At 74.0% G+C, this 40,698-nt stretch carries 39 protein-coding genes and 1 pseudogene; 20 read left to right on the top strand and 20 right to left on the bottom strand.

All coding sequences use genetic code 11. The annotated features are described in order from the left end of the window. A partial coding sequence (locus B7L92_RS42370) for a 4Fe-4S binding protein (RefSeq protein ID WP_170102217.1) occupies window positions 1-127 on the bottom strand: 127 nt, incomplete at its 3' end. 259 nt (window positions 128-386) lie between these two features. Between B7L92_RS42370 and B7L92_RS15405 the strand changes: the two genes are divergently transcribed. Beyond that, window positions 387-1,364, top strand: a complete 978-nt coding sequence (locus B7L92_RS15405) for a pyridoxal-phosphate dependent enzyme (protein WP_081238135.1) — start codon at window positions 387-389, stop codon at window positions 1,362-1,364. Between the two features lie 172 nt (window positions 1,365-1,536). On the opposite strand, the gene B7L92_RS15410 is transcribed toward B7L92_RS15405, so the two are convergent. The 8 genes from B7L92_RS15410 to rhaI form a co-directional block, all read right to left on the bottom strand. Further along, complete coding sequence (locus B7L92_RS15410) at window positions 1,537-2,916, bottom strand: vWA domain-containing protein (RefSeq protein WP_081238138.1); 1,380 nt, start codon at window positions 2,914-2,916, stop codon at window positions 1,537-1,539. Next, entirely contained in the window at window positions 2,913-3,770 is an 858-nt protein-coding gene (locus tag B7L92_RS15415) for an AAA family ATPase (RefSeq protein WP_004979538.1), read from the bottom strand. The genes B7L92_RS15410 and B7L92_RS15415 overlap by 4 nt, the downstream gene beginning before the upstream one ends. 290 nt (window positions 3,771-4,060) lie before the next feature. Next, window positions 4,061-4,702 carry a LutC/YkgG family protein gene (locus B7L92_RS15420; protein WP_081238140.1) on the bottom strand — a complete coding sequence of 214 codons (642 nt, stop codon included), beginning with the start codon at window positions 4,700-4,702 and terminating at the stop codon, window positions 4,061-4,063. After that, a complete protein-coding gene (locus B7L92_RS15425; protein WP_081238142.1) occupies window positions 4,699-6,228 on the bottom strand; it encodes a lactate utilization protein B in 1,530 nt (509 codons plus the stop codon). Before B7L92_RS15425 ends, B7L92_RS15420 begins: the two co-directional genes overlap by 4 nt. Continuing rightward, window positions 6,225-6,980, bottom strand: a complete 756-nt coding sequence (locus B7L92_RS15430) for a (Fe-S)-binding protein (protein ID WP_081238144.1) — start codon at window positions 6,978-6,980, stop codon at window positions 6,225-6,227. The genes B7L92_RS15425 and B7L92_RS15430 overlap by 4 nt, the downstream gene beginning before the upstream one ends. Before the next feature lie 72 nt (window positions 6,981-7,052). Continuing rightward, window positions 7,053-8,501, bottom strand: coding sequence for a rhamnulokinase (locus tag B7L92_RS15435; protein ID WP_081238146.1), 1,449 nt, complete (start codon window positions 8,499-8,501; stop codon window positions 7,053-7,055). Then, window positions 8,498-10,537, bottom strand: coding sequence for a bifunctional rhamnulose-1-phosphate aldolase/short-chain dehydrogenase (locus tag B7L92_RS15440; RefSeq protein ID WP_081238148.1), 2,040 nt, complete (start codon window positions 10,535-10,537; stop codon window positions 8,498-8,500). The genes B7L92_RS15435 and B7L92_RS15440 overlap by 4 nt, the downstream gene beginning before the upstream one ends. Window positions 10,538-10,673: 136 nt before the next feature. Continuing rightward, entirely contained in the window at window positions 10,674-11,834 is a 1,161-nt protein-coding gene (gene rhaI / locus B7L92_RS15445; RefSeq protein WP_081238150.1) for an L-rhamnose isomerase, read from the bottom strand. A gap of 262 nt (window positions 11,835-12,096) precedes the next feature. On the opposite strand from rhaI, the gene B7L92_RS15450 reads away from it, so the two are divergent. The 11 genes and pseudogenes from B7L92_RS15450 (at window position 12,097) to B7L92_RS15495 (ending at window position 22,506) form a co-directional block, all read left to right on the top strand. Continuing rightward, on the top strand, window positions 12,097-13,614 hold the full coding sequence (locus B7L92_RS15450) for a sugar ABC transporter ATP-binding protein (RefSeq protein WP_081238152.1): 1,518 nt from the start codon (window positions 12,097-12,099) through the stop codon (window positions 13,612-13,614). Beyond that, entirely contained in the window at window positions 13,611-14,651 is a 1,041-nt protein-coding gene (locus tag B7L92_RS15455; RefSeq protein ID WP_081238154.1) for an ABC transporter permease, read from the top strand. The genes B7L92_RS15450 and B7L92_RS15455 overlap by 4 nt, the downstream gene beginning before the upstream one ends. Continuing rightward, window positions 14,644-15,666: an ABC transporter permease gene (locus B7L92_RS15460; protein WP_081238156.1), complete on the top strand. Its 1,023-nt coding sequence runs from the start codon at window positions 14,644-14,646 to the stop codon at window positions 15,664-15,666. The genes B7L92_RS15455 and B7L92_RS15460 overlap by 8 nt, the downstream gene beginning before the upstream one ends. A gap of 31 nt (window positions 15,667-15,697) precedes the next feature. Further along, window positions 15,698-16,780: a rhamnose ABC transporter substrate-binding protein gene (gene rhaS / locus B7L92_RS15465; protein ID WP_081238157.1), complete on the top strand. Its 1,083-nt coding sequence runs from the start codon at window positions 15,698-15,700 to the stop codon at window positions 16,778-16,780. A gap of 27 nt (window positions 16,781-16,807) precedes the next feature. Next, on the top strand, window positions 16,808-17,128 hold the full coding sequence (locus tag B7L92_RS15470) for an L-rhamnose mutarotase (RefSeq protein ID WP_081238159.1): 321 nt from the start codon (window positions 16,808-16,810) through the stop codon (window positions 17,126-17,128). A 124-nt stretch (window positions 17,129-17,252) separates the two neighbouring features. Beyond that, a pseudogene (locus B7L92_RS39480) lies at window positions 17,253-17,404 on the top strand (Tat pathway signal sequence domain protein); the annotation flags it as partial. 77 nt (window positions 17,405-17,481) lie between these two features. Next, entirely contained in the window at window positions 17,482-18,507 is a 1,026-nt protein-coding gene (locus B7L92_RS15475) for a LacI family DNA-binding transcriptional regulator (RefSeq protein ID WP_081238161.1), read from the top strand. 102 nt (window positions 18,508-18,609) lie between these two features. Then, entirely contained in the window at window positions 18,610-19,911 is a 1,302-nt protein-coding gene (locus B7L92_RS15480) for an alpha/beta fold hydrolase (protein ID WP_081238163.1), read from the top strand. 54 nt (window positions 19,912-19,965) lie between these two features. Next, the gene (locus B7L92_RS15485; RefSeq protein ID WP_081238165.1) at window positions 19,966-20,718 is read left to right on the top strand and encodes a PIG-L deacetylase family protein; all 753 of its coding nucleotides are present in this window, start codon (window positions 19,966-19,968) and stop codon (window positions 20,716-20,718) included. Continuing rightward, window positions 20,715-21,608 (top strand): RNA polymerase sigma factor SigJ, encoded by an 894-nt coding sequence (gene sigJ / locus B7L92_RS15490; protein WP_081238167.1) that lies wholly within the window; start codon window positions 20,715-20,717, stop codon window positions 21,606-21,608. The genes B7L92_RS15485 and sigJ overlap by 4 nt, the downstream gene beginning before the upstream one ends. A 49-nt stretch (window positions 21,609-21,657) precedes the next feature. Further along, window positions 21,658-22,506 (top strand): pentapeptide repeat-containing protein, encoded by an 849-nt coding sequence (locus B7L92_RS15495; RefSeq protein WP_107501499.1) that lies wholly within the window; start codon window positions 21,658-21,660, stop codon window positions 22,504-22,506. Here B7L92_RS15495 and B7L92_RS15500 read toward each other — a convergent pair. After that, window positions 22,468-23,991, bottom strand: a complete 1,524-nt coding sequence (locus tag B7L92_RS15500; RefSeq protein WP_081238171.1) for a cytochrome P450 — start codon at window positions 23,989-23,991, stop codon at window positions 22,468-22,470. The genes B7L92_RS15495 and B7L92_RS15500 overlap by 39 nt on opposite strands. Before the next feature lie 109 nt (window positions 23,992-24,100). Here B7L92_RS15500 and B7L92_RS15505 point away from each other — a divergent pair, with 109 nt between their 5' ends. Together B7L92_RS15505 and B7L92_RS15510 are read left to right on the top strand one after the other, a co-directional pair. Further along, entirely contained in the window at window positions 24,101-24,709 is a 609-nt protein-coding gene (locus B7L92_RS15505; protein WP_081238173.1) for a TetR/AcrR family transcriptional regulator, read from the top strand. 91 nt (window positions 24,710-24,800) lie between these two features. Beyond that, complete coding sequence (locus B7L92_RS15510; RefSeq protein WP_081238175.1) at window positions 24,801-25,529, top strand: DUF2470 domain-containing protein; 729 nt, start codon at window positions 24,801-24,803, stop codon at window positions 25,527-25,529. On the opposite strand, the gene B7L92_RS15515 is transcribed toward B7L92_RS15510, so the two are convergent. Together B7L92_RS15515 and B7L92_RS15520 are read right to left on the bottom strand one after the other, a co-directional pair. Continuing rightward, on the bottom strand, window positions 25,497-26,705 hold the full coding sequence (locus B7L92_RS15515) for a lactonase family protein (protein ID WP_081238177.1): 1,209 nt from the start codon (window positions 26,703-26,705) through the stop codon (window positions 25,497-25,499). The two genes, B7L92_RS15510 and B7L92_RS15515, sit on opposite strands and share 33 nt — an antisense overlap. 128 nt (window positions 26,706-26,833) lie before the next feature. After that, the gene (locus tag B7L92_RS15520) at window positions 26,834-28,087 is read right to left on the bottom strand and encodes an FUSC family protein (protein WP_081238179.1); all 1,254 of its coding nucleotides are present in this window, start codon (window positions 28,085-28,087) and stop codon (window positions 26,834-26,836) included. Between the two features lie 195 nt (window positions 28,088-28,282). Here B7L92_RS15520 and B7L92_RS15525 point away from each other — a divergent pair, with 195 nt between their 5' ends. Continuing rightward, window positions 28,283-29,689 (top strand): erythromycin esterase family protein, encoded by a 1,407-nt coding sequence (locus tag B7L92_RS15525; protein WP_081238181.1) that lies wholly within the window; start codon window positions 28,283-28,285, stop codon window positions 29,687-29,689. A 26-nt stretch (window positions 29,690-29,715) separates the two neighbouring features. On the opposite strand, the gene B7L92_RS15530 is transcribed toward B7L92_RS15525, so the two are convergent. Next, complete coding sequence (locus B7L92_RS15530) at window positions 29,716-30,204, bottom strand: FBP domain-containing protein (protein ID WP_081238183.1); 489 nt, start codon at window positions 30,202-30,204, stop codon at window positions 29,716-29,718. A gap of 372 nt (window positions 30,205-30,576) precedes the next feature. Here B7L92_RS15530 and B7L92_RS15535 point away from each other — a divergent pair, with 372 nt between their 5' ends. Both B7L92_RS15535 and B7L92_RS15540 read left to right on the top strand, forming a co-directional pair. Beyond that, window positions 30,577-31,866 (top strand): ROK family transcriptional regulator, encoded by a 1,290-nt coding sequence (locus tag B7L92_RS15535; protein WP_081238185.1) that lies wholly within the window; start codon window positions 30,577-30,579, stop codon window positions 31,864-31,866. Window positions 31,867-31,940: 74 nt separating this feature from the next. Beyond that, window positions 31,941-32,234 (top strand): hypothetical protein, encoded by a 294-nt coding sequence (locus B7L92_RS15540; RefSeq protein WP_081238186.1) that lies wholly within the window; start codon window positions 31,941-31,943, stop codon window positions 32,232-32,234. Between the two features lie 33 nt (window positions 32,235-32,267). Here the strand turns inward: B7L92_RS15540 and B7L92_RS15545 are convergent, their stop codons facing one another. The 3 genes from B7L92_RS15545 to B7L92_RS15555 all read right to left on the bottom strand — a co-directional run bounded on the left by B7L92_RS15545 (window position 32,268) and on the right by B7L92_RS15555 (window position 35,533). After that, window positions 32,268-33,299, bottom strand: coding sequence for an SDR family oxidoreductase (locus B7L92_RS15545; RefSeq protein ID WP_081238188.1), 1,032 nt, complete (start codon window positions 33,297-33,299; stop codon window positions 32,268-32,270). Between the two features lie 293 nt (window positions 33,300-33,592). After that, entirely contained in the window at window positions 33,593-34,816 is a 1,224-nt protein-coding gene (locus B7L92_RS15550; protein ID WP_438363996.1) for an FUSC family protein, read from the bottom strand. A gap of 60 nt (window positions 34,817-34,876) precedes the next feature. After that, on the bottom strand, window positions 34,877-35,533 hold the full coding sequence (locus tag B7L92_RS15555) for an HAD family hydrolase (RefSeq protein WP_081238189.1): 657 nt from the start codon (window positions 35,531-35,533) through the stop codon (window positions 34,877-34,879). Between the two features lie 228 nt (window positions 35,534-35,761). Between B7L92_RS15555 and B7L92_RS15560 the strand changes: the two genes are divergently transcribed. Together B7L92_RS15560 and B7L92_RS15565 are read left to right on the top strand one after the other, a co-directional pair. Further along, window positions 35,762-36,571: an SDR family oxidoreductase gene (locus tag B7L92_RS15560; RefSeq protein WP_081238190.1), complete on the top strand. Its 810-nt coding sequence runs from the start codon at window positions 35,762-35,764 to the stop codon at window positions 36,569-36,571. 79 nt (window positions 36,572-36,650) lie between these two features. Next, window positions 36,651-36,887, top strand: a complete 237-nt coding sequence (locus B7L92_RS15565; RefSeq protein WP_004979480.1) for a hypothetical protein — start codon at window positions 36,651-36,653, stop codon at window positions 36,885-36,887. 95 nt (window positions 36,888-36,982) lie between these two features. Here the strand turns inward: B7L92_RS15565 and B7L92_RS15570 are convergent, their stop codons facing one another. The 4 genes from B7L92_RS15570 to B7L92_RS15585 form a co-directional block, all read right to left on the bottom strand. Then, entirely contained in the window at window positions 36,983-37,528 is a 546-nt protein-coding gene (locus B7L92_RS15570) for a VanZ family protein (RefSeq protein ID WP_081238191.1), read from the bottom strand. Between the two features lie 48 nt (window positions 37,529-37,576). After that, window positions 37,577-38,239, bottom strand: a complete 663-nt coding sequence (locus B7L92_RS15575) for a DUF4230 domain-containing protein (RefSeq protein WP_081238192.1) — start codon at window positions 38,237-38,239, stop codon at window positions 37,577-37,579. Window positions 38,240-38,484: 245 nt separating this feature from the next. Continuing rightward, window positions 38,485-38,865 carry an anti-sigma factor antagonist gene (locus tag B7L92_RS15580; RefSeq protein ID WP_107501498.1) on the bottom strand — a complete coding sequence of 127 codons (381 nt, stop codon included), beginning with the start codon at window positions 38,863-38,865 and terminating at the stop codon, window positions 38,485-38,487. A 222-nt stretch (window positions 38,866-39,087) separates the two neighbouring features. Next, entirely contained in the window at window positions 39,088-40,038 is a 951-nt protein-coding gene (locus tag B7L92_RS15585; RefSeq protein ID WP_081238194.1) for an NADP-dependent oxidoreductase, read from the bottom strand. A gap of 71 nt (window positions 40,039-40,109) precedes the next feature. Between B7L92_RS15585 and B7L92_RS15590 the strand changes: the two genes are divergently transcribed. Next, a partial coding sequence (locus tag B7L92_RS15590; RefSeq protein ID WP_143626330.1) for a GlxA family transcriptional regulator occupies window positions 40,110-40,698 on the top strand: 589 nt, incomplete at its 3' end.

A 40,698-nucleotide genomic window follows, 5' to 3' on the forward strand; every position in this document is an offset into this window, starting at 1 on the left:
CGTTCCACTCCTTGCACGCCACCTCGCACGCCTTGCACCCGATGCACACCGAGGTGTCCGTGAAGAAACCCACGCGGGGCGGCGCGTCCGGGTACCCGGACGCCCGCGCGGTGGTGTCGTCCGTCATGCGGAGGGACCTCCTCGCTCTCTCACGCGCCGTCTCCCCCTCCCCCCCCGGGGCCCGGCGCGCCCGGCCGCTCACCGTGCGTCCCGAGCCCGGCACGAGTGCCCTCGGCCCGCGCGGCCGAAACGGCTACCGGGGGCGGGCGCGGTCCCGGATACTGGCCGCGCGACCGCGTGGACGCGGCGCGGCGGGCAGCCGCCGACGCCGTGCCCGCACTCCCGACCAGGGCGACGACCGCCCCGACTCCCGCTGGAGGAACCGCGTGACGACCACCCGCCCGCCGGTCACCCTCGACGACGTCCGTGCCGCGGCCGGGCGCCTCGAAGGCGTCGCGCACCGCACGCCGGTGCTGCGCTCGCGCACCCTGGACGCACTCGTCGGTGCCGAGGTCCACCTCAAGTGCGAGAACTTCCAGCGGGTCGGCGCCTTCAAGTTCCGCGGCGCCTACCACGCGGCCTCCCGGCTCACCCCGGAACAGCTGGCCCGGGGCATCGCCGCCTACTCCTCCGGCAACCACGCCCAGGCCGTCGCCCTGGCCGCCCGGGAACTGGGCACCACCGCCGTCATCGTGATGCCCGGGGACGCGCCCCCGTCGAAGCGCGCGGCCACCGAGGGGTACGGCGCCGAGATCGTCACCTACGACCGCTACACCGGCGACCGTGTCGCCGTCGCGGAGGCCCTGGCCGCCGAGCGCGGCCTGACCCTCATCCCCCCGTACGAGCACCCGGACGTCATCGCCGGCCAGGGCACGGCGGCTCTCGAGCTGATCGAGGAGACGGGGGAGCTGGACGTGCTGCTCGCACCGGTCGGCGGCGGCGGACTGATCGCCGGGAGCGCCACCGCCGTCAAGGGCCTGTGCCCCGCGGCCCGGGTGGTCGGCGTCGAACCGGAGGCCGGGGACGACACCAGGCGGTCGCTGGCGGCCGGGCACCGCGTGAGCATCCCGGTCCCGCGCACCATCGCCGACGGCCAGGCCCTGCACACCCCCGGCGAGCTGACGTTCTCCCTCAACCGGCGGCTGCTGGACGAGGTCGTGCTGGTCGGCGACGACGAGATCAGGGACGCGATGCGGTTCGCCTTCGAGCGCCTGAAGATCGTCCTGGAGCCGAGCGGGGCCACCGCGCTGGCCGCGCTGCTCACCGGCCGCGCGGGCGCCCTGCGGGGCCGGGTCGGGACGATCCTCTCCGGCGGGAACGTCGACGCCGGGCGCTTCGCCCGGCTCTGCGGTTCCGGCGACTGACGCACCGGCCCGGTCCCGTCGCCCGGATGGCGTATGCGAGTGGACGGGCGGACGGTGAAGTGGTGGGGCCCGGCCCCCGCCGGTGCCGTTCGGGGCGGACGGAGACCGGACCCGGTCGTGCGGGCGGCACGGCCCGGACGTACGCGAAGGCGGACTGACCGGCCGGGCCCGGTCACACCGGCAGCAGCCGCCCGACCAGCGCGCTCAACTGCCGCACGGTGCGGCACTCGTGCATCTCCACCAGCTCGGCGTACTCGGGCGCGGCGGAGTCGCCGGTACCCCAGCGGGAGCGCTGCTCGGGGTTGAGCCAGTACACGCGCCGGGCCCGTCCGGCCAGTTCGCGCACGGCCGGCAGGTTCGGGTCGGCCATGTTGGTGCGGGCGTCGCCGAGGACGAACACGGTCGTGCGCGGGCCGACGGCACCGGCGCACCGTTCGGCGAACTCGCCCAGCGCCGTGCCGTAGTCGCTGCTGCCGTGCCAGCCGGTGACGACCGCCTCGTCCCGGATCCGCGCACTCAGGCCCTCCGGGTCGGCGGCGCCGCGCACCAGCAGCCCGGTCACCTCGTCGACCCGGTTGACGAAGGCGAACACCCGCACCTTGCCGAACTGGTCGTGCAGCGCCTGCACCAGCAGCATCGTGAAGTCGGAGAACCCGGACACCGAGCCGGACACGTCGCACAGCAGCACCAGCTCGGGCCGGGCGGGCCGGCGCCGGCGCAGCACCGGCCGCATCGGCACCCCGCCCGTCGACAGCGAACCGCGCAGGGTCCGCCGCAGGTCGATGCTGCCGCGCGCGGCCCTGCGGCGCCGTGCGGCCAGCCGGGTCGCCAGCTTCCGGGCCAGCGGCTGCACCGTCCTGCGCAGTTCGGCCAGCCGGTCCCTCCCGGCGAACAGGAAGTCGACGCGGTCGGCGGACGGGGCCACCGCGCGCCGGGCGACCTCGTCCCGCCCCCGCCGTTCGGCGACCCGCCGTCGCGCCTCCGCCGCCACCAGCCGCCGGAACCCCTCGATGCGGCGCCGGATCTCGTCCTCCAGCAGCCGGTCGCCGAACCCCGGCGCGCCGCCCCGCGCCCGCACCTCGTCCCGCACCCGCGCGAGCAGCGTCTGCGGGCGCAGCCGCTCCAGCGCCTGGTACGACGACCAGCCGTCCGACGCGGGCGAACTCCCGTAGCCGCCGAAGCCGTCGACCGCCTCCACCGCCAACCGGGCCATCAGCGCCGCGTCGTCGTCGGCCAGCGCGGCCGCCAGCCGCTCGCGCAGCTCCTCCCGGTCCGCGGGACCGGTGTCCGGGGCGCCGACCCGGCGCGGGAAGTACAGGTCGAAGACGGCGTCGAACACCGGGCGCTGACCGGTCGTGTGCAGCAGGGTCGCGGCCAGGCCCTCCCGCAGGACCTCCCGGTCCCCGAGCCCGAGCGCCTCCACCGCCCGGGCCGCGTCCACCGTCTCACCGGTGCCGACGCGCACGCCGTGCGCGCGGAGCGCGTCGACCAGGCCGGTCAGCCGTGCGGTGAGGTCCGAGGGAGCGGCGGCCGGGGGACCGGCGGCGTTCACAGGGCGTCCAGGTCGAGCTTGGCCGCCGCCTTCAGCACGTCGTCCTGGTGCTTGAGGATCACGCCCAGGCTGTCGCGTACGACGCTCTCGTCCAGTGTGCCGGCGCCCAGCGCCAGCAGGGTGCGGGCCCAGTCGACGGTCTCGGCGACCGACGGCGCCTTGCGCAGGTCCATCGCGCGCAGCGCCCCCACCACCCGTACGACGGACTCGGCCAGCGCCGCGTCGATCTCCGGCACCTTCAGCCGGACGATCCGCCGCTCCAGCTCCGCGTCGGGGAAGCCGATGTGCAGGAACAGGCAGCGGCGGCGCAGCGCCTCGGACAGCTCACGGGTGGCGTTCGAGGTGAGGACGGCGAACGGGCGGCGGGTCGCGGTGATCGTGCCCAGCTCGGGAACGGTGACCTGGAAGTCGCCGAGCACCTCCAGGAGCAGGCCCTCCACCTCGACGTCCGCCTTGTCGGTCTCGTCGATCAGCAGCACCTTGGGGTCGTCGCCGCGGATGGCGGTCAGCAGCGGACGGGGGAGCAGGAACTCCTCGCCGAAGATGTCCGTGCGCGTCTCGTCCCAGGTCTCGTCCCGGCCGGCGCTGATGCGCAGCAGCTGCTTGGCGTGGTTCCACTCGTACAGCGCCCGCGACTCGTCGATGCCCTCGTAGCACTGCAGGCGCACCAGCCGGGCCCCGGCGACCTGGGCCACGGCCTTGGCCAGCTCGGTCTTGCCGACCCCGGCGGGGCCCTCCACCAGCAGCGGCTTGCCGAGCCGGTCGGCCAGGAAGACGGCCGTGGCGACCGCGGGCGAGGCCAGGTAGCCCGCCCCGGCGAGGCGCGCGCGGACATCGTCGACGGAAGTGAACACGGAGGGCCTCCAGGTCGGCGGCGGTACCGGAAGACCTATCTAAGCGCTTGTTCAGCCTCGCTGTCACGGGGTGCCGTCCCAGCCGGCCCCGGGGAGCCGTTCCCGGGCGACGGCCGACGGGCGCCCGCCGGGGCGCGCGGCACACGCCGGGCCGCGACCGGGCCGGCCCCGAGTGCCGCCGCCGCGTCCGAGCCCGGGCGTCCCTCCGTCGAGCGCGGCCCGGGCACTGTCGGCGGTGCCGCGGGACTCGGTGGACCTCGCCGGGAAGGACCCGGGAACCCGGGAAGGACTCAGCCGACCAGCACGACCTCCAGCGTGCGCGGCCCGTGGACGCCCTCCACCCGGTCGAGTTCGATGTCGCTCGTCGCCGACGGCCCGGAGATCCAGGTGAGCGGGCGGGCCGGGTCGAGGCGTTCGAGGGCCTGGGGGACGGAGGAGACGACCTGGTCCGGGACGCGGACCACGCAGATGTGGTGGTCGGGGACCAGGGTGATGCGGCGGCGGCCCTGGTCGGGGGAGCCGTCCAGGACGAGGGTGCCGGTCTCGGCGATCGCGACCGCGCAGGCGGTGACCACGCTGGAGACCCGGTCCAGTTCGTGCGGGGTGCTCTCCGCACGGTCCGCCACCCGGGTCACCCCGGTCGCCGCGAGCCACCCCTCGTCCAGTCCGGGCGGGACGAGCACCGACGACGCGCCGCGCTCCCGCAGCAGCCCGGCGACGACCCCGGCCAGTCCGTCGGTGCCGGTGCGGTGCACGATCGCCCGGTAGTCGGCCAGGTTCTCGGCGAGCAGGTCCACCGTCTGCTCGGCGGTGCGCCGGCCGTGCTCGCGCGCGTAGTCCCGCCGCACCGCCCGCTCGTACGGGGTGTCGTCCTTCGGCACGTCGGCGAGCGCGCGCCGCACCCGGCCCAGGATCCGTTCCCTGCTGCTCACTTCACCGCTCCCTTCCCGCCGATCCCGCCGATCCCGCCGTCCCCGCCCTGCGTGCGCTGCCACCAGTCCCGGAACGGCTCGGCGGGCACCGGCGGCAGGTCCCGGCTCCCGGTCCACGCCCGGCCCGGGCCGGGGAGGGTGCGCGGGTGGAGGCGCCGGGTGCGCGAGGCCAGCCGCTGGCCGGTCCGCAGGGCGCCGGGGCGCCCGAACGCCCACCGCGCGGCCCGCATCGCCGCCCGTTCGGCGGCGTGTCCCTTGGCGGGCTTGAGCACCACCTTGTTGCCGCCCCGGACGGCCGGCCCGCCCTGGACGACCCGTTCCCGCAGGTGCACCAGCACCTCGGGAATGTCGATGGCGACCGGGCACACCTCGTAGCAGGCCCCGCACAGCGAGGAGGCGTACGGCAGGGAGGCGTCGATCTCGCTGCCCGTGCCGCGCAGTTGGGGACTGAGGATGGCGCCGATCGGGCCCGGGTAGACCGAGCCGTAGGCGTGGCCGCCGGCCCGCTCGTAGACCGGGCAGACGTTGAGGCAGGCCGAGCAGCGGATGCAGCGCAGTGCCTGCCGGCCGACCTCGTCGGCGAGGGTGTCGGTGCGGCCGTTGTCCAGCAGGACGAGGTGGAAGACGCGCGGGCCGTCCCCGTCCGTGGTGCCGGTCCAGGTGGACGTGTACGGGTTCATCCGCTCGGCCGTCGAGGAGCGGGGGAGGGTCTGCAGGAACACCTCCAGGTCCCGCCAGGTCGGCACGGTCTTCTCGATGCCGACGACCGAGATCAGCGTCTCGGGCAGGGTCAGGCACATCCGTCCGTTGCCCTCGGACTCGACCACCACCAGGGTGCCGGTCTCGGCGATCATGAAGTTGGCGCCGGAGACGCCGACCTTGGCGCGCAGGAACTTCTCCCGCAGGTGCAGCCGGGCCGCCTCGGCGAGTTCGGCGGGCGTGTCGGTCAGGCCCTCGGGGGCGGGGCGGCCCCACGCGCCCATCTCGGTGCGGAAGACGTCGCGGATCTCGCCGCGGTTGCGGTGGATCGCCGGGACGAGGATGTGCGAGGGCCGGTCCTTGCCCAACTGCACGATCAGCTCCGCGAGATCGGTCTCGTAGGCGCGGATGCCCTCGGCCTCGAGGGCCTCGTTGAGGCCGGTCTCCTGCGTGGCCATCGACTTGACCTTCACGACCTCCGACTCGCCCGTCTCCTTGACGAGCCGGGTCACGATCCGGTTGGCCTCCTCGGCGTCGGCCGCCCAGTGGACGGTGCCGCCCGCGGCCGTGACCGACTCCTCCAACCGCACGAGGTAGTGGTCGAGGTGACGGAGGGTGTGGTCCTTGATCCGCTTTCCCGCCTCCCGCAGCTCCGCCCAGTCGGCGACCTCCGCGACGGCCCTGGCCCGCTTGGCGCGGATCGTGTGCGTGGCGTGCCGCAGATTGCCGCGCAGGGTGGTGTCCCGCACGGCCTCCCGGGCGGCCTCGGGGAACGCCGGGAGGCCGTGCGGGTGGAAACCGGGCATTCCGACGAACGTCCCACTCATCGGGCAGGTTCCTCCTCGGTGCTCGCCAGGATCTCCGCGATGTGCACCGGCCGCATGCCGGTCCGCAGCCTGGTCATGGTTCCGCCGATGTGCATCAGGCAGGAGTTGTCCGCCGCGCACAGCACCTCGGCGCCCGTGGACTCGGCGTTGCGCACCTTGTCGGCGCCCATCGCCGCCGAGACGTCGGCGTTCTTCAGCGCGAAGGTGCCGCCGAAGCCGCAGCACTCCTCCGCGCCCGGCAACTCCACCAGCTCCAGCCCTTCGACCGCCCGGAGCAGCCGTAGGGGCCGGTCGCCGAGCCCGAGGGCGCGCAGTCCGTGACAGGTCGGGTGGTAGGTCACCGTGTGCGGGTAGGACGCGCCGACGTCCGTCACGCCCAGCACGTCCACCAGGAACTCGGTCAGCTCGTACGTCTTGGGCACCACCGGCGCCAGGGCCGCCGCGAGCGTGTCCCCGCGGCCCTCGGCCCGGGCCCGCTCGCCCATCCGCGGATACAGCTCCCGCACCATCGCCCCGCACGACCCGGACGGGGTCACGATCGCCTCGTAGTCCCGGAAGACGTCGGAGAAGTGCCGGGCCAGCGGCTCGGCCCCGTGCCGGTACCCGGTGTTGTAGTGCGCCTGGCCGCAGCAGGTCTGGGCGAGGGGGAAGTCGACCTCGACGCCCAGTCTGGTCAGCAGCTTCACCACGGCGCGCCCGGTGTCCGGATAGAGCGTGTCGTTGACGCAGGTCAGGAACAGTGCGACACGCATCGCGGCTCCTCGTGGGTCGGTCGTCGGGTGGGTGCAGGGTAGTCCGGGGCCGAGTGCCCCGGGGAGGCCGCGTCAGCCCCGGGCGAGCCGGGCCTGCGCCGCCTGCCAGCGCCGGGTGCCGCCGCGCGGTTCGTACCGCGTCAGCAGCTGGGTGCGGCCGAGCAGCCGCCGCATCCCGGCGAGGTCGCCGACCAGTCCGTGGGCGCGGGCCTGCACGAGCACGTTGCCCAGGGCCGCCGCCTCCGTCGGCCCGGACACCACCGGCAGCCCGCAGGCGTCGGCGGTCAGCTGGCACAGCAGGGCGTTGCGGGTGCCGCCGCCCACCACGTGCACGACGTCCACCGCGCGCCCGGCGAGCCGCTGGGCGTCCTCGACGGCCCTGCGGTGGGCCAGGGCGAGCGAGTCGAGGATGCACCGCGTGACCTCGGCCGGGGAGAGGGGCACCGGCTGCCCCGAGGCCCGGCACGCCTCGGCGATCCGCTCCGGCATCCGCCCCGGGGCCAGGAACGCGGTGTCCCCGGCGTCCACCACCGACCGCAGCGCGGGCACCTCGGCCGCTTCCCGCAGCAGCGCGCCCAGGTCCGGCTCGCCCCAGGCCCGCACGCACTCCTGGAGGAGCCACAGGCCCATGATGTTGCGCAGGTAGCGGACCGTGCCGTCCAGCCCCAGCTCGTTGGTGAAGTTGGCGGCCCTGCTCTCCTCGGTGAGGACCGGCGCGTCCAGCTCCAGCCCGGCCAGGGACCAGGTGCCGGTGCAGATGTACGCGAACCGCTCGCCGGTCGCGGGCACCGCGGCCACGGCGGAGGCGGTGTCGTGCGACCCGACGGCCGTCACCGCGACCGGCCCGGCCAGTCCGGTCTCCTCCAGCACCTCGGGCCGCAGGACCCCCGCCGGATCCCCGGGCCGGCGCAGCGGCGCGAACAGACCGAGGTCGATGCCGAGCCGCCGCGCGACCCCGGGCGACCAGGTGCGGGTGCGCGGGTCGATCAGCTGGGTCGTCGAGGCGTTGGTCAGCTCCGTGCCCTGCTCGCCCGTCAGCCAGTACGTCAGCAGGTCCGGGATCAGCAACAGCCTCTCGGCTCGGGAGAGTTGGGCCGATCCGCGGGCCGCCGTCAGCTGGTACAGCGTGTTGAACGGCGCGTACTGCAGACCGGTCGCCGCGTACAGCTCCTCGGCGGGCATCCGGGCCCACACCTTCTCCGCGACGCCTTCCGTGCGGGCGTCCCGGTAGTGCACGGGGTTGCCGAGCAGCGCCCCGTCGGCGTCCAGCAGCCCGTAGTCCACGGCCCAGCTGTCGATGCCGACGGAGTCGACGGCTCCGGCCGCCCGCAGCCCGTCCAGCACCCCGGCGTAGAGCCCGAGGACGTCCCAGCGCAGCCCCTCCGGCACCCGCACGGGCCGGTTGGGGAAGCGGTGGGCCTCGGTCAGCTCCAGGCTGTCGGGGTCGACGCGGCCGACCATGACGCGCCCGCTGGACGCGCCGAGGTCGACCGCGGCACAGGCCTTCCCGGCGGTGCTCATCGCAGGAACGCGGCGGCGACGCCGGCGTCGACCGGGACGTGCAGTCCGGTGGTGTGGGTGAGGTCGCCGCCGGTCAGCGCGAAGACGGCGTTCGCGACGTGCTCGGGCAGCACCTCGCGCTTCAGCAGCGTCCGCTGGGCGTAGAACTCGCCCAGCTTCTCCTCCGGCACCCCGTACACGGCCGCGCGCTGCGCCCCCCAGCCGCCGGCGAAGATCCCGGAGCCGCGCACCACGCCGTCCGGGTTGACGCCGTTGACCCGGATGCCGTGCTCGCCCAGCTCGGCCGCCAGCAGCCGTACCTGGTGGGCCTGGTCGGCCTTGGTCGCCGAGTAGGCGATGTTGTGGGGGCCGGCGAAGACCGCGTTCTTGCTGACGATGTACACGATGTCGCCGCCCAGCCCCTGCGCGGTCATCACCCGGGCCGCCTCGCGCGAGACGAGGAAGGAGCCGCGGGCCATGATGTCGTGCTGCAGGTCCCAGTCCTTCGCGGACGTCTCCAGCAGCGGCTTGGAGAGGGAGATGCCGGCGTTGTTCACCACCAGGTCCACACCGCCGAACGCCAGCACCGTCGCCCGGAACGCCTCGGTGATCCGCTCCTCCGAGGTGACGTCCACGGTGACGGCGACGGCCTTGTCGGGCCCGCCGAGCTCCTCGGCGACCCGCTCGGCGCTCTCCCCGTCCAGGTCCGCCACGACGACGCACGCCCCCTCGGCCACCAGCCGGTGCGCCACCGCCCTGCCGATGCCGCTGCCCGCGCCGGTCACCAGCGCCACCCGGGTGGCCAGCGGCCGGGGCTCCGGCATCCGCCGGAGCTTGGCCTCCTCCAGCGCCCAGTACTCGATGCGGAACTTCTCCGCCTCCTCGATCGGCGCGTACGCGGAGACCGCCTCGGCCCCGCGCATCACGTTGATCGCGTTGACGTAGAACTCGCCCGCCACCCGCGCGGTCTGCTTGTCCTTGCCGAAGCTGAACATGCCGACCCCGGGGACCAGCACGATCGCCGGGTCGGCCCCGCGCATCGCGGGGGAGTCGGGCCCGGCGTGCCGCCGGTAGTAGGCGGCGTATTCCTCGCGGTAGACGGCGTGCAGTTCCCTCAGCCGGGCGATCGCCTCGTCGAGCGGGGCGTCCGGCGGCAGGTCGAGGACCAGCGGGCGGACCTTGGTGCGCAGGAAGTGGTCCGGGCACGAGGTGCCGAGCGCGGCCAGCCGGGGGTGCCCGGCGCGGGCCAGGAAGTCCAGCACCACGTCGGTGTCGGTGAAGTGCCCGACCTGCGGCCGGTCCTGCGAGGCGACGGCCCGCACGTACGGGGCCAGCGCCGCGGCCCGCTCCCGCCGCTCGGCCTCGGGCAGCGCCCCGTACCCCTCGATCACCGGGCCGAAGGGCTCCGCCCTGCCGCGCTCGGCCAGGAACCGCTCGGCGGTGCGGATGATGTGCAGCGAGTTGCGCTCGCACTCCTCGGAGGTGTCGCCCCACGCCGTGATGCCGTGCCCGCCCAGGATGCAGCCGATCGCCCGCGGGTTGGCCTCCTTGACGGCCGCGATGTCCAGTCCGAGCTGGAACCCGGGCCGCCGCCACGGCACCCACACCACCGTGTCGCCGAAGCACTCGGCGGTCAGCTTCTCCCCGTCGGCGGCGCAGGCCAGCGCGATCCCGGAGTCGGGGTGCAGGTGGTCCACGTGCGCGGCCCCCACCAGCCCGTGCATCGCGGTGTCGATGGAGGGGGCGGCGCCGCCCTTGCCGTGCAGGCAGTAGTCGAACGCGGCGACCATCTCGTCCTCGCGCTCCACGCCCGGGTAGACGTCGGCGAGCGCCCGCATCCGGTCCAGCCGCAGCACGGCCAGCCCCGCCTCGGTGAGCGTCCCGAGGTCCCCGCCGGACCCCTTCACCCACATCAGTTCGACGTCGCCCCCGGTGACGGGGTCGGTGCCGGTGCCTTTCGCCGACGCGTTGCCGCCGGCGTAGTTGGTGTTCCGGGGGTCGGAGCCGAGCCGGTGGGAACGGGCGAGCAGGGCGGCGGCCGCGGGATGGGTCGACATGAGTGATCAGTCCTTGTCGGAGGAGGGAAGGAAGGGGAAGGCGGAGCGCCCGCTCAGGGGCGCGGGGAACCGCGCGGGCGGCCACACACGACCCGCGGACCGCGGCGCACGGGAACCGGCGGACGAGAGCCGGTGGTCAAGCCCCCCAGCCCGCCTGCTGCCCGCCGACCCGCTCGGCCGCGATCCTCTCCGCCCAGCCCGACCTGCGGTACGCGGAGAGCGGGTCGGGGTCCAGCCCCATCTCCTCCCGCACCTCGCGGAGCAGCGGACGCACGTCCGTGTTGTACGCGTCCATCAGCACGGCGTTGGCGCCGAGGACGTCCCCCGCCCGCTGGGCCTCGGCCAACGCCGACCGGTCGACCAGCAACGCCTTCGCCGTGGCCTCCTGGACGTTCATGACGGAACGGATGATCGCCGGGATCTTCGCCTCGATGTTGTGGCACTGGTCGAGCATGAACGCCACGTCCGGGGTGAACCCGCCCCCGCGCACCACCTCGTACATGATCCGAAACAGCTGGAAGGGGTCCGCCGCGCCCACCATCAGGTCGTCGTCGGCGTAGAACCGCGAGTTGAAGTCGAACCCGCCGAGCCTGCCCTCCCGCAGCAGCACGGCCACGATGAACTCGATGTTGGTGCCCGGAGCGTGGTGCCCGGTGTCCACCACGACCTGCGCCTTCGGGCCGAGCCTCAGGCAGTGCGCGTACGCCGTGCCCCAGTCCGGGACGTCCGTCGTGTAGAAGGCCGGCTCGAAGAACTTGTACTCCAGCAGCATCCGCTGCCCCTCACCGAGCCGCTCGTACACCTCCGAAAGCCCTTCGGCGAGCCGGTCCTGCCGGGCCCGGATGTCGTCCTGCCCGGGGTAGTTCGTCCCGTCGGCGAACCACAGCTTCAGGTCCCGCGACCCGGTCGTGTCCATGATGTCGACGCACTCCAGCAGGTGGTCCACGGCCTTGCGGCGCACCGCCGCGTCCGGGTGGCAGATGCTGCCCAGCCGGTAGTCGTCGTCCTGGAAGGTGTTGGAGTTGACCGTGCCCAGCCGCACGCCGCGCTCCTCGGCGTGCCGGGCCAGCGCCGCGTAGTCGTCGACCCTGTCCCAGGGGATGTGCAGGGCGACGGTCGGGGCGACACCGGTGAACTCGTGCACCCTGGCCGCGTCGTCCAGTTTCTCCTGCGGGGTGCGCGGCACGCCCGCCTGCGCGAACACCTTGAAACGGGTCCCCGAGTTCCCGTACGCCCACGACGGCGTCTCCACGGCCTGTGTCTTGAGAGCGGCCTTCGCCGCGGCGAGCTCGGTCACGTCAGGGCTCCTGTGACATCGGGTCGTAACGACCACTGAGTGAAACGATTCAGGACGGGAAGCTATGGGGCCCCCGAAGGGGTGTCAACCCCTTCGACCGAGACCGCTCGCCGTGACCAGGGCGTGATCTGAAGCTGTCGAAACTTTTTCGACCGGGACCCATTGACGTGCCGTGCGTCGCGCGCCTAACGTCCCGGCAACCCAGTTGAAACCTTTCACGACGTCGGGAGGGCCGTCCCGCCGGCGTCGTCGAGGAGCCCTCATGACCCACCCGTCCGACACGGGTCCGGCCCCGGTCCTCGCGCTCAGGGACGTCTCCAAGTCCTTCGGGGCGGTCCGCGCCCTGCGGGACGTCTCCCTGGAACTGTTCCCCGGCGAGGTGCACGCCCTCGCCGGGGAGAACGGAGCCGGCAAGTCGACCCTCATCAAGACGCTCGCCGGAGTGCACCGGCCGGACGCCGGCCAGGTGCTGCTCGACGGCGAGCCGGTCGTCCTCCACGGTCCCAAGGACGCCCGCGACGCCGGTATCGCCGTGATCTACCAGGAACCCACGCTCTTTCCCGACCTGTCGATCGCCGAGAACATCCACATGGGCCGGCAGCCCCGGCGCGCCCTCGGCCGGATCGACCACCGGGCCACCCGCGAGGCGACCGCCGCCCTGATGAACCGGCTCGGGGTGCGACTCGACCCCGACCGCCCGGCCCGCGGACTGTCCATCGCCGACCAGCAGATCGTCGAGATCGCCAAGGCCCTCTCCTTCGACGCCCGCGTCCTGATCATGGACGAGCCGACCGCGGCCCTCACCGGCAGCGAGGTCGCCCGCCTCTTCGACGTCGTGCGCACCCTGCGCGACGAGGGCGCCGCGGTGCTGTTCATCTCCCACCGCCTGGAGGAGATCTTCGAGGTCTGCCGACGGGTCACCACGCTGCGCGACGGCGCCCGGGTCGCCAGCGAACCGCTGGACGGCATGACCGAGGACGACCTGGTGCGCCGGATGGTCGGCCGCGACCTCGAGGAGCTGTACCCCAAGCAGGACGTACGCCCCGGAGAAGTGGTCCTGAGCGTGCGCCGGCTGACCCGCGAGGGCGTGTTCACCGACGTCTCCTTCGACGTGCGGCGCGGCGAGATCGTCGGCCTCGCCGGCCTCGTCGGCGCCGGACGCACCGAGGTCGCCCGGGCCGTCTTCGGCATCGACCGCCGGGACGCCGGCGAGGTGGAGGTGGAGGGGCGCAGGCTCACCAACGGCGCCCCGTCCACCGCCATGGCCGCGGGCCTCGCCCTGGTCCCCGAGGACCGGCGCGCCCAGGGCCTGGTGATGGACATGTCCATCGAGCGCAACATCGGCCTCACCGGACTCCGGACGACCGTCCGGGCCGGCCTGATGGACCGGGGCGCCGAGCGCAGCCGCTCCCTGGACTGGGCGGTCAGGCTCCAGGTGAAGTACGCCCGGATCGCCGACGCCGTCTCCACGCTGTCCGGCGGCAACCAGCAGAAGGTCGTCCTCGCCAAGTGGCTCGCCACCGGTCCGAAGGTGCTGATCGTGGACGAGCCCACGCGCGGCATCGACGTCGGCACCAAGGCCGAGGTGCACCGGCTGCTGTCCCGACTGGCCGCCGACGGCGTCGCCGTCCTGATGATCTCCTCCGACCTGCCCGAGATCCTCGGCATGGCCGACCGCGTGCTGGTGATGCACGAGGGCCGGCTCACCGCCGAGATCCCCCGCACCGACGCCACCGAGGAAACCGTGATGGCCGCGGCCACCGGGAGGGTGGCCGCATGACCCTCGCCGCTCCCGAGGAAGCCCCCGTCGCCGGGATGCCGAAGGCCGGCGCCACCCGGCTGGTCGACCGCGTGTTCAAGATACGCGAACTCGCCATCCTGGCCGTCTTCCTGGTGATGATCGCCGTCACCCAGGCCGGCAACAGCGAGTTCCTGTCCGAACAGGGCGTCAAGGACCTGCTGCTGAACGCGACCATCCTGGTCCTGGTCGCCACCGGCCAGTCCCTGGTCGTCATCACCCGCAACGTCGACCTGTCCGTCGGCTCGACCCTCGGCATCAGCGCCTTCGCCGCCGGCACCCACCTCCAGGGCGGCGGGAACCCGGTCGTCGCCGTCGCGCTGGCCGTGCTGCTCGGCATCGGCTTCGGCCTGCTCAACGGCCTGCTCGTCAGCCTCGGCCAGGTGCCCGCGCTCGTCGTCACCCTCGGCACCCTCTACATCATCCGCGGCATCGACTCCCTCTGGGTCGGCTCCCGGCAGATCACCGCGGCCGACCTCCCCGGCGGGTTCGTCGACTTCGGTTCGGGCGGCATCGGGGCGGTGCCGTACCTGGCGCTCATCGCCCTCGCCGTCCTGGTGGCGACGGCGTACTACCTGAAGCACTTCGGCGGCGGACGCGAGCTGTACGCGCTCGGCTCCGACCCGGAGGCCGCCCGGCTCGCCGGCATCCCCGTGCGGGGGCGGATCCTCGCCGCCTACACCTTCTGCGGCGCCCTCGCGGGACTCGCCGGCGCGATGTACCTGGCCCGGTTCGGCAACGTCGACTCCGGCACCGGCACCGGCTACGAACTCACCGTCGTCAGCGCGGTCGTGGTCGGCGGCGTGGTCTTCACCGGCGGCTCCGGCAGCGTCTACGGCGCCGCGCTCGGCGCGCTGCTGCTGACCTCCGTCAACAGCGTGCTGCCCGCCCTCGGCGTCAGCTCCGTCTGGGTGCTCGCCATCAACGGCACCCTGCTCGTCCTCGCCATCGCGGTCGACCGGATCGTCGCGCTGCGCGTGGCCCAGGCACTGAAGAAGAGGAACGCCCGCCATGCCTGAGTCCGGATTCCCGGCGAGCCGCGTCGTCCGCTGGGACACGGCCGTCGGCGCCCTGCTCGTCGTGGTCCTGCTGCTGTCGTTCGCCACGGTCGACGGCTTCGGCAACGCGCTCAACCTGTCGTTCCTGATCGGCAACACCCTGCCGATCGCGCTGATCGCCCTGCCCATGACCCTGCTCGTGGTCTCCGGCGAGATCGACCTCTCGGTCGCCTCCACGGCCGGTCTGTCCGGCGCGGTGATGGGCGCCCTGTGGAACCAGGGCATGGCCATCGAGACGATCATCCCGCTCTGCCTGCTGCTCGGTGTCGTCTGCGGGCTGGTCAACGGCCTGCTGGTGACCCGTCTGGGCCTGCCCTCCCTCGCCGTCACCATCGGCACCCTCGCCGCCTACCGGGGCATCGCCCAGATCGTGCTCGGCTCCGACGCGGTGACCGACTTCCCCGGCCCCTACCTGGAGTTCGCCGCCGGGCGCATCGGCGACACCTTCGTCCCGTACGCCTTCCCGCCCTTCCTCGTCCTGCTCGCGATCGCCGTGGTGGCGCTGCACGCCACCCCCTTCGGACGGTCGCTGTTCGCCATCGGCGCCGGCGAGGAGGCGGCCCGGTTCGCCGGCCTCCGCGTCAAGCGCCAGAAGCTGATCCTGTTCACGGTGACCGGCCTGATGGCCTCCCTCACCGGGGTCTTCTGGGCGCTGCACTACGCCAGCGCCCGCTACGACAACGCCACCGGCCTCGAACTGTCGGTCGTGGCGGCCGTGCTGCTCGGCGGCATCGACTTCGACGGCGGCAAGGGCACCCTGGGCGGCGCGATCGCGGGCGTCTTCCTCCTCGGCACGCTGCAGAACGTGATGAGCCTGCTCAGCGTCTCCGCCCAGTCGCAGATCGTCGTCACCGGCGTCCTGCTCGTCGTCTCGGTCCTCGGCCCCCGTGTCGCACGCCGGATCGCCGCCGCCCGGGCCGGGCGGCGGGCGGCCGCGCCCCCACCGGTGCCCGAGGCACCCGCTCCGATCCCCTGAAGCCCTTCTACGCCCCTCTGAGGAACCCACCATGCGCAAGGCATCCCTGAGCCGCACCTGCGCGGCCCTCGCCGCCGTCACCTCGCTCGCCCTCGCCGCCACCGCCTGCGGCGGCACCACCAAGGAGGACGTCAAGAACGACGGCGGCTCGGCGGCCGCGGCCGGCCAGGCCGACCCCGACGCGCCCACCAGGAAGGGCCTGACGGTCGGCTTCCTGCCCAAGCAGGTCAACAACCCCTACTTCACCACCGCCGACAAGGGCGGCGAGAAGGCCCTGAAGGAACTGGGCTCCACCTACAAGGAGGCCGGCCCCTCCAGCGCCACCGACACCGCCGGGCAGGTCTCCTACGTCAACACGCTCACCCAGCAGCAGGTCGACGCCATGGCGGTGTCCGCGCAGGACCCCGGCGCCCTGTGCACCGCGCTCAAGCAGGCCATGAAGAACGGCATCAAGGTCGTCACCTACGACTCCGACACCACCGCCGGCTGCCGCAACGCCTTCGTCTCCCAGGCGTCCGCCGAGGACCTGGGCCGCACCGAGGTGCAGCTGCTCGCCGAACAGATCGACCACGAGGGCGAGATCGCGATCCTGTCCGCCGCGCAGACCGCGACCAACCAGAACACGTGGATCGAGTTCATGAAGGACGAGCTCGAGGACCCCAAGTACAAGGACATGAAGCTGGTCGAGGTGGCCTACGGCAACGACGACGCCCAGCAGTCCTTCCAGCAGACCCAGGGCCTGCTCCAGAAGCACCCGGACCTCAAGGGGATCATCTCCCCGACCACCGTCGGCATCAAGGCCGCCGCCCAGTACCTGTCCGGCTCCAAGTACAAGGGCAAGGTCAAGCTGACCGGCCTCGGCACCCCCAACGACATGCGCAAGTACGTCAAGAACGGCACGGTCGAGGCGTTCGCGCTCTGGGACCCGGCCAAGCTCGGCGAACTGGCCGCGCGCACCGCCGTCGCCCTGGCCTCCGGGCAGATCACCGGCAAGGAGGGCGAGACCTTCGAGGCCGGCGCGATGGGCGAGTACACCATCGGCGAGGACGGCGTGATCAACCTGGGCAAGCCCACCGTCTTCGACGCCGGGAACATCGACGACTTCGACTTCTGATCCCCCACCACCGAGGAGCGGTACCTCATGCGACGCGTCTGTTTCCTGCTCAAGGTCCGCCGGGACAGGATCACCGAGTACCGCGAACGCCACGCCGCCGTGTGGCCCGAGATGCGCGAGGCGCTCTCGGCCACCGGCTGGCACAACTACTCCCTCTTCCTGCGCGACGACGGCCTCCTCGTCGGCTACCTCGAGACCGAGGACTTCGAGGCCGCCAAGGCCGGCATGGAGGCCACCGGGGTCAACGCCCGCTGGCAGGCCGAGATGGCCCCCTTCTTCGAGTCCCTCGACGGCGCCCGTCCCGACGAGGCGATGGAACCGCTGACCGAGGTCTTCCACCTCGCCTGACGACGGAGCCCCCGCGATGAGACGACGGACCCGGCCGGCCGGAGCACCCCTCGGCACGGCGGCGGCCCCCGCCCCCGGCACCGCCCGGGCCGCCGCCCCCGGGCCGTCGGTCACCCGCACCGGCCGCACCCGGGGCGGCCGCGCCTTCCACGTCCGGAAGACCGCCGCCGGCACCCGGCGGAAGACCGAGATCCCGTCCCGCTGAACCCCAGCCGGCGCACCAGGCCGGTCCTGGACCGGTACGACAACGCGTACGCGATCCTCCCCCACGGCCGGGAACCGCCCCGGGAGACCGTGCCGGTAATGTGTGAAGGCCCCCCGACCGCCCCGTCTCCTCTGGAGGTCCCTGCCCGATGGCCCAGTCGGTGGGTATCAAGGACGTCGCCCGCGTCGCCGGAGTCTCCGTCGGCACGGTCTCCAACGTGATCAACCGCCCGGACACGGTCGCCGCCGAGACCCGGGCACGGGTGCTGTCCGCCATCGACCGGCTCGGTTACGTCCGCAGCGAGTCCGCGCGCCAGTTGCGGGCGGGCCGCAGCCGGATCATGGGCCTGCTCGTCCTCGACATGGGCAACCCCTTCTTCGTCGACGTGGCGCGCGGCGCCGAGCGCGCCGCGCGCCGAGCCGGCCTCGGCGTGATGGTCTGCAACAGCGCCCAGGACGCGAGCGAGGAGGCCGAGTACCTCTCCCTCTTCGCCGAGCAGCGGGTCCGGGGCGTGCTGCTCACCCCGGCGGACGCCACCGGCCGCAACATCGAGGCCTTCCGCCGCCACGGCATCCCCTTCGTGCTGGTCGACCGGGTCGCCGAGGGCACCACCGAGTGCTCGGTCTCCGTGGACGACGTGGCGGGCGGCGCGCTGGCCGTGCGGCACCTCGTCGACGCGGGGCACCGGTCCCTCGCGTACGTCAGCGGACCGCCCGGCCTGAACCAGGTCCGCGACCGCCGCACCGGCGCCCTGAACGCCCTCACCGAGGCCGGACTGGGTCCGGACCGCCTGCGCGAGCTGCCCACCGAGCGCCTCGACGTCGCCGCGGGGCGGGACGCCGGTGCCCGCCTCCTCGGTCTGACCGACCGCCCCACCGCCGTGTTCTGCGCCAACGACCTGCTCGCCCTCGGCGTGCTCCAGGCGATGTACGCGGCCGGGGTCGGCGTCCCCGACGACCTCGCGATCGTCGGTTACGACGACATCGAGTTCGCCGCCGCGGCGGCCGTCCCGCTCACCTCGGTGCGGCAGCCCGCCGTCACCATGGGGGCCATGGCGGCGGAGCTGCTGCTGGAGGAGACGGAGACCGGGACCGCGGCGGAGCCGCACGAGCACCGGCGGGTCGTCCTGAGCCCCGAACTGGTGGTCCGCCGCTCCAGCCTGTCCGCCCGTTGACCGGTCGGCCAGGGAAGATTTCATGATCCCGGGCTCGTCGGCCGGACGAACATGTGCTGAAATGGGGCGCGATCCGACAATCCGTCCGTCCCGGGAGCCCCGTTGTCCGTCAGCTACCGCCAGCCCGGTGTCGTCCTCACCGACCGCCGCTTCACCGTGCCCCTCGACCACGACGACCCCTCGGGGGAGACGGTCGAGCTGTACGCGCGCGAGGTCGTCGCCGGTGACAAGGCGGAGAAGGACCTGCCGTGGCTGCTGTACCTCCAGGGCGGTCCCGGTTTCGGGGCGAATCGTTTCATCGGGAAGCAGGCCTGGCTCGGCCGGGCACTGGAGGAGTACCGCGTGCTCCTCCTCGACCAGCGCGGCACCGGCCACTCCACCCCCGCCAACCGGCAGACGCTCCCGCTGCGCGGCGGCCCCGCCGAACAGGCCGACTACCTCGCCCGCTTCCGCGCCGACTCCATCGTCCGCGACTGCGAGGCGATCCGCCCGGAGGTCACCGGCGGCGCCCCCTGGACCGTCCTCGGCCAGAGCTTCGGCGGCTTCTGCACCGTCGCCTACCTGTCCACGGCCCCCGAAGGCCTGGACACCGCCCTGGTCACCGGCGGACTGCCCGCCCTGGACGCCCACGCCGACGACGTCTACCGGGCCGCCTACCCGCGCGTCGAGCGCAAGGTCGCCGCCCACTACGCCCGCTACCCGCAGGACGTCGAACGCGCCCGCCGCATCGCCGACCACCTCCTCACCCACGACGTCGTCCTGCCGAACGGCTACCGGTTCACCGTCGAGGCATTCCAGTCCCTGGGCATCCTCCTGGGCAGAGGCGACGGCAGCCACCGCCTGCACCACCTCCTCGAGGACGCCTTCGTCCGCACCCCGTCGGGGCCCGAGCTGTCCGACGCGTTCCAGGAGCAGGTCCAGGGCCTCCTGTCGTACGCCGGCCACCCGCTCTACGCGCTCGTCCACGAGGTGATCTACGCCCAGGACGCCCGCCCCACCGCCTGGTCGGCCGAGCGGGTGCGCGCCGAGTTCCCGCGGTTCGACGCGGCCAAGACGCTCGCCGGCGACGAACCGCTGCTGTTCACCGGCGAGACGATCCACCCCTGGATGTTCGACTGCGACCCCGCGCTGCGGCCGCTGCGCGAGACCGCCGAACTGCTCGCCGCCCGCACCGACTGGACGCCGCTGTACGACCCGGCCCGCCTCGCCGTCAACGAGGTCCCGGCCGCGGCGGCCGTCTACCACGACGACATGTACGTCCACACGCCCCACTCGCTCGAGACCGCCCGCGCGATCCGGGGCCTGCGCACCTGGGTCACCGACGAGTTCGAGCACGACGGCGTCCGGGCCGGCGGCCCCCGCGTCCTGGACCGGCTGCTCGCCCTCGCGCGCGACGAGGTCTGAGCCGGGCGGGGCGGGCCCCGGTGCGCCGTCGGTGCCGCGGGCTAGTCTGCGGGCATGACCGAGCCGACGATCAGTCAACTCCCGCCGATGCCCGACGACTGGCAGCGCGCCCTGGCCGTGGTGGCCCACCCGGACGACCTCGAGTACGGCTGCTCGGCGGCGGTCGCCTCCTGGACCGACGCCGGCCGCGAGGTCGCCTACGTCCTGGCGACCCGCGGCGAGGCGGGCATCGCCCCCCTGGCACCGGCGGAGTGCGGCCCGCTCAGGGAGCGGGAGCAGATCGCGAGCGCGGCGGTGGTCGGCGTGTCGGCGGTGGAGTTCCTGGACCACCGGGACGGGGTGATCGAGTACGGCCCCGCCCTGCGCCGGGACATCGCCGCCGCGATCCGCCGCCACCGCCCCGAACTGGTGATCACCCTGAACCACCGGGACACCTGGGACGGCACCTACTGGAACACCCCCGACCACGTGGCCGTCGGCCGTGCCGTGCTCGACGCGGCCGGTGACGCCGGCAACCGCTGGATCTTCCCGGAGCTGACCGAGCAGGGCCTCGAACCGTGGGACGGGGTCCGCTGGGTCGCCGTCGCCGGGTCCGACACGCCCACGCACGCCGTGGACGCCGCGGACGGGCTGGAGCGGGCGGTGCGCTCCCTGCTCGCGCACCGGACCTACATCGAGGCGCTGACCGACGAGGACCCGGAGGCCTACGCGCGCGGCCTCCTGACACGGAGCGCCGAGGAGACGGGCAGGCGGTTCGGCGGCCGGCCCGCGGTCGCCTTCGAGCTGTTCCCCCGGGCGACGGCGTGAACGACGAGGAACTGCTGGCGGAGCGCTTCGAGGAGCACCGCGGCCATCTCCGGGCCGTCGCCTACCGCATGCTCGGATCGCTGACCGAGGCGGAGGACGCCGTCCAGGAGGCCTGGCTGAGACTGGGCCGGACGGACTCCGGAGAGATCGGCAATTTCGGCGGCTGGCTGACCACGGTGACCGGCCGCATCTGCCTGGACCTGCTGCGGTCGCGCACCGCGCGCCGCGAGCAGTCGATGGACGAGACCTTCGTCCCCGACCCGGTGATCAGGCCCCTGCCCCGGACCGACCCGGAACAGGAGGCGCTGCGCGCCGACTCGGTGGGCGTGGCCCTGCTGGTGGTCCTGGACCGGCTGGCGCCCGACGAGCGGCTCGCGTTCGTCCTGCACGACATGTTCGCCGTGCCCTTCGACGACATCGCGCCGGTCGTGGGACGCACCGCGGCCGCCACCCGGCAGCTCGCCGGCCGGGCCCGCCGACGGGTCCGGGACGCCACCCCCGCGTCCGAGCCCGACCCCGGCCGGCAGAGGGAGGCGCTCGACGCCTTCATGGCCGCCGCACGCGGCGGCGACTTCGAGGCGCTGGTCGCCGTCCTCCACCCGGACGTGGCCCTGCGGGCCGACGCGGGCGCCCTGGTCCGCGGCGCGGCCGGGTCCAGGACGCTCCGGGGAGCGAAGCCGGTGGCCGAGTCGGCGCTCCTGTTCGCCCGGTACACCGCGGCGGCGCGGATGGCCCTGGTCAACGACGCGATCGGCCTGGTCAGCGTGGTCGAGGGCCGCATCCGGTCGGTCATGTCCGTCACCGTCACCGACGGCCGCATCACCGGCCTGTACATCCTGGCCGACCCGGAGCGGCTGGCCCGCCTGGAGGTGCCGGACGACGAGGCGTGAACCCGGGCGGCGAACCGGCGCCGACCTCCCGTTCCGTATGCTGAACGCCATGCGGGAACAGCGGGAACAGCGGGAACAGCGGGCCGACCGGGCGGAACTGCGCGGCGACTGCGCACGGTGCTTCGGACTGTGCTGCGTGGCCCTGCCGTTCACGGCCTCGGCCGACTTCGCGGTGGACAAGGGCGCCGGGACGCCGTGCCGGAACCTGCGGGACGACCACCGGTGCGGCATCCACGCCCGCCTGAGGCAGGAGGGCTTCACCGGCTGCACGGTCTACGACTGCTTCGGCGCGGGGCAGAAGGTCTCGCAGGTCACCTTCGGCGGCCGGGACTGGCGCGCCGGCCCGCCGGAGCGGGCCCGGGCGATGTTCGAGGTGTTCCCGGTCGTACGGCAGTTGCACGAGCTGCTGTGGTACCTCACCGAGGCGCTGACCCTGCCCGCGGCCCGTCCGGTGCACGCCGGACTGCGCCGGGCGCTGGAGAAGACCGAGCGGTTCACCCGGCGGACCCCCGGGGAACTGGCCGCGCTGGACGTGGCCGCCCACCGGCAGGAGGTCGGCGCACTGCTGCTGAAGGCCAGCGAGCTGGCCCGGGCGGGGGTGCGCGGGCGCCGCCGGGACCGCCGGAACGCCGACCTGATGGGCGCCCGGCTCAAGGGCGCCGATCTGCGCGGGGTCAGTCTGCGCGGCGCCTACCTCATCGCCGCCGACCTCACCGGAGCCGATCTGCGGGGCGCCGACCTGATCGGTGCCGATCTGCGGGGGGCCGACCTCACGGACGCCGACCTGACCGGGGCGTTCTTCCTCACCCAGCCCCAGCTCGACGCGGCCCGGGGGAGCGCCGGTACGAGGCTGCCGGAGTCACTCGCCCGCCCCGCGCACTGGACGGCGGGCGGCTGACGCGGCGTCGCCGTCCGCCCGGCGGGTCCGGGGCACGGCGGGCGCCGTGCGCCGCTCCGGGCGCAGCCGCAGCCCCTGGGGCATCAGCGTGAGCCGCTCGGTCACGCGCAGCCGGTAGCCCGGGTCGGGGCGCAGCTCGTAGCGGCGCAGCAGCAGCCCGAGCACCAGGGTCGCCTCGTGCAGGGCGAACTGCCGCCCGATGCACGCCCGTGCCCCCGTCCCGAACGGCTTGAAGACGTGCGGCGGGCGGGACCGCACCGCCCGGGCGTCGAAGCGGTCCGGGTCGAACCGCTCGGCGTCCGCGCCCCACACCTCGGGGTCCCGGTGCAGCATCGGCGTCAGCACCAGCGTCCACGCGCCGCGCCGCATCGGGTGCTCCCCGGCCAGCACCGTGTCCCGGACGGCCTCCCGGGCGAAGGCGGGCGCCGTCGGCCACAGCCGCAGCGACTCGTCCAGCACCCGGCGGACGTAGCGCAGCCTGGCCACCTGCTCGTAGCCGGGCGCCGCCGCGGTGCCCCAGACGCGGTCCACCTCGTCGCGGGCGCGGGCCGCGACGTCCGGGTGCCGGGAGAGGTAGTGCAGGGCGAAGGAGAGGGCGCCCGAGGTGGTCTCGTGACCCGCGACCAGGAAGGTGATGACCTGGCGCCGGACGTTCTCGGGCGAGAGCCGCTCGCCGGTCTCCGGGTGGGCGGTGTCCAGCATCCGGTCCAGGAGGTCCCCGTCCCCGCCGCCGTGGGCGCGCCGGGCCCGGACCACCTCGTCGACGATGCGGTTCAGACGGTCGATGTCGGCCGTGTTGCGGCGGTTCGCGCGCCGCAGCAGCAGCGGTGCCAGCGGCGCGGGCACGTTGTTCAGCCGCTGCGCGTACGTCAGGGTGCCCACCATCGCGGTCACGAAGGGGTGCGGCCGGGACCGTTCGAACGATCCGAAGTCGTGCCCGAACCCGGTGCGCGCGATCGTCTCCAGGGTCAGCCTGGTCATGTCACCGGGCACGTCCACCGTCCGGCCGGCGGCCGCCGCGCGGTCCCAGTGGTCCGTCAGCCGCTCCGCCACGTCCAGCATCATCGGGTGGTAGCCCGCCATGGCCTCACGGCGGAAGCCGGGGGCCAGCACGTCGTGCGCCAGCTGCCAGTTGGGCTCGTGGTTGTAGGCGGTGAACAGCCCGTCGCCCGCGAGCGGCCGCAGGTTGGCGACGCCCAGCCCGACGTGCTTGGCGAACCGGGTCTCGTCGGCGAGGTCGGTCACCAGGCCGACGCCCCAGGTGAACACGAACTCCTTGCCGAAGGCGCTCCGCCGGAAGATCGGACCCAGGCGGCGGGCGTACTTCAGGGAGTCCTGCACGGGCGTGCTCCGGCTCGCCCCGAGCACATCGCCGACCAGCGGGAGACGGTACGGCGGGTGCGGAATGCGGTGCAGTTCGGGCCAGCCCAGCTCGGCGCTGCGGAACCCCGTCGGCGGCCCGCCGGGTGTCGTCGTCTCCGCCATGGCGCGATCCCCTTCGGTCCGGCGAGCGATTGCGACGTGTTGTATGTGGGTTCAATAAGGCGACCCAGTCTGGTCCCGCCGCTGAACCGGCGTCAAGTACAGTGCGGGGATGGCCGTGAACCAGGGCGGGCGCACACGCCGTCGGCTCAGCACCGGGGAGCGCAGGGAGCAGCTTCTGTCGGTCGGTGCGCGGCTGTTCTCGGAGAGCCCCTACGACGACGTGTGGATCGAGCGGGTCGCCGAGATCGCCGGGGTCTCGCGGGGGCTGCTCTACCACTACTTCCCGACCAAACGGGACTTCTTCGCGGCGGTCGTGGAGCGCGAGAGCGAGCGGATGCTGCGCATGACGGCGGGGGTCCCCGGCGTCCCGGTGCGCGAACGGCTCGCGGCGGGTCTGGACGCCTACCTGTCGTACGTCGAGGCCCACGCGCACGGCTACCGCGCCCTCCACCGCGCCGACGCGGCGGGGGACCGGGAGGTGCGCCGGCTCTACCGGCGGGCGCTCGCCGCGCAGGAGCGGCAGATCCTGGCGGCCCTGGCCGAGGACCCCGAGTTCGGCCCGGCCCTCGGGGCGCGGCCGGACACCCGCCTCGCCGTGCGCGGCTGGCTGGCCTTCACCACCGCCGTCTGCCTGGAGTGGCTGCGCGGCCCGACGCTGGAGCGGGAGCAGGTGCGCGACCTGTGCGCCCGCGCCCTGCTGGGCGTTCTCGCGGACTGACCGAAAGGTCTCGTACAGATCACGTCACCCGGTTGGCGCGCACCTCGATCTCCGATAAGTTAGGCAAGGCTTACCTAAGAGGAGGTTCGGGATGGGTGACGACAGGCAGAGCCGGACGGCCGCGCCCGACGCGGCGGAACGGGCCCGCTCGGTGCTCACCACCGCGTGGTCCTGCGCGGTGACCGCCGAGGGCACCCGGGAGGAGCTCGTCGGCGCGCACACCGTGACCGACGACGGACGCGTGCTGCTGCACGTGCCCGAGGACAGCGCTCTGCTCGCCGCCGCGCTCTGCGCGCCCCGCGGCGAACCGTCCGCCGTGCTGGAGTTCGCCGACGTCGCCCCCGTCCCGGTCCGCAACAGGATCCGCGCCCGGCTGTGGCTCGCCGGCTGGTTCTCCGTCCGGGACGGCCACCTCCTCCTCCGGCCCACGCGGGTGGTGCTGCGCCGGCCGTCCGGCGCGGTGACGGTCGACCCCGGCGAGTTCGCCGCGACCGTCCCCGACCCCCTCGCCGCCGTCGAGGCCCGGCTGCTGACCCATCTCGCCGACTGCCACGCCGACGCGGTCGAACGGCTGACCCGCCTGGTCGACCCCGGCAGCCTGCAGGGCGCGGTCCGCGTCCGGCCGCTCGCCGTCGACCGGCACGGACTGACGCTGCGCATCGAACGCGTCCGCGCCGACGGCGACGTACGGCTGCCGTTCCACGCGCCCGCCGACGACGTCGCCGAACTCACCGAACGCATGCACGTGCTGCTCTCCCGGGCGAGCGCCGCGTCCTGCCCCCGCCCCCTACAGCGGCAGCGCGCAGACCGCGACGGGTGAGGCGAACGGCTCGCCCGCGGACCTCAGCCCACCGCCGTCCTCGTCCACGTGGAACACGCTGACGGTGCCCGACCTCTGGTTCGCCGCGAACAGCAGCGCGCCGTCGGGGGAGAAGGCGATCTGGCGCGGGAAGTCACCGCCCACCGGCACGGTGTCCAGCAGCCTCAGCCGGGCGCCGTCCGCCTCGACGGCGTAACGGGTGAGGCTGTTGTGACCGCGGTTGGCGAGATAGGCGTACCGGCCGTTCCCGGTCACCAGGATCTGCGCCGGGTGACTGACGGCGGAACCCGTGCCCGTGGACTGCGCCTCGCCGATCCTCAGCCGTCCCGAGCCGGGATCGTACGCGCACACCGCGACGGTGTCGTCGACCTCGTTGGCGAGGTAGGCGTACCGGCCCCCGGGGTGGAAGGTGAGGTGGCGCGGACCGGCGCCGGGCCGGGTGCTCGCCCGTGCCGCCTCGGTGAGCGTGCCGGCCTCCTCGTCGAGCCGGTACGTGTAGACGGTGTCCGTGCCCAGGTCGACGGCGAGGACGTGCCCTCCGTCCGGGCCGGTGACGAACTGGTGGGCGTGCGGGCCCTGTTGCCCCGGCCCGGGCGGCGGGGCGGAGTGGGTGACCAGCTCGGTGCGCTCCTCGAGCGCCCCCGAGGCGTCGATGGGGTGCACGGCCACGCTCCCCGAGCCGTAGTGCGCGCTCAGCAGCCAGCGGCCGCCCGGATGCACCGACAGGTGGCAGGGGCCCGCGCCGCCGGTGCTCCGGCTGCCCAGGACCCTCCGGTCGGACAGCCGGACGGCGGTCACCGCGCCGTCCTCGCGCTCGTTCACCGCGTACAGCGTCCGGCCGTCGGGGTGCACCGCGAGATACGACGGGTCGCCGACGCCGGTGAGGACGCCGGTTCCCTCGATCCGCCCCGTCGCGCTGTCGTACGTGGCCGTTGCGATGCCCTTGCCGCCGCCGTCGGCCGAGGTGTAGGTGCCGAGGTAGAGCGGCCGCGGCCCGGAGGGCGGTTCGCTCCCGCGCTGCGGGCCCGTGCTCGTCCCCGTCGCCCTCGGGTCCGTCGGTGGGTCCGCCGGTGGATCCGTCGGCGTGTCCTCGTCGCACGCGGGGAGCGCCGCCGCGGCGGCCGTTCCCGCGAGGGCACCGACGAAACGGCGCCTGCTCCAGTCGGCCCTGCTCATCCACGCACCTCGGGTCGTCGCGCGTCCGGTCGTCCGGCCACCCTGGCGTCGATCACCCACCGGACGCAAGCAGGGGGCGCGCCCGCGGGCCACCGGTCGCCCTCCGCCCCGGCCCCCGGCCGGCTCCGTCACGGAGAACGACGGGAGGCGTCGCGGCGCTTGCGGCGCGGCCGTTTCGACGCGCGCAGCCGGTCCAGCAGCCGGGTGAGCCGGGGCCGCCGCTCGCGCTGCTCGCGGGTGTGGCGGTCCAGTTCCTCCAGCAGACGGCGCGAGCGGTGCTCGGTGTCCATCTCGTCCAGGATGCGGTTGATCTCGGTCAGCACCGCGCCGTACAGCTGCCACTGGCGGGGGGAGCGCCGGACGTCCTCGAGGAGGAGCTGGGCCAGTTTGTCGCGGGTGGCGCCGGCCTGCCGCAGCTCGGAGGTGAGCCGCTCCTCCGCCGATTCGGCGCTCGTGCTCACGCTGGTGGTCACCAGCACCGAGTAGCTGACCACGGCGTCGGCCACCTCGGACAGCAGCTGCTCGAAGACGGCGCCCGTCTCCGGCTCGAACAGCCGCTCCGGCTCGCGCTCCTTGGTCAGGTCGGTCAGCGAGCGCGCCAGCACCCGCAGCACCACCGTGCAGATCTCCAGGGTGTCCAGCCCGGTGCGCAGCACCACCCGGTGCAGCAGGCCCTCGCGCACCCGCGGATTGAGCCGCAGACTGTCCTCCGCCTGCCTGAGGTCCGCGTCCACCTCGCTGATGTCGTGGTCCAGGCGACGGGCCTCGTACAGGCGCTCCGTCGCCCGCTCCGAGGGCGGGCGGCCCGCCGCCTCCTCGCCGATCCGCAGCATCAACTGCCTCATCCGCCGCGCCAGTTCCCCGATCGACTCACCGGCCTCCTCCACCCAGACCGGCGGGGCCAGCAGCAGGTTGAACGCCATGCCGACGATCGCTCCGATCAGCGTCTCCACGATCCGGGCCCAGGCGAGGTCCCCGTGGGCGGTCACCCCGAGCACCAGCATCGCGCTGATCGCCACCTCGGGAACGAACTCGTCCACCCGCACGAGACGGCCCACCAGGAGCGACGCCAGGATGAGCAGGCCCAGGCTCCACCAGGTCAGACCCACCAGGAGACTGAAGAGGATGGCCACGATGACGCCGGTCACCACGGCGTTCACCCGCCGCACCCCGGTGGTGAGCGTGGAGTACAGGGTGACCTGGACGACCAGCAGCGCGGTCAGGGGCGCGGTGAGCGGGGCGGCCTCCGGGCTCAGCCGCACCGCGATCACGTAGGAGACCGTCGCCGCGGCGGTCGAGCGCAGCGTCTGCACGACCACCGGGTCCCTGCGCCGTTTGACGAACCGTACGGCCGCCGCCGTCCACTCACGTACCTCTTGCATCCCCGGACGGTTCCCCCTCCCCGGGCGCATCGAACGTTTTTGTGGCCGAAGATAGTCGGCCGGAGGACAGCCGGGAGGGGCCGGGGATCCGCGCCGCCCCTGCGGAAAACCCCCGGGGCACCCCGTGGTTCTCCGCAGGTGAGGACTGAGGCGGGCCGGATGGTGCGGGGCGGCGCGGCAGGAAAGCCTTGCCCCATGAAACGACACCGGACCCGAACCGTTCCGGCCCTGTTCCTCACCTGTGCCGCGCTCGGCGCGGTGACGGCGGGCGCCGCGGCCGCTCCCGGAGCGCCGTCCGGCGCCACGGCGCCGCCCCCTCCCGCGGTGGCGTCCGCCCGTGCCGCCCCCGGCGAGGAGGCGCCCCCGGCGGTCGTCGCCGCGCTCGACCGCGCCGCGCACCCGCTGCGCTCCGTCGAGCCGGGCGGCGACACCCGCGACCTGCGCCCGCTCGACCGCATGGTCGGCGACGCGCGCGTGGTCGGCCTGGGCGAGGCCACCCACGGCTCACACGACTTCTTCGCCCTCAAGGACAGGGTCTTCCGCCGGCTCGTCGAGGAGAAGGGGTTCCGCACCTTCGTCCTGGAGGCGCCCTGGAGCACCGGCCTGCGCCTCGACGCGTACGTCGTGCACGGCGAGGGGGACCCCCGGCGCATCATGCGCGAGGAGTTCCAGCGGGACTACCGCTGGTGGAACACCACGGACCACCTGCGGCTCATCGAGTGGATGCGCGCGTACAACGTGCGCCACCCCGACGATCCCGTGCGGTTCGTGGGCGACGACACCGCCTGGACCGGACCCGAACTGTACGACCGGGTCACCGCGCACGTGGCCGAGCACCATCCGGGGCTCTCGGCCCGCTTCGCCGAGCTGTACCGGGGGCTGCGGCCGGACGTGGCCACCGGGGAGTACATCGAGCGGTACCTGGACGAGCCGTACGCCGAACGCCGGGAGAAGGCGGACCGCACGGGCGAGGCGCTGCGGCTGCTGCGGGCACGGGGGCCGGGGGAGGACCGGGAGGCGCACGCCTGGGCGGTGCAGCACGCGCGGGCGATCGACCGCACCGCCCGCCAGTACGCCTTCGACTTCACCTCGCCCGAGCAGGTCGCCGAGGCCATGCGCCACCGGGACGAGGCCATGGCCGCCAACGTCGTCTGGTGGCAGCGGCACACCGGCACCAAGGCCGTGGTGTCCGCGCACAACGACCACCTCGGCTACGTGTCGGCCGACCCCGTCCACTACCCGAAGGTGCAGGGCGCGTACCTGCGCGACCGCCTCGGCCCGGGCTACGTCAGCGTCGGTCTGTCCTTCGGCCGGGGCTCGTTCAACGCCACCGGTCCGGACGGCGCCGTCCGGCGCTGGACCCTGGGGCCCGCGGGCCCGGGGAGCAACGAGCACCTCCTCGACCGGGTCCGTCATCGCGCCTACGCGGTCGACCTGCGGACCGTCGGCGCACCGGCCGACGCGTGGCTGGGCCGGGCCCGGCCGACCCGGCGGATAGGCACCGACTACCCGGACGGCCCCTACGAGGTCGCCCTGGCCCGCGGCCACGACGTCCTGATCCACCTCCACGAGGTGCGGGCCGCCCGGATGCTGGACCGCTAGGGCCCTTCCGGCGGCACCGGGCGGGCCTACAGCTTGTCGAGGAAGGCGAACAGGTTGTCCCGCATGCGGGCGATCTGCTCCTCCAGGGTGAGGCTCTCCTCGAAGCGGGCCCCGGTCTCCGGGACCTTCTTGCCGCGCAGGTAGAGGGAGCAGGCGAGGTCGGTGCACATGTAGGCGCCGACCGAGTTGCCCTCGCGGCCGGCCGGGCCCGCCTTGCGGGCGGTCATCAGCGAGACGCCGCCGCGCGGATGGGTCGTCAGGCACAGCGAGCACATGCTGCGGTGCAGGAAGCCGCGGCGGCCGGGCTGGAACCGCATGGCCACCCCGACGAGGCGGTCCCCGCGCTCGGTGACGAGATAGCTCCGGTCGGGCGCGCCCGGATCACGCCAGCCCAGGAAGTCCAGATCCTCCCAGGGGAGCTCACCCGGATCACGCGGGACGGCCAGGCGCTTGGCCTCGCCCTTCGAGCAGTTGATGAACGAGGAACGGATGTCCCGCTCGGTCAGCGGTTTCATGGGTACTCCCGGCATGGTCCTGCACAACCTGAGGGATCCAGGTTTCCGGCCAGAGTAGATTTTTCGCGAGAAGGGGGGCCAGCGGTTTTCCGGGGGCCCCGCACCGCGGGCGTAGGGTGCCTTCCGCGCCCCGGAGCGCAGCGACCGAGGGGGAGGGGTGCCGGTGAGGGGTGACCATCGGGCGCGGGCCCGGAGCGTGCCGGCGGTGGCCGGGCGACATCCTCGGCACCGCCGCCCCGGAATCCGGGACCGCGTGGGGCGACAGGGGCGAGCCCTGTTAGTTCACATCGTGAAATAAGTGGGGAGGGAAGTCGCGCCCGATCGGTCCGCGACGGTATGTTGCAGGTCGGACAGGGTTTCGGAAGGAGCCACATGGCGGGGCGGAGCGGGCGCACGGTGCGCGACCTCAGACGGGCCAACCGTACGGCCGTGCTGCAGCGGCTCTACTTCGACGGCCCGCTCAGCCGCTTCGAGCTCGGTCCGGCGACCGGGCTCAGCTCCGGGTCCGTGAGCAACGTCGTCGCCGACCTCGTCGCCGACGGCCTGGTCGAGGAGGCCGGCAGCGTCGACTCCGACGGCGGACGTCCCCGCACCCTGCTGCGGGTGGCGCCGGAGAGCGGCCACATGATCGGCGTCGACGTGGGCGAGACGCGGGTGCGCGTCGAACTGTTCGACCTGACCCTCACCGAACTCGCCCGCACCGAGCGCCCGCTGGAGCAGCAGCGCTACGAGGTCGAGGTCATCGTCGACCACATCCGCTCCGGCATCGCCGAGGTGCTCGCCGCCGCCGGCCTCGCCCCCGAGCGGCTCCTCGGCGTCGGCATCGGTGTCCCCGGCATCGTCGAGCGCACCTGCGACCGGGGCGCCGTCGTGCACGGGCAGACCATCGGCTGGGACGCGATCCCCCTGGAGTCCCTGCTGCGCGACGGATCCCCGCTGCCGGGCACGGTGCCCTACTTCATCGACAACGGGGCCAAGACCCTCGGCCAGGCCGAGATGTGGTTCGGTGCCGGACGCGGCGCCCGCAACGCCCTCGTGGTGCTCTTCGGCTCCGGCGTCGGCGCCTGCCTCGTCACCCCCGAGGCGGAACACGGCCGGGCGGTCGAATGGGGACACCTGACCGTGCGCGTGCGCGGGCGCCGCTGCCGGTGCGGTGCGCTCGGCTGCCTGGAGGCGTACGCCGGTGCCGAGTCGCTGCTCGCCCGGTGGCGCGAGGAGGGCGGCAGCGTGCCCGGGGCCGCCGACGAGGAGACGGCGCTGACCGCGATGCTCGCCGCCGCCTACCCGCCGGACGGCACCGCCGCCGATCCGGTCGCCCTCGCCGTGCTGGAGGAGACCGCCGAGTACCTGGGGGCGGGCCTGTCCGACCTGATCAACCTCTTCCAGCCGGAGCGCATCCTCATGGGCGGCTGGGCCGGCCTCCAGCTCGGCTCCCGCTTCCTGCCCGCCGTGCGCAGGCACGCCCTGTCGTACGCGCTGCGCCACCCGGCCGGGAAGGTGACGATCGAGCTGGGCCGCCTGGGGCCCGACGCGGTGACCGTCGGCGCCGCGATCCTGCCGCTCGCCGACTTCTTCGCCCGGGGCGGACGGCGCCCCGACCCGGACCCCGAGTCCCCGCCACCCGCCTGGCGCACGGCACTCCAGGAGCGGGTGCCGCGCTGAGGTTTCGCCGGTCACGGGGGGAGGTACTCGCCATGGCCGCCTACGCGCGACGCGTACGAACGAAGGGAGTCGCCGTGACCGATCACCGCCTCGAAGGACCGGGCGAGAACGGCGCGGGCATCCCCCGCGACCTGCCCGACCAGCAGGCCGGCGCCGGCGAGGACCCCTGGGAGGTCGCGCCCGCCGCCGCGGAACGGGAGAGCGAGAAGGCGTCCGGCGAGCCCGCCGAGCCGTCGGAGTCGTCGGAGTCCGACGTCCCCGACACCGACGTCCCCGACACCGACGAGGCCGGCACGGGCCGGCGGGGAGCCCCGCACTCGGCCTCCGGCAACCCGGAGCAGCCCGTACCGGACGAGTCGTCGGCATGATCCGGCCGACGGGAGGGCCACGGAGCCGGGGCGTCAGCCCACCTTGCGCCCGCGCATCGGCTCCGTGGGTGCCCCCGCGCCCTCCCGCACGCCCTGCAGGAACTCCTCCACCACCTCGGTGGCCGTACGCGTGGGCTGCCAGCCCAGTTCGGTGCGCGCACGCGTGGAGTCCATCAGCGGCAGCCGCAGCACGGCGTCGAACAGGTGCGGGGAGGCGGGCAGCAGATGCAGCCCCCAGGCGGCGGCGATCGCCGAGCGGGCCGCGGTGCGCGGCAGCCTGACACGGCGGGTGCCGAGCATCTCGCCGAGCAGTTCCGCGTCGACCGGCGGGTCGGCGGCGAGGTTGTAGGCGTCCCGGGCGCCGGGGGACAGCACCGCCAGCCGGTAGGCCTCCGCCGCGTCGTCGGTGTGCAGCGCCTGCACCCGCAGCCCCGGGACGTCGGGGAGGAAGGGCAGCAGGTCGGGCCGCGCCAGCGGGCCCGGCAGGAAACGCCCGCCGAAGATACGGCGCTGCTCGCTCGCCGACTCCCGCTTGAGGAGGAACGCGGGCCGCATCCGTACCACCCGCGTTTCCGGGTGGTCGCGCTCGAACGTGTCCAGGGCCCGTTCCAGATAGGCCTTCTCGCGGCAGTACGCGGCGTCCGGCCAGCCGTGCGTCGGCCACGACTCGGTCACCGCGTGGTCCTTCGGGCCGGGCGAGTACGCCCCGACCGACGAGGCGTGCACCAGCGCGGGCACCCGTGCCTCCGCCACCGCGTCGAACACCCGGATGCTGCCGAGCACATTGGTGCGCCAGGTGGTCGCCGGATCGTGCGTCGGCTGGAACGCCCAGGCGAGGTGGATCACCGCGTCGGCGCCCGCGAACTCCTCGACGAGGTCGAACCGCCGCGAGGCCAGATCCACCGCCGACCACTCCGTCCTCGGTGGCGACCACTCGGGGATCCGCCGGGCCAGCCCCCGTATCGACCCGATCTCCGGATCCTCCGAGAGCACGCGCACCACGCTGGTCCCGACGTTGCCGGTGGCGCCCGTGACGACGACCCTCATGCCCGTTCCGCTGCTCACCTCGTGCTCCTCTCGGCCGCGTGCTTCGGCGGAGCGCACCGGGTACCCCTCCCGCCGCGGCGCAAAAAGGAAGCCCCGGCCGTGACGGGGGGATCACGGCCGGGGCGGTCATGGGGTGGGTGCGGATGGCGGTCGCCTCTCGGCGAAAGGCTCCACAGGGCTTCAGCCGAACGATCTTCCCTGTGGGCGAAAGGTGAGGCCCGGGGACACTGTCCCATCCGCACCCACGGCTTGTTCAACGGGGGACCACCCCCGGGTGTTCCACGGTTCGGCCCCTTTTGGGGTGATGTGCGTCACTCGTCCCGCGGGTCGGGGTCGAGCTCGGCCCAGAGGTTCTCCGCCTGGAGCAGCAGCGTGCCCAGGACGGCCGTCCGCGCGGCGCCCGGCCCGCTCCGTCCGGCCTGTTCGCGCAGCCCCTCCTGGACCTTCTCGTGGAGCTCCCGCATCACCGCCTCGGTCCGCTCGTCCAGGCGGGGGTCCGGCGGCCCGCCGCCGTCCAGCAGGCGGTCGGCCTCCGCGTGGCAGGTGTCGCCGAGCAGGTCCAGCAGTTCGGCGTAGCAGCGCAGGACGGCCGCGTCGGGCGGGGTGGGGGTGCGGTTCTCGTCGGCGGCCACCGCCAGGGTGCGGGTGAGCGCCGTGACGTGCCCGGTGACGCGGCCGAACCGCTCGTCCTCGTCCTCCGGCGGCAGGGCCGCGGTCGGCGCCCGGTGCAGGGCGCGCAGCGCGCCCGACGTCAGCCGCAGGCTCTCCTTGCTCCAGCCGCGTGCCGAGCGCAACGCCTCCACGCGGTGCTGCAGGCGTATCGAGGCGCCGAGCCGGTCGGCGGCGGTCTGCGCGTCCCACTCGCCCCCGCGCAGGTCCTCGGCGACGTCCCGCAGGACGTCACCCGCCTCCCGGGCGAGTGCCGCCAGGTTCTCCCGCACGTCGCGCAGATGGATCGGCGGCAGGACGAGCGCGTTGACGGCCACGCCGATGAGGGCGCCGAGCGCCGCCTGCCCCAGCCGGTGTCCCACGGCGACGGCGCTCACCGTTCCCGAGGCGATCGTGAACACCGCCGTGGTGGCGGCGTAGATGCCCTGGTCGCCGAAGCGGGGCCAGTTCGACAGCAGCATCAGCACCGGCACGGACACGGCCAGGGCGCCCGTCGTGTCGTCGGTGACGGCCTGGGCTCCCGAGGCGACCAGGGCCCCGATGCAGATCGCGGCGAACTGGCGCGCCGCCTGCACCAGGGAGCTGTACACGGTGGCCTGGACCAGGACCAGCGCCACCCAGGGCGCCATCAGGGCCATCGGGTCGCCGAGCCAGACCTGCGCCACCAGCCAGGCGAGCAGGGCCGCCGCGGCGGCCTTCAGCGACTGGACGAGCAGGTCCCGCTCCCGCCCGGGCCCCTTCCAGGCGGCGCGCGCCGCCCGGCCGAAGGCCAGCGCGTCCCGCCGTACGGCGTCCGCCACCCGTGACACCGGGGCCGCCCGCCCGGTGGCGTCCCCCGGCCGCATCTCATCCCTCACATACGTCATGCGCTGCGGGTATCCCGGTCGTGCGGGGCCTCATGCCCCGTGATCCACGTTCCGTCGGCCTCACGCCAGGGGGCTGTCCGGCAGGGACGCCAGCAGATGGGCCGGGTCGTCGTAGACCGTGTCCGCGCCGGCCTCCACCAGGTCGGCGCGCGGAATGCCGCCGCACAGCACGCCCACGCAGCGCACCCCGGCGCGGCTGCCCGCCCGCATGTCCCACACGGTGTCGCCGACGAACACCGCGTGCTCCGCGGACACTCCGGCGAGCTCCAGGGCGTGCTCGACGGGCTCCGCCGCGGGTTTGCCCTCCTCGACGTCGTCGGCGCTCGCGGTGGCGGTGATCGCCTCGTCCGCGTCGATCGCCCGGCGCAGCGCGCTCAGCTCGGCACCGCTGGCCGAGGTGGCGAGCACGACCCGCCAGCCGTCCCGGTGCAGCCGGCCGAGCAGCCGGCCGGCGTCCGGCAGCGCGGGCAGCCGGTCGAAGTACTGCCCGTACAGTGCCTTGTGCGCGGCGCTCAGCTCCCCGTCGCGGTCCTTGTCCCGGTCCTCGCCCAGCAGACGGGCGACGAGGTCGGAGGAGGGCAGGCCCACGGCCCGGTGGACGGCGTGCATGGGCACCCGGTGGCCCGCCTGCCGGAAGGCCTCCCACCACGCCGTCACGTGCAGGTGGTTGGTGTCGACGAGAGTGCCGTCGACGTCGAACACGGCAGCCCGTTCCATCTGTGGTCCTTTCGTCTCCCGGTGGGCCGTACGAGTACCACTCCGGCCGCCGCCCACGCCGGAGGGCACCGCCCGCTCCCGGCCCGCCGCCCCGACGGGCTCCTCGCCGCCGCCTCGTCCCGGGGTTCCCCGGGGAACGTACGGCCGTACGGCCCGAGCGCGGTTTGCCCGGTACGCGCCCGGGTACTGCGATGCGTCGTTCCGTCCCGTGCCGACCAGGAGGACCGCATGCCCGCACCCGCCACTCCCCGCAGCAGGGCCGCCGTGATCACCGGCGCCGACTCCGGCATCGGCCGGGCCACCGCCGTACGCCTGGCCGCCGCGGGCATGGACGTCGGCATCACCTGGCACAGCGACCGCGAGGGCGCCGAGCGGACGGCCGAGGAGGTCAGGGCGCACGGACGGCGGGCGGAGGTGGCGCAGATGGACCTCACCCGGCTGCCCGGGGCCGCGGACGCCGTGGACGAGCTGGGCGAGCGGCTGGGCCGTATCGACGTGCTGGTCAACAACGCCGGCACGGGCACGATGACGCCCTTCCTCGAACTGGAGCCGGCGAAGGTCCAGGAGGTCCTCGACGTCGACCTGATCGGCCCGTTCCTGTGCGGGCAGAAGGCGGCACGGCGCATGATCCGGCAGGGCGACGGAGGCCGCATCGTCAACGTCACCTCCGTCCACGAGCACCAGCCCCGGGTGGGCGCCGCGCCGTACTGCGCGGCCAAGGGCGGTCTGGGGCTGCTCACCCAGGTGATGGCGCTGGAGCTCGCCGAGCACGGCATCACCGTCAACGCGGTCGCCCCGGGCGAGATCGCCACGCCCATGACCGGCCAGGAGGACACCGACCCGCACACCGAGAGCCGTCCCGGCGTCCCGCTCGGGCGGCCCGGGGACGCGCGGGAGGTCGCGGCCGTCATCGCCTTCCTCGCCGGACCGGACTCCTCGTACGTCACCGGCGCGTCCTGGAGCGTGGACGGCGGCATGCTCAGGATGGGGCCGCAGGCCGGCTCGCACCTGACGAGCGACGACTGGCGGCGGCCCTGAGGGGGCGGGCCGGCGGCGCGGCCCGGGGCGTGGACGCCGTGTTCGCGCGGCCCCGCGGCCCCCGCTCTACCCTCGAAGCATGACCGAAAGCGCGAGCCCGCACCTGTCGTACCCGCGGATCATGGTGCTCGGGGTACAACCTGGGAGGCCGCCGTTCCGGATCGTGGAGATCGACGGACAGGTGGTCGGCGAGGCCAAGGCCGTCACCGATGTGCTGCAGGCCGCCGCCGCGTTCGGGATCACGGTGCACGACCTGGACGACCCGGACGTGGTCCGCTGGGTGGGCGGGGACAAGTTCACCTGGACCGTGCGCTAGACCGCGTCCGGCCTGGTCCCCCGGACACGGCCTCGGGCGGTCGCCCGCCGTCCCGTACCGCGCGGTACGGGACGGCGGCGTGCACCGGCCCGCGGTCATTCCTTCGGCCTCCGCGCGTGCACGGCCCGGCTCAGCCGGCGCCCCACGAGCAGGTAGCCGATCAGCGCCCCGGAGGTGTTCAGGATGACGTCGTCGACGTCGAAGGCACGCCCCGTCACCAGGGCGCCCTGCGCGGACTCCACCAGCAGCATCACGACGGCGGTCAGCAGGAGGACCCGCAGGAACCCGCGGGTCCGCGGTGCGACGACCGGCACGAGGACGCCGAAGGGCACCCCGAGCAGAATGTTGCCGCCCACCTGGCGCACGGCGTCGCGCAGCGCGGGCTGGTCGAGGTAGGCCCGCAGCGAGCGGCCCGGGTGCAGATTGGTGTGGGTCAGCGCCTCCGAGGCGGGGGAGGGCTGCAGCGTGAGCCGGGCCAGGACCACCGCGAAGACGACCATGACCGCGAAGGCGCACAGCATCGCCAGCAGTCTCAGGGGCAGCGGGAGCGGACGCCGCTCGCTCTCCTCCCCGGCCCCGCGCCCGGGCGGGGCGGGACGCCGGTGCGCCAGGGAGCGCGGACGTGGGGCGGCACGGGCCATGGGATCCTCCAGTCTTCTACTTCCTCGTGTGACAAGTCGGCCAGCCGGTCAGTCGCCGTAGGTGACCCGCACCTCTTCGAACCCCAGGGAGCGCAGCAGGCCCTCGAGCATCTCCGTGGTGTTGGTCTCGGCCCGGGCGGTCAGCCCGCTCTCCTTCGCCGCGTCGCCGATGTGCCGCACCGCGAGCTTCTGCACGGCCTGTTCGCTGCCCGGGTTGTCCGAGAAGAGGTCGCCGATGCGGTCGAGCAGCCCGCGCTGCTTGGAGACGGCGTAGGAGCGTTCGGGGTCCAGCGCCGGGGTGTCCAGACGGGCGTGGGGCAGCCGCAGTACGGCGGACGTACGGTCGTCGTCGACCCGCACGTCGTCCTCGCCCAGCCCGCCGAGGTCGACGTAGGCGTCCACGGTGCCCGCGCCCACGTACAGGGTTCGGCTGCCGCGGATCGCGTCGGGCAGGAACTTGGCGTCCTTCTCCAGGTCCACCACGACCTGGAAGTTCCCCGAGGCCGCGTCGTAACGGCTGATGTCCTGGATGGACTCCAGCAGCGCGGGGCCGGAGCGGTCGTGGGTCTCCGTGCCGAAGAGGTCCTTCAGGCCCGGCAGCACGCTCAGCCGGATTCCGGCGAACAGCACGGCGAGCAGCAGCACCGTCGCGATCAGCGCCTTCCCCCAGCCCGGTACGCGGGCGGGGAGGCGCTTGGCGGGGGTCGTCATGGCGGCAGCCCTCCTTCCTCCTGTCCGGATGCCCCTCAATGAGCGGTGCAGACAAGGCCGTTGACGAACGGACGGCGTCGCCGGAAGCACGAGGAGGCGCATGCGCGCACGGCCTGTTCGCGGCCGGAGAAGCTGCGGATCCCGGCCACCGCCCCGTGTCCGCCGGGGTGGTGCGGTGCCTCCACCACGGTGGGTCCGTCAGGGCCCCGTTCGCCGCGCTGCCCGCCGGGCAGGGTTCCCGGCCGTCACACCGGGCCCGACGCGGCCCCGGGCTGGGCCAGGGCGGCGTCCAGGGTCGGGTGCGGGGGGAGCAGACGGGCCAGGTCGGTGATCCGCAGCATGCGCAGGGTCAGCGGATGGGCGCAGACCAGGTGCAGCCGGCCGTGGCCGGCCAGGACCCGGTGCCGGGCACGGAACAGCAGGCGCAGACCGGAGCAGTCGAAGAACTCGACCCGGGTCAGGTCGATCACGATCCGGGCGTCCGGGGCCGCCGTCGCCGCGTCCAGGTGCGGGACGATCTCCTCGGCCGCGGCGATGTCGATCTCACCGCGGAACTCCAGCACCGTGTGTCCCCGGTCCTGGTGGACGCGCAGATGCCGGGTCAGCGGTGCAGGTTCGTACCGCACGACGCCATCGCCTCCAGCCTGCTCCGTGCACGGGGCGGGACCGGCTCCAACACCGTTCCCCGCCCTGCAAGTTACCCTCGATCGACTGAATTTGAGCATGTTCGATTGACATATGTCTTCGAATTGCGACCGAGTTCTTTCCAGGTTCTTGCGGAAGGTGCGCACGGCGCGGTCACGCGCACGGGCGGTCGAACCCCGCCCGTGCGCGCTCCCGGAGGACGGTCAGTCGACGACCAGGACCAGCTTCCCCGTGGTCCGGCCGGTATCGCCCCGGCGGTGGGCCTCGGCGGCGTCGGCGAGGGGGAACGTGTCGGCGATCGTGGCGCGCAGCTTGCCCGCCTCGACCAGTTCGGCGATCGCCTGCATACCGGTGTGGTCGGCGTCCACCAGCATCCGCACCGCCCGGACCCCGAGCCGCTCGGCCTCCTCGTGGAACTCCGGGGACCCCACCGGCAGGATCGACACCACGATCCCGCCCGGGCGCAGCACGCGCAGGGAGCGCAGCGCGTAGTCGCCACCGATCGTGTCCAGTACGACGTCGACGTCCTTCACCGTCTCGGCGAAGTCCGTCTCCCGGTAGTCGACCGGCTCGTCCACGCCGATGCCGCGCAGGAAGTCGTGCTTGCCCGCGCTCGCCGTACCGATCACGTACGCGCCGCGCGCCTTCGCGATCTGCACGGCCACGTGCCCGACCCCGCCGGCCGCCGCGTGGACCAGCACCCGTTGTCCCGGCCGCAGGTCGGCCCGCTCCACCAGGGCCTGCCAGGCGGTGAGCGAGACCAGCGGGAGCGCGCCGGCTCGGATGTGGTCGACACCGGCCGGCTTCCGGGCGAAGGCGCGGGCCGGGGCGGTCACGTACTCGGCGTGCGAGCCGTGGCCGAACGGGTAGGGCAGCATGCCGAAGACCTCGTCGCCGGGCTGGAACAGGGCGACACCGATGCCCACCTCCTCCACCACTCCGGAGACGTCCCAGCCGAGCACGAACGGCGGTTCGCCGAGGAAGCCGCCCGTCTCGCGGTGCTTCCAGTCGGTGGGGTTGACCCCGGCGGCCCGCACCCGGACCAGGATCTCGTTCGGGCGCGGAGCCGGACGCGGGAGCCGCACTTCCTTCAGCACCTCGGGACCGCCGAGGACGTCCTGGCCGATGGCTCGCATCGTGTTGTCGTTGCTCATGCCGTTCAGCCTGCCGGACCGCCCGCCGATCGGACAGTGGCAGGAAGGTCACCATCCGATAGGATCGTGCCATGCAGCGGACGAAGCGCCCGGCACGGCGCCCCGAACGGGTCGTGGTCCTCGCCCTCGACGGCGTCTACCCCTTCGAGCTGGGCATCCCCGCCCGGATCCTCGGTGCCGCCGACGGTCGGTACGAGGTGCTGACCTGCACCGTCGACGGCCTGCCGGTGCGCAGCAACGCCGACTTCGGCATCACCGTCGACCACGGCCCCGAGGTGCTGGCCACGGCGGACACGGTCGTGATCGCACCGGTTTCACCCGACCGGGTGACCGGTGGACTGCCGGACGGAGTGGCGGCGGCCCTGGCGCGCGTCCGCCCCGAGGCGCGCATCGTCTCCATCTGCACCGGCGCCTTCGTACTGGCCGCGGCCGGCCTGCTCGACGGGCGGCGGGCGACCACGCACTGGCAGCTCGCCGGGCTGTTCCGGAGCATGTACCCGCACGTCGAACTCGACCCGGACGTCCTCTTCGTCGACGACGGCCGGATCCTGACCTCCGCCGGAGCCGCGTCCGGGGTGGACGTCTGCCTCCACCTCGTCCGCGAGGACCACGGCAGCCGGCTGGCCAACACGGTCGCCCGGTGCTGTGTCGTGCCGCCGT

This window comes from Streptomyces viridosporus (assembly GCF_002078235.1).
GTDB lineage: Bacteria > Actinomycetota > Actinomycetes > Streptomycetales > Streptomycetaceae > Streptomyces > Streptomyces viridosporus.

Coding starts and splice junctions, on each gene's coding strand:
- B7L92_RS15425 (WP_081238142.1), bottom strand. CDS start 6,228: ATGAGTGGGACGTTCGTCGGAATGCCCGGTTTCCACCCGCACGGCCTC.
- B7L92_RS15430 (WP_081238144.1), bottom strand. CDS start 6,980: ATGCGTGTCGCACTGTTCCTGACCTGCGTCAACGACACGCTCTATCCG.
- B7L92_RS15435 (WP_081238146.1), bottom strand. CDS start 8,501: ATGAGCACCGCCGGGAAGGCCTGTGCCGCGGTCGACCTCGGCGCGTCC.
- B7L92_RS15440 (WP_081238148.1), bottom strand. CDS start 10,537: ATGTCGACCCATCCCGCGGCCGCCGCCCTGCTCGCCCGTTCCCACCGG.
- B7L92_RS15450 (WP_081238152.1), top strand. CDS start 12,097: ATGACCCACCCGTCCGACACGGGTCCGGCCCCGGTCCTCGCGCTCAGG.
- B7L92_RS15455 (WP_081238154.1), top strand. CDS start 13,611: ATGACCCTCGCCGCTCCCGAGGAAGCCCCCGTCGCCGGGATGCCGAAG.
- B7L92_RS15460 (WP_081238156.1), top strand. CDS start 14,644: ATGCCTGAGTCCGGATTCCCGGCGAGCCGCGTCGTCCGCTGGGACACG.
- rhaS (WP_081238157.1), top strand. CDS start 15,698: ATGCGCAAGGCATCCCTGAGCCGCACCTGCGCGGCCCTCGCCGCCGTC.
- B7L92_RS15470 (WP_081238159.1), top strand. CDS start 16,808: ATGCGACGCGTCTGTTTCCTGCTCAAGGTCCGCCGGGACAGGATCACC.
- B7L92_RS15475 (WP_081238161.1), top strand. CDS start 17,482: ATGGCCCAGTCGGTGGGTATCAAGGACGTCGCCCGCGTCGCCGGAGTC.
- B7L92_RS15485 (WP_081238165.1), top strand. CDS start 19,966: ATGACCGAGCCGACGATCAGTCAACTCCCGCCGATGCCCGACGACTGG.
- B7L92_RS15495 (WP_107501499.1), top strand. CDS start 21,658: ATGCGGGAACAGCGGGAACAGCGGGAACAGCGGGCCGACCGGGCGGAA.
- B7L92_RS15500 (WP_081238171.1), bottom strand. CDS start 23,991: ATGGCGGAGACGACGACACCCGGCGGGCCGCCGACGGGGTTCCGCAGC.
- B7L92_RS15505 (WP_081238173.1), top strand. CDS start 24,101: ATGGCCGTGAACCAGGGCGGGCGCACACGCCGTCGGCTCAGCACCGGG.
- B7L92_RS15510 (WP_081238175.1), top strand. CDS start 24,801: ATGGGTGACGACAGGCAGAGCCGGACGGCCGCGCCCGACGCGGCGGAA.
- B7L92_RS15515 (WP_081238177.1), bottom strand. CDS start 26,705: ATGAGCAGGGCCGACTGGAGCAGGCGCCGTTTCGTCGGTGCCCTCGCG.
- B7L92_RS15520 (WP_081238179.1), bottom strand. CDS start 28,087: ATGCAAGAGGTACGTGAGTGGACGGCGGCGGCCGTACGGTTCGTCAAA.
- B7L92_RS15525 (WP_081238181.1), top strand. CDS start 28,283: ATGAAACGACACCGGACCCGAACCGTTCCGGCCCTGTTCCTCACCTGT.
- B7L92_RS15530 (WP_081238183.1), bottom strand. CDS start 30,204: ATGAAACCGCTGACCGAGCGGGACATCCGTTCCTCGTTCATCAACTGC.
- B7L92_RS15535 (WP_081238185.1), top strand. CDS start 30,577: ATGGCGGGGCGGAGCGGGCGCACGGTGCGCGACCTCAGACGGGCCAAC.
- B7L92_RS15550 (WP_438363996.1), bottom strand. CDS start 34,816: ATGACGTATGTGAGGGATGAGATGCGGCCGGGGGACGCCACCGGGCGG.
- B7L92_RS15555 (WP_081238189.1), bottom strand. CDS start 35,533: ATGGAACGGGCTGCCGTGTTCGACGTCGACGGCACTCTCGTCGACACC.
- B7L92_RS15560 (WP_081238190.1), top strand. CDS start 35,762: ATGCCCGCACCCGCCACTCCCCGCAGCAGGGCCGCCGTGATCACCGGC.
- B7L92_RS15565 (WP_004979480.1), top strand. CDS start 36,651: ATGACCGAAAGCGCGAGCCCGCACCTGTCGTACCCGCGGATCATGGTG.
- B7L92_RS15570 (WP_081238191.1), bottom strand. CDS start 37,528: ATGGCCCGTGCCGCCCCACGTCCGCGCTCCCTGGCGCACCGGCGTCCC.
- B7L92_RS15575 (WP_081238192.1), bottom strand. CDS start 38,239: ATGACGACCCCCGCCAAGCGCCTCCCCGCCCGCGTACCGGGCTGGGGG.
- B7L92_RS15585 (WP_081238194.1), bottom strand. CDS start 40,038: ATGAGCAACGACAACACGATGCGAGCCATCGGCCAGGACGTCCTCGGC.